General features: G+C 58.8%; 53 protein-coding genes (1 of these 53 running past the window's edge). 26 read left to right on the top strand and 27 right to left on the bottom strand.

Features of this window, described 5'->3' with window-relative positions:
• Window positions 1-590 carry the 5' portion of a uroporphyrinogen decarboxylase gene (gene hemE / locus PL597_RS21875; protein WP_269825269.1) on the bottom strand. The gene continues 442 nt to the left of window position 1, outside the view, so 590 of the gene's 1,032 nt are visible here — the first part of the coding sequence; its start codon is at window positions 588-590; its stop codon lies beyond the left edge, outside the window.
• 408 nt (window positions 591-998) lie between these two features.
• Between hemE and PL597_RS21870 the strand changes: the two genes are divergently transcribed.
• From PL597_RS21870 to dnaQ, 5 genes are read left to right on the top strand one after another with little or no spacing between them, the layout of a single operon-like run.
• Window positions 999-1,820, top strand: coding sequence for a pyruvate, water dikinase regulatory protein (locus PL597_RS21870; protein ID WP_077983674.1), 822 nt, complete (start codon window positions 999-1,001; stop codon window positions 1,818-1,820).
• Window positions 1,821-1,851: 31 nt separating this feature from the next.
• Window positions 1,852-2,451 (top strand): Maf-like protein, encoded by a 600-nt coding sequence (locus PL597_RS21865; protein WP_142912885.1) that lies wholly within the window; start codon window positions 1,852-1,854, stop codon window positions 2,449-2,451.
• Window positions 2,444-3,304: a shikimate dehydrogenase gene (locus PL597_RS21860; protein WP_271366228.1), complete on the top strand. Its 861-nt coding sequence runs from the start codon at window positions 2,444-2,446 to the stop codon at window positions 3,302-3,304. The genes PL597_RS21865 and PL597_RS21860 overlap by 8 nt, the downstream gene beginning before the upstream one ends.
• The gene (coaE, locus tag PL597_RS21855) at window positions 3,304-3,912 is read left to right on the top strand and encodes a dephospho-CoA kinase (protein WP_271366227.1); all 609 of its coding nucleotides are present in this window, start codon (window positions 3,304-3,306) and stop codon (window positions 3,910-3,912) included. Before PL597_RS21860 ends, coaE begins: the two co-directional genes overlap by 1 nt.
• Window positions 3,905-4,603 (top strand): DNA polymerase III subunit epsilon, encoded by a 699-nt coding sequence (dnaQ, locus tag PL597_RS21850; RefSeq protein ID WP_269827342.1) that lies wholly within the window; start codon window positions 3,905-3,907, stop codon window positions 4,601-4,603. The genes coaE and dnaQ overlap by 8 nt, the downstream gene beginning before the upstream one ends.
• 102 nt (window positions 4,604-4,705) lie before the next feature.
• Here the strand turns inward: dnaQ and secB are convergent, their stop codons facing one another.
• Both secB and PL597_RS21840 read right to left on the bottom strand, forming a co-directional pair.
• Window positions 4,706-5,188: a protein-export chaperone SecB gene (gene secB, locus PL597_RS21845; RefSeq protein WP_077983679.1), complete on the bottom strand. Its 483-nt coding sequence runs from the start codon at window positions 5,186-5,188 to the stop codon at window positions 4,706-4,708.
• Between the two features lie 102 nt (window positions 5,189-5,290).
• Window positions 5,291-5,842: an FxsA family protein gene (locus PL597_RS21840; protein ID WP_271366226.1), complete on the bottom strand. Its 552-nt coding sequence runs from the start codon at window positions 5,840-5,842 to the stop codon at window positions 5,291-5,293.
• A gap of 140 nt (window positions 5,843-5,982) precedes the next feature.
• Here PL597_RS21840 and PL597_RS21835 point away from each other — a divergent pair, with 140 nt between their 5' ends.
• From PL597_RS21835 to gyrB, 5 genes are all read left to right on the top strand, one after another.
• Window positions 5,983-6,681, top strand: a complete 699-nt coding sequence (locus PL597_RS21835; protein WP_142912881.1) for a Tim44/TimA family putative adaptor protein — start codon at window positions 5,983-5,985, stop codon at window positions 6,679-6,681.
• Complete coding sequence (gene mltA, locus PL597_RS21830) at window positions 6,678-7,787, top strand: murein transglycosylase A (RefSeq protein WP_269827344.1); 1,110 nt, start codon at window positions 6,678-6,680, stop codon at window positions 7,785-7,787. Before PL597_RS21835 ends, mltA begins: the two co-directional genes overlap by 4 nt.
• On the top strand, window positions 7,787-8,356 hold the full coding sequence (locus PL597_RS21825) for a Smr/MutS family protein (RefSeq protein WP_077983682.1): 570 nt from the start codon (window positions 7,787-7,789) through the stop codon (window positions 8,354-8,356). Before mltA ends, PL597_RS21825 begins: the two co-directional genes overlap by 1 nt.
• Window positions 8,353-8,718, top strand: a complete 366-nt coding sequence (locus PL597_RS21820; protein ID WP_003521160.1) for a helix-turn-helix domain-containing protein — start codon at window positions 8,353-8,355, stop codon at window positions 8,716-8,718. The genes PL597_RS21825 and PL597_RS21820 overlap by 4 nt, the downstream gene beginning before the upstream one ends.
• Window positions 8,719-8,875: 157 nt before the next feature.
• The gene (gyrB, locus tag PL597_RS21815) at window positions 8,876-11,311 is read left to right on the top strand and encodes a DNA topoisomerase (ATP-hydrolyzing) subunit B (protein ID WP_077983721.1); all 2,436 of its coding nucleotides are present in this window, start codon (window positions 8,876-8,878) and stop codon (window positions 11,309-11,311) included.
• A gap of 97 nt (window positions 11,312-11,408) precedes the next feature.
• Here the strand turns inward: gyrB and PL597_RS21810 are convergent, their stop codons facing one another.
• Window positions 11,409-12,011 (bottom strand): nitroreductase family protein, encoded by a 603-nt coding sequence (locus tag PL597_RS21810; protein WP_173990412.1) that lies wholly within the window; start codon window positions 12,009-12,011, stop codon window positions 11,409-11,411.
• Window positions 12,012-12,139: 128 nt separating this feature from the next.
• On the opposite strand from PL597_RS21810, the gene PL597_RS21805 reads away from it, so the two are divergent.
• The 8 genes from PL597_RS21805 to PL597_RS21770 all read left to right on the top strand — a co-directional run bounded on the left by PL597_RS21805 (window position 12,140) and on the right by PL597_RS21770 (window position 20,397).
• A complete protein-coding gene (locus PL597_RS21805) occupies window positions 12,140-12,982 on the top strand; it encodes a fumarylacetoacetate hydrolase family protein (RefSeq protein WP_137412375.1) in 843 nt (280 codons plus the stop codon).
• A gap of 124 nt (window positions 12,983-13,106) precedes the next feature.
• Window positions 13,107-14,339 carry a polyhydroxyalkanoate depolymerase gene (locus tag PL597_RS21800; protein WP_217004278.1) on the top strand — a complete coding sequence of 411 codons (1,233 nt, stop codon included), beginning with the start codon at window positions 13,107-13,109 and terminating at the stop codon, window positions 14,337-14,339.
• A 68-nt stretch (window positions 14,340-14,407) separates the two neighbouring features.
• A complete protein-coding gene (locus PL597_RS21795) occupies window positions 14,408-15,175 on the top strand; it encodes a M48 family metallopeptidase (RefSeq protein ID WP_142912877.1) in 768 nt (255 codons plus the stop codon).
• A 102-nt stretch (window positions 15,176-15,277) separates the two neighbouring features.
• Window positions 15,278-15,940, top strand: coding sequence for a phosphoribosylanthranilate isomerase (locus PL597_RS21790; RefSeq protein ID WP_077983687.1), 663 nt, complete (start codon window positions 15,278-15,280; stop codon window positions 15,938-15,940).
• A 1-nt stretch (window position 15,941) separates the two neighbouring features.
• Window positions 15,942-17,162 (top strand): tryptophan synthase subunit beta, encoded by a 1,221-nt coding sequence (trpB, locus tag PL597_RS21785; protein WP_077983723.1) that lies wholly within the window; start codon window positions 15,942-15,944, stop codon window positions 17,160-17,162.
• 4 nt (window positions 17,163-17,166) lie between these two features.
• Window positions 17,167-18,006, top strand: a complete 840-nt coding sequence (gene trpA, locus PL597_RS21780; RefSeq protein ID WP_080793324.1) for a tryptophan synthase subunit alpha — start codon at window positions 17,167-17,169, stop codon at window positions 18,004-18,006.
• Window positions 18,007-18,033: 27 nt separating this feature from the next.
• Window positions 18,034-18,930 (top strand): acetyl-CoA carboxylase, carboxyltransferase subunit beta, encoded by an 897-nt coding sequence (gene accD, locus PL597_RS21775; protein ID WP_077983688.1) that lies wholly within the window; start codon window positions 18,034-18,036, stop codon window positions 18,928-18,930.
• An 87-nt stretch (window positions 18,931-19,017) separates the two neighbouring features.
• Window positions 19,018-20,397 (top strand): bifunctional folylpolyglutamate synthase/dihydrofolate synthase, encoded by a 1,380-nt coding sequence (locus tag PL597_RS21770; RefSeq protein WP_271366223.1) that lies wholly within the window; start codon window positions 19,018-19,020, stop codon window positions 20,395-20,397.
• Between the two features lie 47 nt (window positions 20,398-20,444).
• On the opposite strand, the gene trxA is transcribed toward PL597_RS21770, so the two are convergent.
• The 12 genes from trxA to chvI form a co-directional block, all read right to left on the bottom strand.
• Window positions 20,445-20,765 carry a thioredoxin gene (trxA, locus tag PL597_RS21765; RefSeq protein WP_003505361.1) on the bottom strand — a complete coding sequence of 107 codons (321 nt, stop codon included), beginning with the start codon at window positions 20,763-20,765 and terminating at the stop codon, window positions 20,445-20,447.
• A 77-nt stretch (window positions 20,766-20,842) separates the two neighbouring features.
• Complete coding sequence (addA, locus tag PL597_RS21760; RefSeq protein WP_271366222.1) at window positions 20,843-24,400, bottom strand: double-strand break repair helicase AddA; 3,558 nt, start codon at window positions 24,398-24,400, stop codon at window positions 20,843-20,845.
• Window positions 24,390-27,575 (bottom strand): double-strand break repair protein AddB, encoded by a 3,186-nt coding sequence (gene addB / locus PL597_RS21755; RefSeq protein ID WP_271366221.1) that lies wholly within the window; start codon window positions 27,573-27,575, stop codon window positions 24,390-24,392. Before addB ends, addA begins: the two co-directional genes overlap by 11 nt.
• A complete protein-coding gene (locus PL597_RS21750; RefSeq protein ID WP_269825253.1) occupies window positions 27,572-28,309 on the bottom strand; it encodes a nucleotidyltransferase family protein in 738 nt (245 codons plus the stop codon). Before PL597_RS21750 ends, addB begins: the two co-directional genes overlap by 4 nt.
• A gap of 16 nt (window positions 28,310-28,325) precedes the next feature.
• Window positions 28,326-29,837, bottom strand: coding sequence for a tRNA (adenosine(37)-N6)-threonylcarbamoyltransferase complex ATPase subunit type 1 TsaE (gene tsaE, locus PL597_RS21745; RefSeq protein WP_271366220.1), 1,512 nt, complete (start codon window positions 29,835-29,837; stop codon window positions 28,326-28,328).
• On the bottom strand, window positions 29,834-32,416 hold the full coding sequence (locus tag PL597_RS21740; RefSeq protein ID WP_271366219.1) for a sensor histidine kinase: 2,583 nt from the start codon (window positions 32,414-32,416) through the stop codon (window positions 29,834-29,836). The genes tsaE and PL597_RS21740 overlap by 4 nt, the downstream gene beginning before the upstream one ends.
• Before the next feature lie 208 nt (window positions 32,417-32,624).
• Window positions 32,625-34,025, bottom strand: a complete 1,401-nt coding sequence (ahcY, locus tag PL597_RS21735) for an adenosylhomocysteinase (protein WP_077983695.1) — start codon at window positions 34,023-34,025, stop codon at window positions 32,625-32,627.
• A 127-nt stretch (window positions 34,026-34,152) separates the two neighbouring features.
• Window positions 34,153-34,428 carry an HPr family phosphocarrier protein gene (locus PL597_RS21730; protein ID WP_003521181.1) on the bottom strand — a complete coding sequence of 92 codons (276 nt, stop codon included), beginning with the start codon at window positions 34,426-34,428 and terminating at the stop codon, window positions 34,153-34,155.
• A gap of 11 nt (window positions 34,429-34,439) precedes the next feature.
• Entirely contained in the window at window positions 34,440-34,841 is a 402-nt protein-coding gene (locus PL597_RS21725; protein WP_003505374.1) for a PTS sugar transporter subunit IIA, read from the bottom strand.
• Window positions 34,842-34,966: 125 nt separating this feature from the next.
• On the bottom strand, window positions 34,967-35,431 hold the full coding sequence (locus PL597_RS21720; protein ID WP_269825250.1) for an HPr kinase/phosphorylase: 465 nt from the start codon (window positions 35,429-35,431) through the stop codon (window positions 34,967-34,969).
• On the bottom strand, window positions 35,421-37,211 hold the full coding sequence (gene chvG, locus PL597_RS21715; RefSeq protein ID WP_142912869.1) for a two-component system sensor histidine kinase ChvG: 1,791 nt from the start codon (window positions 37,209-37,211) through the stop codon (window positions 35,421-35,423). The genes PL597_RS21720 and chvG overlap by 11 nt, the downstream gene beginning before the upstream one ends.
• 57 nt (window positions 37,212-37,268) lie before the next feature.
• Complete coding sequence (gene chvI / locus PL597_RS21710; protein WP_003505377.1) at window positions 37,269-37,994, bottom strand: two-component system response regulator ChvI; 726 nt, start codon at window positions 37,992-37,994, stop codon at window positions 37,269-37,271.
• A gap of 339 nt (window positions 37,995-38,333) precedes the next feature.
• Between chvI and PL597_RS21705 the strand changes: the two genes are divergently transcribed.
• The 3 genes from PL597_RS21705 to lysM all read left to right on the top strand — a co-directional run bounded on the left by PL597_RS21705 (window position 38,334) and on the right by lysM (window position 41,015).
• Window positions 38,334-39,944: a phosphoenolpyruvate carboxykinase gene (locus PL597_RS21705; RefSeq protein ID WP_230060831.1), complete on the top strand. Its 1,611-nt coding sequence runs from the start codon at window positions 38,334-38,336 to the stop codon at window positions 39,942-39,944.
• Between the two features lie 111 nt (window positions 39,945-40,055).
• Complete coding sequence (arfB, locus tag PL597_RS21700) at window positions 40,056-40,490, top strand: alternative ribosome rescue aminoacyl-tRNA hydrolase ArfB (RefSeq protein ID WP_269825248.1); 435 nt, start codon at window positions 40,056-40,058, stop codon at window positions 40,488-40,490.
• A 75-nt stretch (window positions 40,491-40,565) separates the two neighbouring features.
• Entirely contained in the window at window positions 40,566-41,015 is a 450-nt protein-coding gene (lysM, locus tag PL597_RS21695; RefSeq protein ID WP_080792060.1) for a peptidoglycan-binding protein LysM, read from the top strand.
• Window positions 41,016-41,057: 42 nt separating this feature from the next.
• Here lysM and coaA read toward each other — a convergent pair whose 3' ends face one another.
• The 7 genes from coaA to hisB are packed head-to-tail and all read right to left on the bottom strand — an operon-like array spanning window position 41,058 to window position 45,676.
• A complete protein-coding gene (gene coaA / locus PL597_RS21690) occupies window positions 41,058-42,059 on the bottom strand; it encodes a type I pantothenate kinase (RefSeq protein WP_271366218.1) in 1,002 nt (333 codons plus the stop codon).
• Entirely contained in the window at window positions 42,056-42,379 is a 324-nt protein-coding gene (locus PL597_RS21685; RefSeq protein ID WP_142912866.1) for a phosphoribosyl-ATP diphosphatase, read from the bottom strand. Before PL597_RS21685 ends, coaA begins: the two co-directional genes overlap by 4 nt.
• Window positions 42,380-42,393: 14 nt before the next feature.
• The gene (hisF, locus tag PL597_RS21680) at window positions 42,394-43,170 is read right to left on the bottom strand and encodes an imidazole glycerol phosphate synthase subunit HisF (RefSeq protein ID WP_271366216.1); all 777 of its coding nucleotides are present in this window, start codon (window positions 43,168-43,170) and stop codon (window positions 42,394-42,396) included.
• A complete protein-coding gene (gene hisA / locus PL597_RS21675; protein WP_271366215.1) occupies window positions 43,167-43,910 on the bottom strand; it encodes a 1-(5-phosphoribosyl)-5-[(5-phosphoribosylamino)methylideneamino]imidazole-4-carboxamide isomerase in 744 nt (247 codons plus the stop codon). Before hisA ends, hisF begins: the two co-directional genes overlap by 4 nt.
• Window position 43,911: 1 nt before the next feature.
• Window positions 43,912-44,562: an imidazole glycerol phosphate synthase subunit HisH gene (hisH, locus tag PL597_RS21670; RefSeq protein WP_271366213.1), complete on the bottom strand. Its 651-nt coding sequence runs from the start codon at window positions 44,560-44,562 to the stop codon at window positions 43,912-43,914.
• A gap of 1 nt (window position 44,563) precedes the next feature.
• Entirely contained in the window at window positions 44,564-45,058 is a 495-nt protein-coding gene (locus PL597_RS21665) for a DUF2628 domain-containing protein (protein WP_137412390.1), read from the bottom strand.
• A gap of 21 nt (window positions 45,059-45,079) precedes the next feature.
• A complete protein-coding gene (hisB, locus tag PL597_RS21660; RefSeq protein WP_077983705.1) occupies window positions 45,080-45,676 on the bottom strand; it encodes an imidazoleglycerol-phosphate dehydratase HisB in 597 nt (198 codons plus the stop codon).
• A 201-nt stretch (window positions 45,677-45,877) separates the two neighbouring features.
• On the opposite strand from hisB, the gene hslV reads away from it, so the two are divergent.
• From hslV to PL597_RS21640, 4 genes are all read left to right on the top strand, one after another.
• Entirely contained in the window at window positions 45,878-46,402 is a 525-nt protein-coding gene (gene hslV / locus PL597_RS21655; protein ID WP_271366212.1) for an ATP-dependent protease subunit HslV, read from the top strand.
• A gap of 86 nt (window positions 46,403-46,488) precedes the next feature.
• Window positions 46,489-47,796 carry an ATP-dependent protease ATPase subunit HslU gene (gene hslU, locus PL597_RS21650; protein ID WP_077983707.1) on the top strand — a complete coding sequence of 436 codons (1,308 nt, stop codon included), beginning with the start codon at window positions 46,489-46,491 and terminating at the stop codon, window positions 47,794-47,796.
• Between the two features lie 198 nt (window positions 47,797-47,994).
• Entirely contained in the window at window positions 47,995-48,960 is a 966-nt protein-coding gene (locus tag PL597_RS21645) for a DUF1402 family protein (RefSeq protein ID WP_077983726.1), read from the top strand.
• 119 nt (window positions 48,961-49,079) lie between these two features.
• On the top strand, window positions 49,080-51,248 hold the full coding sequence (locus tag PL597_RS21640) for a malate synthase G (protein WP_269825242.1): 2,169 nt from the start codon (window positions 49,080-49,082) through the stop codon (window positions 51,246-51,248).
• Window positions 51,249-51,325: 77 nt separating this feature from the next.
• Here the strand turns inward: PL597_RS21640 and PL597_RS21635 are convergent, their stop codons facing one another.
• On the bottom strand, window positions 51,326-52,039 hold the full coding sequence (locus PL597_RS21635) for a L,D-transpeptidase (RefSeq protein ID WP_077984989.1): 714 nt from the start codon (window positions 52,037-52,039) through the stop codon (window positions 51,326-51,328).
• 183 nt (window positions 52,040-52,222) lie between these two features.
• On the opposite strand from PL597_RS21635, the gene PL597_RS21630 reads away from it, so the two are divergent.
• Window positions 52,223-52,708: an MmcB family DNA repair protein gene (locus PL597_RS21630; protein WP_077984991.1), complete on the top strand. Its 486-nt coding sequence runs from the start codon at window positions 52,223-52,225 to the stop codon at window positions 52,706-52,708.
• Window positions 52,709-52,713: 5 nt separating this feature from the next.
• Here the strand turns inward: PL597_RS21630 and PL597_RS21625 are convergent, their stop codons facing one another.
• From PL597_RS21625 to hrpB, 3 genes are all read right to left on the bottom strand, one after another.
• Window positions 52,714-53,301, bottom strand: coding sequence for an ActR/PrrA/RegA family redox response regulator transcription factor (locus PL597_RS21625; protein ID WP_077984988.1), 588 nt, complete (start codon window positions 53,299-53,301; stop codon window positions 52,714-52,716).
• Between the two features lie 73 nt (window positions 53,302-53,374).
• Window positions 53,375-54,682 carry a two-component system sensor histidine kinase ActS gene (actS, locus tag PL597_RS21620; RefSeq protein WP_077984990.1) on the bottom strand — a complete coding sequence of 436 codons (1,308 nt, stop codon included), beginning with the start codon at window positions 54,680-54,682 and terminating at the stop codon, window positions 53,375-53,377.
• Between the two features lie 29 nt (window positions 54,683-54,711).
• The gene (hrpB, locus tag PL597_RS21615; protein ID WP_271366210.1) at window positions 54,712-57,198 is read right to left on the bottom strand and encodes an ATP-dependent helicase HrpB; all 2,487 of its coding nucleotides are present in this window, start codon (window positions 57,196-57,198) and stop codon (window positions 54,712-54,714) included.
• Between the last annotated feature and the right edge of the window lie 473 nt (window positions 57,199-57,671).

The raw sequence follows: 57,671 nt of genomic DNA, 5'->3' as shown, positions 1-57,671 counted from the left end.
TCGGCACCGGCATCGACCTGCGCCACCAGATAATCGGCGGAAACCTCGGCCAGAAAAGCCAACAGCTTTTCCATGGCGGCCGGCTCCTGATAACCGAACAGCCGCGCCGGGGCCTGATCCGGCGTTCCGTGTCCCGCGATCATGTAGGTCGCAACCGTCCATGGGGCACCGCAAAAACCGAGAAGCGTCGTTTCATCCGGCAAAGAGGTGCGCAGACGGGAAACGGTTTCGAAAACGGGCGAAAGATGCGCCATGACATTTGCGCCGTCCAGCTTCTCGATACCGCTGACATTGATCGGGTCCATGGCCGGACCTTTTCCTTCGCTGAAAGACACGTTGCGATGAAGCGCATCCGGAATCACCAGAATATCGGAAAAAAGAATGGCGGCATCCAGCCCAAACCGGCGAATGGGTTGGAGAGTAACCTCCGTCGCCAGTTCGGGATTATAACAGAGATCGAGGAAACTACCGGCGCTCTTTCGCGTTTCCCTGTACTCGGGAAGATAACGCCCAGCCTGTCGCATCAGCCATATGGGTGGTGGTGTGACCGTCTGCCCGTTCAACACCGTCATAACCTTGCGTTCGCTCATGGCACCCAGCTTCTAAAAAATAAAATCAAAGAGATTTAAAAGATTTTCTATTTCTTAGAGTCTGTGGGTAGCAAGGATTAAAATCATTCCAGTCGAAATGCCGCAGCCACCAAGTTTCAAGCGTGCCTACGGATATTATCGGTCCGTTTGTTCTGTAATAATCCGTAGAATCTGAATTTTATAAATTATTTCAGTAGTTTATGTCAGAACAAAATAATAGAGCGATTGTGGATGATTTGTGGAAAATTTTGAACAGTTGCGCATTCTTCCAACAATCCACAAGCACGTCGGAGACGACTTAAGCCACTTGCGGATTGTGGAAAAACACCACTTTATTCACGTCGCGGTTCGACCCGCGGGACAATTCGGAGATTTGTCCCGGTTTATCAACAGCGGGAGAAAAACAGCGTGGAGAACAAAAAAAGCTTCTTCCATCTGCACCTGATTTCGGACTCAACGGGGGAGACTCTAATGTCGGCTGGTCGGGCCGTCTCGGCCCAGTTCCATGCTTCCATGCCTGTGGAACATGTCTATCCGATGATTCGAAACCAGAAGCAGCTCGCGCAGGTCGTCGATCTCATCGACAAGGAACCGGGCATTGTTCTCTATACGATCGTCGACCAGCAGCTGGCGGAGTTTCTGGATTTGCGATGCCACGCGATTGGCGTACCCTGCGTGAATGTTCTTGAACCAATCATCGGCATCTTCCAGACCTACCTCGGTGCGCCGTCCAGACGGCGGGTGGGTGCGCAACATGCCTTAAATGCGGATTATTTCGCGCGGATCGAGGCGCTTAATTTCGCTATGGATCATGATGACGGGCAAATGCCGGAAACCTATGACGAGGCCGATATCGTCATTATCGGCATCAGCCGCACATCGAAAACACCAACCAGCATCTATCTCGCCAACAGGGGAATAAAGACCGCCAATATTCCTGTTGTTCCCAATGTACCGCTACCCGAAAGCCTGTATGCCGCCACCCGGCCGCTGATTGTGGGCCTGGTCGCGACATCGGACCGCATATCGCAGGTGCGGGAAAACCGCGAACTCGGCGCGACGGGCGGATTTGACAGCGGTCGCTACACGGATCGCGCCACCATCATGGAAGAGCTGAAATATGCGCGAGCGCTCTGCGCCCACAACAATTGGCCGCTGATCGACGTTACGCGCCGCTCCATCGAGGAAACGGCGGCGGCCATCCTTGCCCTTCGTTCGAGGACACGATAATCCGAATCGCATCATTCGGAGCAGACAGTCGATGAAACAGGAACTGATCCTCGCCTCGTCCAGCGCATCCCGCCAGATGTTGATGCGCAATGCGGGGCTGACATTTTTAGCCATCCCGGCGGATATTGACGAGCGCGCGCTCGATGAACAGCTGGAACGAGACGGAGCCAGCCCGGAAGAGGTGGCACTGGAACTCGCCAGGGCCAAGGCTCTTGCCGTCAGCAGGCTCTATCCCGGAGCATTGGTTCTCGGCTGCGACCAGACCATGGCGCTCGGCGCCCGCGTCTATCACAAGCCAAAAACCATGGCGGAGGCCGAATCGCATCTCCTGTCATTGTCCGGCAAGGTTCACCGCCTGAACAGCGCCGCCGTTCTCGTACAACATGGTGAGGTGGTGTGGCAGATTGTTTCCAGCGCTGAGCTGACCGTTCGGACTTTGAGCGCCGAATTTGTCTCCCGCCACCTGCAACGGGTGGGAGAAAAGGCCTTGAGCAGTGTCGGTGCGTACCAGCTCGAAGGAGAAGGAATCCAGCTATTCACCTCGATCGAGGGTGACTATTTCACGATTCTCGGCTTGCCGCTTCTGCCGCTTTTATCCAAACTGCGCGACATGGACGTTATCGATGGCTGATTCACGTGAAACATTAACCATAAACGCATTCGTTGTCGGCTATCCGATCAAGCATTCCCGATCGCCCATCATCCATTCTTATTGGCTGAAGAAATTCGGCATTGCCGGTTCCTACAAGGCTGTGGAAGTCTCCCCGGATGATTTTGCGAATTTCATTGCAACGCTGAAGCAAGGAAAACCGGGCACGGCCGTCGGTGGCAATGTCACCATTCCCCATAAGGAAGCGGCTTATCGGCTGGCAGACAGGCCCGATGCGCTGGCGGAAGAACTCGGTGCCGCCAACACGGTCTGGATGGAGGAGGGCGAACTCCACTCTACGAATACGGATGGTTATGGTTTTGTCTCCAATCTCGATGAGCGACATCCGGGTTGGGACAGGGCCGAGCGGGCCGTGGTTCTAGGCGCTGGCGGTGCAAGCCGGGCGGTCATCCAATCGCTTCGTGATCGCGGCATTGCCGAAATCCACGTCCTCAACCGTACCGTCGAACGGGCCCGCGAACTGGCCGACCGTTTTGGACCGCGGGTTTTTTCCCATCCCCAGGCAGCGCTTTATGAGGTCATGCAGGGTGCCGGACTTTTCGTGAATACGACGTCGCTCGGCATGGACGGAACGGAAGCGCCGCATCTTGATTTTTCGCTGCTGGCCGCCCAGGCCGTCGTAACCGATATCGTCTATGTGCCGCTGAAAACCCCGATCCTCAAAATGGCGGAACAGCAGGGCATGGCTACCGTCGACGGGCTCGGCATGCTGCTTCACCAGGCAAAACCCGGCTTCGAGCGGTGGTTCGGCAAAACGCCGGAGGTCGATGAGGCCCTGCGTTCTCTCATCATCGAGGATATGGAGAAACATTGATGATCGTCATCGGTCTCACCGGCTCGATTGGAATGGGAAAAACGACGACGGCGAGGTTGTTCGCGGGAGAAGGCGTTCCGGTTCTCGATTCCGATGAGGTCGTGCACGGGCTTTACCGGGCGGAAGCCGCCCCGCTGATCGAAGCGGCCTTTCCGGGCACGACCGTTTCCGGTGCGGTGGACAGGCAGAAACTCGGTGAGATCTTGCGGCAGAATCCGGCTAATTTTAGCAGACTGGAAGAGATCGTACATCCGCTGGTGCGTGGAAGGCAGGAGGCTTTTCTGGCTCAAGCAAGGAAAGAGGATCGGCAATTCGCCCTCCTCGATATTCCGCTGCTGTTCGAAACCGGGGCGGAAAGCCGCGTCGATAAAGTCGTTGTGGTCAGTTGCGCGCCGGAGATTCAGCGAGAGCGAGTTTTGTCCCGACCGGGAATGACGGAGGAGAAATTCGAAATGATCCTCACCCGCCAGATGCCCGATGTGGAAAAGCGCCGGCGTGCCGACTTTATCGTCGATTCCGGAAATGGTGTCGAAGCGGCAAGGGATCAGGTAAAAGAGATTCTGCAGAAACTGGCCGCTCAGTCGCGCCGCGGAGATATGAATGCGTGAGATCATTTTCGATACGGAAACTACGGGGCTCGAATCGAAGCTGGACCGCGTGATTGAAATCGGCGGCATCGAGTTGATCAACCACTTTCCCACCGGCCGAACTCTGCATCTGTACATCAGCCCGGAAGATCGCAAGGTTCACCCCGACGCACTTGCCGTTCACGGGATTACCGATGAGTTTCTGAAGGATAAACCCAAATTCGCTGAGGTCGTCGACCAGATTCGTGACTTCTTCGAGGGTGCGCGCTGGGTGGCGCACAACGCCACGTTCGACATGGGCTTCATCAACGCCGAATTTGCCCGTCTCGGTATTGAACCGGTCTCTGGCGAGCTGGTGACGGATACGCTTTCGCTCGCCCGTCGCAAGCACCCGATGGGACCGAACTCGCTGGACGCGCTTTGCCGTCGTTACGGCATCGACAATTCCCATCGCACCAAGCACGGCGCGCTTCTCGACTCCGAACTGCTCGCCGAGGTTTATATTGAAATGATTGGCGGGCGCCAGACGGCGCTCGGTTTCGGTTCCGCCGCCAAGCAGGAAACCATCATTGTCGAGGATGATGTACCGCTTGAGCCGCTGCAAAGGCCGCGGGCTTTGCCCTCCAGGCTGGATGCGGAAACGGTCGCGGCCCACGGTAAACTTGTTCTCGGCATGGGCGACAAGGCGATCTGGAACCGTTACCAGAATTGATACCTGTCCAGGCACTGTAAACGGTGAATGCCGTCAAAGAAAAACCCGGGCATGAACCCGGGTTTTGTTTTGTCTGAATTCTGCAGCGCAGAGCCGCGTCACTTAGTTCGGTACCGCCTGAACCTTGGCCTTGGCCTGTTCCTCGGCAACGCGCTGGGCGAACATCTGCGCGAAATCGATTGGATCGATCATCAGCGGCGGGAAACCGCCATTGCGGGTAACGTCCGCAATGATCTGGCGCGCGAAAGGGAACAACAGGCGCGGGCATTCGATGAACAGCACCGGCAGCATATGTTCCTGCGGGAAGCCGGCAATGCGGAACACGCCGCCGTAAACCAGTTCGGCCGCGAACAACACCTTGTCGCCATCCTTGGCTTCCGCGTTCAGCGTCAGAACAACATCGAAATCCGAACCGGAGATCGGGTTTGCGTTGACGTTGACATTGATATTAATCGACGGCGCATTGTCACGTGCCTGAAGCGAGCGAGGAGCACCCGGATTTTCGAAGGAAAGATCCTTGATGTACTGGGCAAGAATGTTGAGGGAAGGACTTACTGCGTCCTGTGCACCATTTTCAGCGGTCATTACATTTCCTCACGGCATGAATTCGTGGAAGGCGGTCTACCATTTCGACCGGGGGCTTACAACCCTTCGTGATCGGGTCAAAGCGATCCGTTCCGCCCGGGATCAGGGTTTTGGCAGGTCGCGATTGTCCGGTTTGCGCGACCATGGGGAATCATCCTTTGGCTCGTCGCGATGAAACTCTTCCTCGTCGAGATCCACTACCTTCGAATTGCCCGTATGTCCCGGGTCATTCCGAAAGCCGGAAAAATCTCCGGGCTGAGAACCAGATTGCTGGCCGGAGTGCCGAAAGGAACCAGCAACGACGACGCGCGGCCCGAAGGCCTTCCAGAAAAAGCGCCGTACGGTGGGCGACAGAAGCAGAAGGCCGAGAATGTCGGTAATGAAACCGGGAATGAAAAGCAGGATCCCGGCAACGACGCGCATGGCGCCATTCACCAACTCATCCGCCGGCTGCGCGCCGGTACGCCCCGCGTCCTGGAGGTTTCTCACCATGCCGATGCCTCCGAGCCGCAGGATGAGCAGCCCCAGAAACGAGGTGAACAGGACAAGCGCCAATGTCAGCCACAAACCGATTGCCTTGCCAATAATGATGAAACCGGCAATTTCGAGGATGGGCATCATCAGGATGACGATGGGGAGAAAGGAAAAACGCATCTTCTAGCCTTGCGTGTGCATCTCTGGCAGATTGCCGGTTCCCGGGACACCGATGATTGAATCTGCGCATTTGAATGATGATAAGATGCAGACTATATGATGGTGTAGTTTTCGAATTTAAATGGCGGTTTTGGTAAAAGATGGGCTTTAGCGACTTTATCACATTGTTTTTTCTCGTTGCAGCGGTGCTGATCTTTTTTCAGCTGCGCAGTGTCCTCGGCCGCCGCACGGGCAATGAGAAGCCGCCATTCGACCCCTATAGCCCGCGAGATGCGGTGAAGGGCCCGGTTGCAGATGATAATAAGGTCGTGACCTTGCCAAAGCGCAGCGAGGGGGACGACGAAAACCGTTTTGCCGAGGCGGACGCGCTTGCGCCCGTCGATACGCCGCTCAATGCGGCTCTGCGTGAGGTGATGACCAGGGACCCGTCCTTCGGGCCGAAGGAATTCCTGAACGGCGCCCGCATGGCCTATGAAATGATCGTCATGGGCTTTGCCGATGGCGACCGCAAGACGCTCAAGAACCTTCTGTCGAAGGAGGTTTTTGACGGTTTCGAGGCGGCCATTTCCGAGAGGGAAGGTCGTGGCGAGGTGGTGAAGTCCACCTTCGTGGGCATCGAGAAGGCAGATATCACCCAGGCCAGTGTGCGTGATTCCGAAGTGCAGATCACCCTGAGGATCGTCAGCCAGCTGATTTCGGCGACCTATGACAAGGATGGCAAGCTGGTGGATGGCGATCCGGATGCGGTTGCGGAGGTGGACGACATCTGGACCTTCTCGCGCGATATCCGCTCGCGCGATCCGAACTGGAAGCTGATCGCCACCGAATCCGAGCAATGACCGCGCCCTTTTCGATCGAAGAAGTTTCTTTCAGCGACCTGCCCGGATGGCGGCAAGACGATCCGGGCAAGCTTTTTCCGGCGATGGCGACAATCCTGTCGCACCTTCGGAACGCAAAACCCTACAGGACAGGCGCGCTCGGGGTCACGGCAGCGGAACTGGTTTCGCTTCTGGAAAGCGCAGAGAAAAACCCAATAGACAGCCCGGAGCAGGCGCGCCGGTTTTTCGAAACCAATTGCGTGCCTTTCAGGATTTCTTCGGCTCCGGGAAAAAGCGGTTTCGTGACCGCTTTTTACGAACCCGAACTGGAAGTGTCATCTGAACCCGACGACATCTGGCGTTATCCGATTTACCGCCGTCCGCCCGAACTGGTGGATATAGATGACGCCAATCGGCCAGCCGGTTTCGATACGTCCTATGCTTTCGGCAGAGCGGATGAAAACGGTATTTGCTATTTTCCCGACCGGCGGGAGATCGATGAAGGGTATCTGGAGGGCAGGGGCCTTGAGATTGCCTGGGCAAGATCGAAGGTCGACGTGTTTTTCGTCCATGTACAGGGTGCGGCGCGTCTGGTGTTTCGCGATGGCGCGGTAAAGCGCATCACCTATGCGGCAAAGGCCGGGCATGCTTTTTCACCGATTGGCCGTCTGCTTATCGATCGCGGGGAACTCGATCCGAAAACCGTGTCGATGCAGACGATCCGCAAATGGCTCGCTGACCATCCCGACGAGGTGGATGGGGTACTATGGCATAACCGCTCCTATATTTTTTTCCGGGAGGCGGATGTCGCCGGTCAGGATATGGGGCCGATTGCGGCTGCGAAGGTTCCGTTGGTCGCGGGGCGCGCGCTTGCGGTGGACAGGCTCATCCACACGTTCGGGCTTCCCTTCTTCATCCATTCACCGTCGCTTACGCATCTCGATGACGGAAAACCTTTTGCGCGGCTGATGCTGGCGCTCGATACGGGTTCAGCCATTGTCGGCCCGGCCCGTGGCGATATCTTCACTGGTTCCGGTTTCGAAGCAGGAGAGCTTGCCGGTACGGTGCGCAATGAGGCCGACTTTTATATACTGATACCGCAGATGGCTGCGCAGAGGTATCGGTGATGAAGACCAGTCGCAAGCTCGGCAAGGAAGAGCGCATTCTGTGGGGAAAGGTTGCAAAAACCACGCGGCCGATCTCCGGCAGACTGGAAGATTTGCTGGCTTTCGAGGACATGGAGGAACCTCTGGTTGAACCCGAGGTTTCCCAGACCGGAAAAAGCAGCTTTCCGCGCATGCTTGCGGAGCCTGCCGAGCCGCCATCAGCGGCTCCGGACAAAAAGCCGAAAATTCATCAGCCGATGGAAAAACCGGTCAAGCGCAAGCTCACCCGTGGCCGGCTACCGCTGGAAGGGCGGATCGATCTGCACGGTATGTTCCAGAGCGAAGCTCATGCGGTGCTGCTTGATTTTCTGTTGCGCGCGCATGAACGCGGTCTGAGGCATGTGCTCGTCATAACGGGCAAGGGCCGTTCCATCGGCAGCGACGGTGCGCTAAAAAGGGCGGTGCCCATGTGGTTTTCCAAACCGGAATATCGCCACCTGATTTCATCCTATGAGGATGCATCCGCCAATCACGGCGGCGACGGCGCGCTTTATGTGCGGCTGGCGCGTCGGCGCGGTGAAAAATCATGACACCTTTTGCGGAGGCCGTGCGGCAGCTTCGCGAGCGCAAGGGCGTGACGCAGAAGGAAATGGCCGCCGCCATCGGCGTGTCGCCCGCCTATCTTTCGGCGCTGGAGCACGGCAAGCGCGGCAAGCCGAGCTTTGATCTGCTGCAGCGCATTGCCGGTTATTTCAACATCATCTGGGACGAGGCGGAGGAATTGTTCTTTCTGGCCGGCTCGTCCGACCCGAAAGTGGTTATCGACACCATCGGCCTGCCGCCGCAATATACGGCTTTCGCCAACCGGCTGGCACGGGATATTCGCAAGCTGCCGCCGAGTGTGGTAGAGGAACTGTCAGCCGTGCTGCAAAAAAGCCGTTCTTGCGATTGAAACCCCTCTATCCCCTGCTTTATGCAGCATCCTGAAGCATGCGGCCTTTGGGATTGGGTGTAGAATTTCTATAGTCGCATGTCGGATTTGAGTGATTCGCTGGCTTCAGGCCCTCTCACTGGAAACCTGGCCCGAGAAAACTTTGGAAAGAGTATTTATGACCGAAACATCGTCAAGCGAAGTCGGCGCGAACGCGGAATATGGAGCCGATTCGATCAAGGTCCTCAAGGGCCTTGATGCCGTGCGCAAACGGCCCGGCATGTATATCGGCGATACCGATGACGGTTCCGGCTTGCACCACATGGTCTATGAGGTCGTCGACAACGCCATCGATGAAGCGCTTGCCGGCCATGCCGATCTGGTGACGGTGACGCTGAACGCTGACGGATCGGTGACGGTGACGGATAACGGGCGCGGCATTCCAACCGACATCCATTCTTCCGAAGGCGTTTCCGCCGCTGAAGTCATCATGACCCAGCTGCATGCGGGCGGTAAATTCGACCAGAACTCCTATAAGGTTTCCGGTGGTCTGCACGGCGTCGGCGTCTCGGTGGTGAACGCGCTTTCCGTCTGGCTGAAGCTCAGAATCCGCCGCAATGGCAAGGTGCATGAAATCGGCTTCACCCATGGTGTCGCCGATGCGCCGCTTTCCGTCATTGGCGAATATGAAGGCCGCTCGGGCACGGAAGTGACCTTCCTGGCAAGCCCGCAGACCTTCACCATGACGGACTATGATTATGGAACGCTGGAGCATCGCCTGCGCGAACTCGCATTCCTGAATTCCGGCGTGCGCATTCTGCTGACAGACAAGCGCCATTCCGACGTCAAGCAGGAAGAGCTGCTGTATGATGGCGGTCTCGAAGCCTTCGTCCGTTATCTCGACCGCGCCAAGAAGCCGCTGGTTGACAAGCCAGTCGCCATCAAGGGTGAAAAGGACGGCATTACGGTTGAGGTCGCGCTTTGGTGGAACGACAGCTACCACGAGAATGTGCTCTGCTTCACCAACAACATTCCCCAGCGCGACGGCGGCACCCATATGGCCGGTTTCCGCGCGGCGCTGACCCGTCAGGTAACCTCCTATGCGGAAACCTCGGGCATCCTGAAAAAGGAAAAGGTGAGCCTGCAGGGCGAGGACTGCCGTGAAGGTCTGACGGCCATTCTTTCCGTCAAGGTTCCCGACCCCAAATTTTCCTCGCAGACGAAAGACAAGCTCGTTTCGTCCGAAGTGCGTCCGGTCGTGGAAAGCCTTGTCAACGAAGCGCTCTCCACCTGGCTGGAAGAACATCCTTCCGACGCACGAATTCTGGTCGGCAAGGTGGTGGAAGCGGCGGTTGCCCGCGAAGCTGCCCGCAAGGCACGCGAACTGACGCGCCGCAAGGGCGCTCTCGATATCGCCTCTTTGCCCGGCAAGCTTGCCGATTGCTCAGAGCGCGATCCGGCGAAATCCGAACTTTTCCTCGTCGAGGGTGACTCCGCTGGCGGTTCGGCCAAGCAGGGCCGCTCGCGCGAGACTCAGGCCATCCTGCCGCTGCGCGGCAAGATCCTCAATGTAGAACGCGCCCGTTTCGACAAGATGTTGTCCAGCCAGGAAATCGGCACGCTGATTACAGCGCTCGGCACCTCCATCGGCAAGGATGAGTTCAACGCCGACAAGCTGCGTTACCACAAGATCATCATCATGACGGATGCTGACGTCGACGGCGCTCACATCCGTACCCTGCTCTTGACCTTCTTCTTCCGCCAGATGCCGGAACTGATCGAGCGCGGCCATCTCTATATCGCCCAGCCGCCGCTTTATAAGGTCACGCGTGGCAAATCCGTGCAGTACCTCAAGGATGAGAAGGCGCTGGAAGAATACCTCATTTCGATGGGTCTTGAGGAAGCATCGCTGACCCTCGGCACCGGTGAGGTTCGCGTCGGCGCCGATCTTCGCGAAGTCATTCTCGATGCGCTGCGCATGCGTTCGCTGATCGACGGGCTTCATTCCCGTTACAGCCGCTCGATCGTGGAACAGGCGGCGATAGCCGGCGCGCTGAACCCCGAGCTTTCGGCCGATGCCGCCCGCGCCGAGGAGACCGTTGCTGAAGTGGCACGGCGTCTCGACATGATCGCGGAAGAAACCGAACGTGGCTGGTCCGGCACGGTGCTGCAGGATGGCGGCTTGCGCTTCGAGCGCATGGTGCGCGGCGTCAAGGAAGTCTCGACGCTGGATATGGGCCTGCTCGGTTCGGCCGATGCCCGCCATATCGATCAGCTCGCAGCTCGTATGCGCGATATCTACGCCACGCCGCCGGTCCTGCAACGCAAGGACGGCACGATGGAACTGGCCGGTCCGCGCGCGCTTCTGGATGCAATTTTTGCCGCTGGCCGCAAGGGTCTTTCCATGCAGCGTTATAAGGGTCTCGGCGAAATGAATGCCGAGCAGCTGTGGGAAACGACGCTTGACGCCAATGTTCGCTCGCTTCTCCAGGTCAAGGTCAACGACGCCACCGATGCCGACGGCCTGTTTGCCCGCCTGATGGGCGACGAAGTGGAGCCGCGTCGCGACTTCATCCAGGAAAACGCGCTTAGCGTCGCGAACCTCGATATCTAATCCTGTGGAGCGTTTCGCGGAACGATTCACGTGAAACGAAACTTTAACAAAAGGCCCGGCGGTCAATTCCGCCGGGCCTTTTGTCGTTCTGAGAACATCAATCAACCTTGCCGGTGAAGCGACCTTCGAAGGCCACCTCCGAAAGGGGCAGACGCTTGCTCGGCACTTCCCGCTCCGCTAGATCATCAGGGAGAACGGACTTGTCGGTCAGCGTGCCGATGGCGACCGCGGCCTCAACCTTGTAGCCTTCCGGAATGTTCAGTTTTTCAACGATTTTATCCTTCAATATGCCACCCATGCCGTGCGCGTGGTAACCGAGCAGATGTGCCTGCATGGCAAGCGAAAACCAGGCGGCACCCGCATCAAAGGAATGGGTAGCGGATGGCTTTTTCTCGCCTTCACGCGAGATGTTGTGGTCGCGGGAAGTGACGAAGAGCAGCACGGAGGCATTTTTTGCCCAGCGCTGGTTTCCCTCCATCAGCAGTTCCACGAAGAGCGGCCAGTCTTCGCTATCCTTGTGCGCATAGACAAACCGCCATGGCTGATAGTTGGAGGCAGACGGCGCCCAGTGCGCGGCATCCAGAATGGTCATCAGATGCTCTTGCGGCATGGCGTGGCCATCGAAGGCGCGTGGAGACCAGCGATCGAGGAAGAGGGGATCGACGGGATATTCTGATTGCCGGGAATTACTGTTCGTCACGAGCCATGTCCTTATGATTGAAGGGAAGGAAAAGGTATTTTTCGAAACTTGGCTCAGTCAAGGGGTGACAAGTATGAATGCATCGTTCATATATGCATCACCTTGTCTGACAACCGGGAGAGAGTTCCATGAAATTGATGCGTGTTGGCCAGCCCGGCCAGGAAAAACCAGCCATTCTCGACGCGGAAGGAAAAGTCCGCGATCTGTCCGCCCATGTCAAAGACATTGGCGGCGATGCCATTTCTCCAGAGGGTCTCAAGAAGATCGCCGCGATCGACCTCGGCACACTTCCGGTGCTGAACGAAAAGCGCATCGGCGCCTGCGTTGCCGGAACGGGAAAATTCATCTGCATCGGCCTCAATTTCTCCGACCACGCCGCCGAAACAGGTGCGACCGTACCGCCGGAACCGGTCATTTTCATGAAGGCGACCTCGGCCATTGTCGGTCCGAACGATAACGTCACCATTCCGCGCGGTTCGGAAAAGACCGACTGGGAAGTCGAGCTTGGCGTCGTCATCGGCAAGACCGCGAAATATGTCTCGGAAGCCGATGCTCTCGACTATGTCGCCGGTTATTGCGTTTCGCACGATGTTTCCGAGCGCGCCTTCCAGACGGAGCGTGCCGGTCAGTGGACCAAGGGTAAGTCCTGCGACACTTTCGGCCCCATCGGCCCATGGCTGGTGACGAAGGACGAAATCACCGATCCGCAGAACCTCGGCATGTGGCTGAAGGTGAACGGCCAGACAATGCAGGATGGCTCCAGCAAAACCATGGTTTACGGCGTTGCCCACGTTGTCTCCTATCTCAGCCAGTTCATGTCGCTGCATCCCGGCGATGTCATTTCCACCGGCACCCCCCCCGGCGTCGGCATGGGCCTGAAGCCGCCGCGTTACCTGAAGGCTGGTGACGTCGTGGAACTCGGTATCGAGGGCCTCGGTTCCCAGAAGCAGACTTTCGTCGCCGATATCTGATCGCTACGGCGTTCAACGGAAAGTGAGGCGCTGGCGGGAAACCGCCGGCGCCTTAAATTTTGTGCACCTGCGAAAAGCTGCTATGGTTGAAAAAAAGAGCGTGATCGCGAGGGAGGCGTCATCAGTGTTCTACCACCTCTATGAAATGAACCATGCAGCCATGGCGCCGCTGCGCGCCGGTGCCGATATGATGCGCCAGGCCTGCAACAATCCTATGAACCCGCTTTCCAGCACGGCTTTCGGAAGAAGCCTCGATGCTGGCTTCGAGGTTTTCGAACGCCTGACGCGCCGTTATGTCAAACCGGAATTCGGACTTGCCACGACTATTGTCGACGGTGAGACCGTCGCCGTTGCCGAAGAGACCGTCTGGTCGCGTCCGTTCTGCAATCTCGTTCATTTCAAAAAAGAGGTCGATCCTGCCCGCCGGCCCGAGCCGAAGGTGCTGCTGGTTGCGCCGATGTCCGGCCATTATGCCACATTGCTGCGGGGCACCGTGGAGGCCTTGCTGCCTTCGGCAGATATTTACATTACCGATTGGATCGATGCCCGCATGGTGCCGGTGAGTGATGGGACCTTCGATCTTGACGATTACATCAGTTATGTCATCGACATGCTGCGCGAGATTGGTCCAGGCGCGCATGTGGTCGCCGTCTGTCAACCGTCCGTGCCTGTTCTGGCCGCCGTTTCGCTTATGGAGGCCGATGGCGATAAATTTGCACCGGCATCCATGACGCTGATGGGCGGTCCTATCGATACGCGCATCAATCCCACAGCCGTCAATGGCCTGGCCACGGCGAAGCCAATCGAATGGTTCCGCGATAATGTCGTCATGCAGGTGCCGTGGCCCCAGCCCGCCTTCGGCCGCAATGTCTATCCCGGCTTTCTGCAACTCTCCGGTTTCATGTCGATGAACCTCGACAAGCACATGACGGCGCATAAGGATTTTTACCTCAACCTGATCAAGAATGACGGCGATTCCGCAGAAAAACACCGCGAATTTTACGATGAATATCTGGCCGTCATGGACCTGACGGCGGAATTCTATCTGCAGACGGTGGAAACCGTCTTCATCGACCATGCGCTTCCGAAGGGGAACATGCGGCATCGGGGTAGGGCGGTCGATCCCGCTGCTATTCGCAAGGTCGCATTGTTCACTGTCGAAGGGGAGAATGACGATATTTCCGGCGTTGGCCAGACGAAGGCGGCCCATGATCTCTGCCGTAACATCCCTGAAGATAAACGCGCACACTACATGCAACCGGATGTAGGGCATTACGGCGTCTTCAACGGTTCGCGCTTCCGCAAGGAAATAGTGCCGCGCATGCTGGATTTCATTGGCAAACACCAGACAGCCTAAGGCAAAACGGCAGGTGACGCCGCGCATTTGCGTGGCCAAGGGATGGACGAATCGGTTATGAAGGCTTCATGTTTTCGCTCCTCAGAAAGTCCCTGAAGTCGCCGGCGCCAAAGAAGATCGTGCCGAGCCAGCGCACCGTCGCGGTTGCGGGCCGGCAGGTGCCGATCACGGTCAGGGAAAACCCGCGGGCCACGCGCATCACCTTGCGCATCGAGCCGGGCGGCCGGGCGCTGAAGCTGACGATCCCGATGGGCCTGCATCACCGTCAGGTCGACGATTTTCTCGAAAGGCATCAGGGCTGGCTGGAGGGCAAGCTTCAGAAGTTCAGCCCTGATGACGGTCTGCGTCCCGGTGCGACCATCGATATCAGAGGCACCTCCCATCGCATCGAACACACCGGCAGCCTGAGGGGCCTGACCCACGTCGCGAAAGACGCTGATGGTGCGGCTGTTCTGAAAGTCAGCGGCGCGCCCGAGCATCTGAGACGGCGGATCGCGACTTTCCTGAAAAAGGAAGCAAAGGCTGATTTGGAACGGTTGGTTGCCATTCACGCCCGCGCCGCCGGCAGGCCGGTGCGATCCATCAGCATGAAGGATACACGCAGCCGCTGGGGCTCCTGTTCCCATGATGGAAACTTGAGTTTCTCCTGGCGCATCGTCATGGCCCCGGAAAGCGTCATCGATTATCTCGCAGCCCATGAGGTCGCGCATCTGAGCGAAATGAACCATGGCCCGAAATTCTGGGCACTGTGCGAAAAGCTCTGCCCCCACACCAATGAAGCCAAGGACTGGCTGAAACGCCATGGCTCCCGACTTCACGCCATCGATTTCGATTGAAACTGGCGGCGGGCATCGCCATCTGGATTCACGTGAAACATTCCATCAAAAAGGGATGCGATTTGGCTCGACTCTTGTCGCATTTCATGTCAGGTCGCGGGTATGAAACCGGATATCAAGATTTGCGGATTGAAGACACCGGAAACGCTGGAGCGCGCCATCAGGCGCGGTGCGTCCCATGTCGGTTTTATTTTCTTTGAAAAAAGCCCGCGCTACATCGAGCCGGATCTTGCCGGCAGGCTGGCCGAAGCCGCCCGTGGCGCCGCCAAGGTGGTTGCCGTCACCGTCGATGCCGACAATGATTATCTCGATGAAATTATTGATCTCGTAAGGCCGGACATTCTGCAACTGCATGGCAGCGAAAGCCCGGAGCGGCTGCTGAACATCAAGGCGCTTTACGGTCTGCCTGTCATGAAGGCGATTTCCATTCGCGATGCCGGTGATCTCGCCAAAATCGAGCCTTATATTGGCATTGCCGACCGTTTCCTGCTGGATGCCAAGGCGCCTGCCGGTTCCGACCTGCCGGGTGGAAACGGCATCTCGTTTGACTGGACGATTCTGCGCTCACTTGACGAAAGTGTAGATTACATGCTTTCCGGTGGGCTGAATAAGGACAATGTCGCCGAGGCTCTGGCGGAAACCAAGGCAGGCGGACTAGATTTGTCGTCCGGCGTCGAAAGCGCGCCGGGCGTCAAGGATTTGTCCATGATAGATGCGTTTTTTGATGTGGTGAATGATTGGTCGAAAGGCCCAAAGGGAGCTTGAAGTGAACGACGCGCCAACACCCAATTCTTTTCGCGCTGGTCCTGATGAGGACGGACGTTTTGGCATTTACGGAGGTCGCTTCGTTGCCGAAACGCTGATGCCGCTCATTCTGGATTTGCAGGCGGAATGGGATAAGGCCAAGACCGATCCCGCGTTTCAGGCGGAACTCAAGCATCTTGGCGCGCACTATACCGGCCGCCCGAGCCCGCTTTATTTTGCGGAGCGCCTGACGGCGGAACTTGGCGGCGCGAAGATTTATTTCAAGCGCGAAGAGCTGAACCACACGGGTTCGCACAAGATCAATAATTGCCTCGGCCAGATTCTGCTTGCCAAGCGCATGGGCAAGACCCGCATCATTGCCGAAACCGGTGCCGGCCAGCACGGCGTTGCCTCGGCAACCGTTGCGGCGCGCTTCGGCCTGCCTTGCGTCGTTTACATGGGCGCGACCGATGTCGCCCGTCAGGCCCCGAATGTGTTCCGCATGAAGCTTCTGGGTGCCGAGGTGAAGCCGGTCACGGCCGGTCATGGCACGCTCAAGGACGCCATGAACGAGGCCCTGCGCGACTGGGTCACCAATGTCGAGGATACCTATTACCTGATCGGCACCGCGGCCGGCCCGCATCCCTATCCGGAAATGGTCCGTGATTTCCAGGCGGTTATCGGCGAGGAAGCCAAGGCACAGATGCTGGAGGCGGAAGGTCGCCTGCCGGATATGGTTATCGCGGCTGTCGGCGGCGGCTCGAACGCCATCGGCATCTTCCATCCTTTCCTCGATGACAAAAGCGTGCGCATCGTCGGCGTCGAAGCTGGCGGCAAAGGCCTGTCGGGCGAAGAACACTGTGCCTCGATCACGGCCGGCTCCCCCGGCGTGCTGCATGGCAACCGCACCTATCTGCTGCAGGATGAGGATGGCCAGATCAAGGAAGGCCATTCCATTTCCGCCGGCCTCGATTATCCCGGCATCGGCCCCGAGCACTCCTGGTTGAGTGATATCGGCCGCGTGGAATATGTGCCGATCATGGACCATGAGGCGCTGGACGCCTTCCAGATGCTGACCCGCCTTGAAGGTATCATCCCGGCTCTCGAGCCGAGCCATGCCTTGGCCGAGGTCATCAAGCGCGCGCCGAAGATGGGGAAGGATGAGATCATCCTGATGAACCTCTCCGGCCGTGGCGACAAGGATGTCCACACCGTCAGCAAGTTCCTTGGAATGGATGTATAAGATCATGACTGCACGTATGGACAAGCGCTTTGCCGATCTGCGCGCTGAAAACCGCCCGGCTCTGATTACCTATTTCATGGGCGGCGACCCGGATTTCGAAACCTCGCTCGGCATCATGAAGGCGCTGCCGGAAGCGGGCGCTGACGTCATCGAACTCGGCATGCCCTTTTCCGACCCGATGGCGGATGGCCCGGCCATTCAGCTGGCCGGCCAGCGCGCGCTGAAGGGCGGACAGACGCTGAAAACCACGCTCGATCTCGCCCGCGAATTCCGCAGGCAAGACGATGCAACGCCGATCGTGATGATGGGATACTATAATCCGATCTATATCTACGGTGTGGAGAAATTTCTGGACGATGCGCTCGCGGCTGGCGTCGATGGCTTGATCGTGGTCGATCTGCCGCCGGAAATGGACGATGAACTCTGCATCCCGGCACTCGCGCGCGGCATCAATTTCATCCGTCTGGCGACACCCACGACCGATGGCAAGCGCCTGCCTGCCGTCCTTAAAAATACCTCAGGTTTCGTCTATTATGTCTCGATGAACGGTATCACCGGTTCAGCACTTCCCGATCCCTCGTTGATCTCGGGCGCTGTCGGTCGTATCAAGGCGCATACGGAACTGCCGGTCTGTGTCGGTTTCGGTGTCAAGACGGCCGATCATGCAAAAGCGATCGGCGCCGTGGCGGATGGCGTTGTGGTCGGTTCGGCCATCGTCAACCAGATTGCGGGCAGCCTGACCAAGGACGGGCAGGCGACCGCCGATACCGTGCCGGCCGTTACGACGCTGGTAAAAGGACTTTCAACGGGCGTGCGTGCATCGCGCCTTGCCGCTGCGGAATAAGCGCGCGGCCCAGTCAGGAGTAGACAGTTGAACTGGATCACCAATTACGTTCGGCCGCGGATCAATTCCATGCTTGGCCGCCGCCCGGAGGTTCCGGAGAACCTATGGATCAAGTGCCCGGAAACGGGCGAGATGGTCTTCCACAAGGATCTGGAAGACAATAAGTGGGTCATCCCGGCTTCCGGTTACCATATGAAGATGCCGGCCAAGGCACGCCTTGCCGATCTTTTCGATGATGGCGTCTATGAGGCCTTGGTCCAGCCGAAGGTCGCGCAGGACCCCTTGAAGTTCCGCGATTCCAAAAAATACACCGACCGTCTGCGCGACAGCCGCACGAAGACCGAACAGGAAGATACGATCCTTGCCGGTGTGGGCCTCTTGAAAGGCCTGAAGATCGTCGCCGTCGTGCACGAATTCCAGTTCATGGGCGGATCGCTCGGCATTGCCGCCGGCGAAGCCATCGTCAAAGCCTTCGAGCGCGCCATTTCCGAGCGCTGCCCGCTCGTCATGTTCCCGGCATCGGGTGGCGCGCGCATGCAGGAAGGCATTCTGTCGCTGATGCAGCTGCCGCGCACGACGGTTGCAGTCAACATGCTCAAAGAAGCCGGCATGCCCTATATCGTGGTTCTGACGAACCCGACGACCGGCGGCGTCACGGCCTCCTACGCCATGCTGGGCGATGTGCATATCGCCGAGCCGGGCGCCGAGATTTGCTTCGCAGGCAAGCGTGTGATTGAGCAGACCATTCGCGAAAAACTTCCCGAAGGCTTCCAGACCTCGGAATATCTGCTTGAACACGGCATGGTGGACATGGTGATTGACCGCCGCGAAATCCCCGACACGCTGGCCAATATGCTCAAAATCATGACCAAGGCGCCTGCCGACAACGCAAACGCCGTCGTCCCGCTGGCCGCTTCGGCCTGAGGAAAAAAAATATGTCGCCCGGAGGCATAAATTGCCTTCGGGATGATGCTATACGTTGCCTGATTTCATTTTTGGGGCGGCGGACAAATGGCAAGCAAAACGCCTGAAAGGCGAACGGAAGACATGACGAAGCCCGCGATCGGTGAGGCCGAAAAGATCATTGAAGAGCTGATGCAGCTCCACCCCAAGGGGTTTGATCTTTCACTCGACAGAATTTCCCGTCTTCTCGAAAAACTCGGCAATCCGCAAAACAGAATGCCGCCAGTGATCCACGTGGCGGGCACCAATGGCAAGGGCTCCGTCAGCGCCTTTTGCCGGGCCCTGCTCGAGGCTGCAGGGCTCTCTGTCCACGTTCATATCTCGCCGCATCTGGTAAATTGGCACGAACGATACCGTATTGGCGTGGCGGGCGATAAAGGCCGTTACGTCGAAGACGAGATATTTGCGGATGCGCTGCGCCGCATTGAAGCTGCCAATGCTGGTCAGACAATCACGGTTTTCGAAATCCTGACTGCGGCTATGTTCGTGCTTTTTGCGGAACAGCCCGCCGATGCTGCGGTCGTTGAGGTTGGCTTGGGCGGCCGTTTCGATGCGACCAATGTCATCAATAACCCGGCGGTTTCCGTCATTATGCCAATCTCGCTTGATCACCAGGCTTATCTCGGCGACCGCGTGGAACTGATCGCTGCCGAAAAGGCCGGTATCATGAAAAAGGGCTCGCCTGTCGTCATTGGCCACCAGGAATATGACGCCGCACTAGACACGCTTGTCGCGACGGCCGAACGTATTGGTTGCCCGGTCTCCGTTTATGGGCAGGATTTTTCCGCCCATGAAGAATTCGGCCGCATGGTCTATCAGGATGAGTTCGGCCTGACGGATGCGCCGTTGCCAAGGCTTCCCGGCCGCCATCAGCTCGCCAATGCCGCCGCAGCGATCCGCGCTGTGAAAGCAGCCGGTTTTGAGGTGACGGAACGGATGATTGAAAAGGCCATGACCTCCGTGGAATGGCCCGGCCGTCTTCAGCGCATCCTGACCGGCAAAATCGCTGAAATGACCCCGAAGGATTCGGAAATCTGGATCGATGGCGGTCATAACCCCGGTGCGGGTGAAGTGATTGCCGAGGCCATGGCCGGCTTTGAGGAAAAGACGCCGCGCCCGCTCTTCATCATCGCGGGCATGATCAATACCAAGGATCCGGTGGGGTATTTCAAGGCTTTCGCCGATATAGCAGAATATGTCTTCACGGTGCCGATCGGTGGCACGGATGCGGCGATCGATCCCGTCGTGCTTGCCCATGCCGCTTTTGATGCCGGTCTGGTGGCAGCGCCCACATCGTCGCTGACGCATGCTCTGGAAGAGCTGTCGCGCCGTTTTAATGCCGAAGGACCAGCGCCGCGCATCCTGATCGGGGGCTCGCTTTATCTTGCCGGCAACGCGCTTGCCCTTAACGGCACGGTTCCCCAATAAAAAAAGCCCGGCAGCGATGCCGGGCTTTCTCATTCCATTGATATTGCTTATGCGGCGCCGGAAATCCAGGCTGAGAGCGCTGTCTTGGGGGCAGCGCCAACCTTGATGTCGGCCACTTCGCCGCCCTTGAACATGGCGAGCGTCGGGATGGAACGCACACCGAACTGGGCCGCGAGTTCCGGGTTTTCGTCGATGTTGAGCTTCGCGACCTTGACCTTGCCGGCCAACTCGGACGAAATTTCTTCAAGGCTCGGCGCAATCATCTTGCACGGGCCGCACCATTCAGCCCAGAAATCCACCACGACGGGTTCGGCGGATTCGAGGACTTCGGACTGGAAGTTGGCGGCATCGACTTTTACGGTAGCCATATCTGGCTCTCCTTTCAGTAAATCTTTTCCGCTATCGATGTGATGCGGGCGCGTCGAAATTTCAATGCCCCGGTATCTCACTTTGTCTTTATTGCGGCAAGTGCCTCCGCCATGGCATCGTCACCAACCCGCACGAAAGCGGCATTTTCCGTATAGATCAGCGCGCAGACAAATTCCTTGCCGGGATAAAGCGGTGCAAGAATTTCGCGATAGATCGCAAGCTGCGCGGTGTGGGAGAAAGGTATCTCGCGTGACGTGCGCGGCGGAACCCGGTTTGTCTTGTAGTCGACCAGAATGACCCGATCACCGTCTACCGCCAGCCTGTCGATGCGGCCGGAGACGGCATAGTGCTGCCGGCCGAGGGTCATCGTGCCCATGATCGACACTTCCGCACGGCTGTTGGCGGAAAAGGCCGGCTGCACCGCCGGTTCGGAGAGAACCCGCAAAACCGCCTGGATCAAATGTTCGCGCTCACTGGCAGGCCAGAAACGCGCTGCACGTTCGGCATAACGTCGGGCTGCCTCTTCCCGCTCGCTTTCCGCAAAATCCGGCAGGGCTTGCAGCATGCGATGCACCAGCTTGCCCCTTTGCAGGGCAAGGCTGGAAGCTTCCGTTTTTTCCCCGAACAGTGGTGAACGCACGGCCAGATCGTCCGCGCCGTCATCAATGATGGTGCCCGCACCCGATGGGCTGAGCGGCCTTGGCAGGGAGGGCAGGGCAGGCAGGGGTGCAAGAAGGCCTAGCGGAAGCTTGTGGTCTTCTTCCTGCTGGGTTTCCGCCGGCTTCTGCGGCGCAGGTGCCTGGCGTGCTTCAGACTTGCGCCAGACAAGCCCCTGCCATTCCTCGCCATCGGCACTGAACAGTTGCGGCTGGCAATGATCCTGATTCTCCGCAAGCGCCGCCTTGACGATGGCGTGCCAACATTCAGGGTTTTCTTTCTGGCCGCGATAACCACAGACGACAAGATGATCGGCGGCGCGCGTCATCGCCACATAAAGCAGCCGTCGATATTCGTCTTCCGCTGCCGTTTTCAGGCGTTCTTCGTCCGAGCGAATGAGGTGGTTGGAAAAGCCGCTGCCGGGCAGCCAGACCGGGAAGGCGTCTTCAATCGCTTCCACGAAGCGCAGTTTCGGCACATGGCTGTGGTTGAAGGCTTTCGAGCCGCCATCCACCACAAAAACCACCGGTGCTTCCAGCCCCTTGGAGGCGTGCACGGTCATGATGCGCACTTCGCCGCGATCCTTGTCCTGCTCGCGCTTCACTTCCGGTGAATCGGTTTCCAGGACGGAAAGAAAGGCCTGAAGGCCGGGCAGGCCAGTTCTTTCGTAATCCAGCGCAAAGGACAGGAACTCGTCGAGAACGTCGCTCGCTTCGTTGCCAAGCCGTCCAAGGAATTTTTTGCGTCCGTCATGCAGGGTCAGAACAGCCGCGAAAAAATCATGCACTGTGGCGGTTTTCGACAGTGAAACAAAATGCCGAAGTTTGTCGGTGACGATGGATAAACGGCTGGTTTCTTGGCCCGAAAGGACTTGCAGCCTCTGCCACACGCTCTCCGTCTCGGATCGCGTGGCGGCGATCTCGAAGACATCGTCTTCCGTCAGGTTGAAGAGCGGGCTTTTCAGCAGCGCCGCCAGCGAAAGATCATCTTCCGGCAGCACCACGAACCGGCCAAGCGCCAGAAGGTCCTGTACGGCGATATGGTCGGTCAGACGGAGGCGGTCGGCACCGGCGACGGGAATGTTCTTGCGCCGCTTCAACTCGCGGGTCAGCGCGTTGACGAAGGCGGCGCGTTTTCTGACAAGCACGAGAATGTCGCCGGCCTCGATAGCGCGCTCCACGCCTTTTTCGATGATAGTTTCGTTTCCGATCATGTCGGCAATGCGCGCGGCGATACGGCGGGCGACGATCGTGGCCGGCGCGCTTTCCCGCAGCGCATCGAAGGGGGCCGTCCAGTCTTCTTCATCCTCTGTGGTTTCCGGCGCCACCATATCCCACACTTCAACGGTGCCGGGATGGCCGGCGCGGTTGGAACGATGTTCGACTGGCTCATTATCGGCACTGAGGCCGCTCGCATTTTGCGGGATCGAGAAGACCTGATCGACGGCGGCCAGCACATCTTCAGTGGAACGGAACGAGAGCGGCAGGCGGATGCGATGAAAGGCCTGCTCCACCTGATCGACACGCCTTTGGGTCTCGTCGCGCTCCTGCGAGAACCGTTCCGGCCGGGCGCCCTGAAAGGAATAGATCGACTGTTTTTCGTCACCCACAGCAAACAGCGTCCGGCGTCCCATGCGGGCGCTTTCTCCGGTGAAGAAATCCGCCGCCAGCGACTGGATGATCGACCATTGCACCGGGCTGGTATCCTGCGCCTCGTCGACCAGAATATGGTCGATGCCCTGATCCAGCTTGTAATGCACCCACGCACCCGCCGTATCGCGGTTGAGCAGATTGGCGGCGCGCTCGATCAAGTCTTCGAAATCCAGCTGGCTGCGCTGCTTTTTCAGGTCTTCGAAATCGCCGATCAACCGTTCGGCCAGCACAAGGGCGCTTTTTGTCGCCGCTAGCATGCGCACCAGACGATAGCGATTGCGGCAGGCCACGACATGGTCGCGCGCCAGCGTCAGCGCATCGACGAGATCAGGCGCGGATTTCTGCATGCCCTTGTTGATGACGTAGGCATCCGATTTCCTTTCGCCTTTGGCTGTCAGAAGCGCCGCTTCGATGAATTCCATCCGCCGCACCGGGTCCGACTGCCGTTTTGCCTCCCGGAGCGCATAAGCGACCTCTATGACGCGTGATCCTCCCACCTCGTCAGCAAGGGTTAGATACGTATCGAGCGCAAGGCCCGAGAGGCCGGGCAGAGGCCAGAAGGCGGCCGCAGCGGTTTCTTCGGTTTCCCCATCTGCGATCTGCATCGCCTGCCGCAACCGCGCATCAATGCCGCCCGACTGTTTGGCATCGAGCAGAAAGCCACGAAGGGCACTGCGATTGGCGATGATGGCGGAAAGCAGCGATTCCAGCCCGCTTTCGTCAGCCAGATCGAGCACGTAAGCGAGCGATTGCGCCAGCTCCTCGTCCCGCTCCGTCGAAACCGCCGTCAGAAGCGAACGGCGTGCTTCGGCGAGCAGCGTTGTTGCGGCGCGGTCGTCAAGAACGGAGAAATGGCCGGCGACATTGGCCTCCAGCGGGAACTGGTGCAGCAGGGCTTCGCAGAATGCGTGGATGGTCTGGATTTTCAGCCCGCCCGGTGTTTCCAGCGCCTTGGCGAACAGCCTGCGCGCTTCGGCAAGCTTGATGCGATCCGGTACCTTGCCTTCGATGGCGGCGATGCGGTCCTTGAGATCGGAATCCGGCAAAGTTGCCCATTCCGCCAGCCGGTCGAACACGCGGCTCGACATTTCCGATGCTGCGGCCTTGGTATAGGTGAGGCACAAAATCGCCGAGGGGCGGCACCCGGCCAGAAGCAGGCGAATGACGCGCTGGGTCAAAACATGGGTCTTGCCGGAGCCGGCATTGGCCGACACCCAGGCTGAGCTTGCGGGATCGGAGGCAAGCCGCTGCCGGGCGCTGGTCCAGTCGATCCAGCTTTCAGGCGTATCGGCGAAAGGGCCAGCGTCGAAGGGATCAATCGTCATCGCCGTCTCCCGGTTCTGCCGTCGACCATTCAGAAACACGGGCGAGGTGGTCATATTCCCCGCCATAGGATTGCTGCTCTTCCGGCACCAGCCGTGAGGCGAAACCGTTTTCACCTTCGCGCAGCGAGCGCACGAATTTCGCGAGCTGGTCGATCGATTCCGTTGCCAGTTCGATAGCGGATTTCGGTGGTCTTTTGCCGCTTCGGCTGGAATGTTCGTTATTCACCTGATCGGCAAAAAATCGGTCTCCCGGTCGCAGGCGTACATAAATGAGGTTTTCGGGCGTGGGCGAACCCGTTTCGCGGAAGGCACCGCGCATCAGTGCCGCCGCTTCCAGCGCCAGCTGCGGGTCGAGCAGCGCGCGCGCCTGATTGACGGAAGGCGCAAGTCCTGTCTTGTAGTCGATAATATCCGCCTGACCGTTTGTCTTGATGTCGATGCGGTCGGCGATCCCAGTCAGCCTTATGCCCGCTTCGGCAATTTCCTGCCCGGCGCGAGCCTCGTAGAAGCTGTGGCGAATGGATGGATGACGTTCTTTTTCCCAATCGATGAAGGCGCGGGCCACCGCCGCAAAACGCGGACGCCAGATGACATCCACATGCACAGGCAGGTTTTCCGCGTCGAAACAGTCGTCGAGAATGCGTTGCATCGCCTCAAGCGAGGCCGGTGTGCCGGGAATATGCCCCTCACGGGAATAGCGCTCGATAATCCCGTGATAGAGCGTGCCGCGATCGGCGGCGTTCGGATCGCGATTGAAGGGGGCGAGCGGGTCCAGCTTCAGGATGCGCCGCGCATAGATTGAATAGGGATCGCGGCGCAGACGTCCCACTTCACTGAAGGAGTAGCTCTTCGGCTGCAGATCGGCCGGCGGTTTGGGGGCAGGGCGCTTTGCCGTTTCCTGATTGATGTTTTCATCCATCAGACCCGCCCAATGGCGATAGGTCTCGCCGCGCTTCCTCAGTTGTTCGGCGAAATTTTCGCCGCCCAGCGCCAGCAGCCGTTGCAGCCAGCGGGAGGCGACGGCCGGGGTGGAGCCCTGCCTCAGCGCCCGGGTGTAAAAGATTTGCCGGGTACCGTTCGCCATCTCGAAGTCATGCGCGAGCTGTCCGATGCGCCGTTCCGGCGGCTCCAGCCCGATGGCGGTCTTCATGCTGCGGGACAGGAACGGATTGTTCGCCGTCTGGCCGGGCCAGAGCCCTTCGTTGAGACCGCCGATGACGACGGTGTCGACGCTTTGCAGCCGTGCCTCCAGCGCGCCGAAGATGAAAATGCGCGGATGGCGCATGGATCGTGGCTTGATCGATTCGCCTGCCACCAGCGCTGCAAAAATATCGATCCATTGCGGCCCGTCGGCGTCGAGGATCTCGCCACTCTCCATCAGTTCGGCAAAGAGGCTTGAGAGTTTGTCTCCCGCCTCGCCGGACCACAATGCAGCCAGATCATTGCCGTCGTCGGCACAGATGGCCTCGATTACCCGCCCCGTTCGCTCCGCCCAGTCGGAAAGCGGCAATTTGTCGGTGAAGGCGCGGCCGGAGCGGTCACGACGAATGAAGGCGGAGCCGAGTGGCTCCGTGGCAATGGCGATCCGCCGCGCGAGATCACGGGCCGCATCGACACTTCCCTCCGGCAGCGCCACCCGCCATGCGGGCGGGTGCCGGTCATCACGCTGTGCAAGGAGTTGCGTATCGAGAACCACCTCGAGATTGCCTATTTCCGTTTCGACACGGCCGCCGCGCAGCGCGATCAGCTCCAGCGCTTTGGAGGCTCTGATAAAAGCATCGCCGGAAAGCCCGAAGCGGGCGAGGGGATGCTTTAGAAGCGAAATGATCGGCACCGGGTCTCCGGGCCTGAGAATGGCTTCCAGCGCGAGTTGCGTCAGTCCTGCCTGCGGCGTGGCCGAAAGCGGCGTACCGGCCGAATCGTCTGCCTCGATGCCAAAACGTTGCAACTCTGTCGCGACCCGCCGCGCCAGTCCGCGGTCGGGCGTTATCAGCGCCGCCTGAGAGGGTCGTTCAGGCCCCGGAGCCTCCAGCGCCAGCCGGAGCGCCACCGCGATGGCGGTTGCCTCTTCACGCTCATTGGCGGCCTCGATCAATGTGGCCGCCGCGAAGGCTTCGTCGAAAAAGCCGGGTTCCCTGTCTTCGCGCCAACGGTTCCAGTCGCTTGTGGATTTGGCGGGCGCGAGTGCGGTCGAAAACACCGCCGCCCGTTTTTCCAGATCACGATCAAGAGCGCCGATCTGAACCACGTCGTCCCTGAGCATGCCGAGCTTCTGCAGCAGCATATAAAGCCCATATTGCGAGTGCGTGCGGCTCGAAGGATCGGTGGGGTCCTCGGCAATCGCCTGCCATTGCTCTTCGGGCATGGCAAGATCGAGTCCCGGCAGCACGACCGTACCTTGCGGCAGGGCGGCAACGGCGGCGATGAGATCGGCGGCGGCCGGAATGGAGCCCGTGGAGCCGGCCACGATGATCGGCCCCGTGTCCGGCAAATTGGCAAGCCGGTCCGCTTCCGCTCGCAGGATGGCGTTGCGATGCCGGCCTGCGGAGGAACGGTTGAGTTCGGCAAGCCGCGCCGGCCAGAAGACGCTGGCGATCTTCAGGAAGTCCGCCGTCAGCTGCCACCATTGCGCATGTTCGCCGGTATCGAGATGCTGAAGCGTCTCCCAGTCCTTTTCTTCGGTATCCATGGCATCGATCACCTCGCCGAGCGCCCGCGCGAGCCAGATGGCATCCGCGGGGCTGGCAGGGGCGACGAGCGGTGAATCCGAATGGATCGCCCGGATGGCGTCAGGCAGGCTGTTGCGCCAGGCGAGTATGAGGCGTGCCAGTTCGATCAGCCGGCCGGTGCCGGAAATCGGCGGCGCCAGATCCATGATCTCAGGATTTTCGATATCGAAGAAACCGCTATCGTCATCCGTTTCACCAAGAGGCCGGATCAGCGGCAGAATGGCGGATCGGCCGCCCAGAAGATCGACGAATTCGGAGCGCAGCACGCGCGCAGAGCGCCGCGTCGGCACATAGATCGTCACGCTCGCAAGCGAAAGAGGATCGGTCGGATCATATCTATAGCCTGATGTCAGCCGCCCGTCACACAGCGTTTCCGCGAGCGTTTTGAGGAACGGTGTTCCCGCAGCGATCGTCAGGACGCGCTTTGCGTGATGGGTGAGCGTCATGCGAAACGTTTTTCCCTGAATTGCCGGATGATGCTTTCCGCATCGTCAATTGCATCAGGCGTTCCCACGGTAATCCAGTGGCCATCCAGCGACAGCCCGAAAAGCCGGTCTTTTTCAATGGCGCGGTCGAAATAGATATTGAGGTTGAAAGCGTCCGCCGGCGCATCGTCAAGCAGCCGCGAATCCATGGCGATGGCGCCGGCATAAACCACCGGGTTAGCGTCACCGTCGCGATAGCGAGCCAGCTTTCCGTCGTCGGCTAGGTCGAAATCCCTCTTGCCGTTGTGGCCGGTGGTGCGATCCATGTCGACACAGAGCAGGGCCATGTCCATGCGGGCCGTGTCAAAGAATTGCGCAAGCTTTCGCAGATTGCTGACGGCGTTCAATTGCTCGCCGATCCAGAAAAGATCGGCGTTCATGACAAAAACCGGGCCGGGCTTCAGAAGCTTCAGGCCCTTGGCCAGCCCGCCGCCGGAATTCATCAGCTCCGACCGTTCGTCGGAAATCAGGATTTCGGCGTCTGCGCGGTTTTCGAGATGGGCGATCATCTGTTCGGCATGGTGATGCACATTGACGACGATGGTTTCAGTCCCGGCTTCGACAAGGGCGTCGAGCGCGTAATCGATCATCGGCTTGCCGGCGATTTTCACAAGCGGCTTTGGGATCGTATCGGTGATCGGGCGCATCCGTGTGCCAAGCCCGGCGGCCAGCACCATCGCGTTTTTGATCGTCATCGTGGTCAACCGTCTTTCAGTTGTCGAATTCCATGCCCATGCGCAAGCACCAGTCCTTGAGCGGCGCGAGTTCCGGATGCGAAAGCGCTGCACTGAGATAACGGAACGTCCTCGGCATATGTTTCATATAACCGGGTTTCTTGTCCCGTTCCAACAGCCTCACCCAGATGCCTGCAAGCTTGCAGTTGCGCTGCGCCGACATGATGGCGAAAGCCTTGAGGAATGTGGTCTCATCGAAAGCGGGCGTCGCTTTTCTGCTATCGAGATAATGCGAAAGCAGGCGTGTCTGCAATTCGGGAGAGATGGTAACCCGCGCATCCTGCACGATGGAAGCGAGATCATAGGCGGTGGGGCCAATCATCGCATCCTGAAAATCGATCAGGCCGACCTGACGGATGCCGCTGTTCTGCGCCTGCCAGAGAATGTTCGGCGAATGGAAGTCACGCAGCAGAAGCCCCGTCTCGCAGCCGGCCAGCGCATCGATCAGGCCGTCCCAGATGGCGTAATAGTCCTGTTTCTCGCCATCGGTAAGCGCTCCGCCGCGTTTATGGGGCAGATACCATTCCACCAGCAGCGAGACTTCGATCTTCATCGCCTGCCGGTCGAAGGGAGGAATGTCGTAGGTGCTGCCATCGCGCATCGGCAGCAATGCCGGGGGTGGTGTCTGGTGAAGAGTGGCGAGACAGGCGACACTTTGAAGATAACGCTCTTCTATCGGTGTGCCGTCGGCAGCCAGCACACCCTCCCGTCCGAGGTCCTCCAGAAGGAGAATGCCCTGATCGATATCCGCAGCCAGAATCTCCGGCGCGCAGAAACCAGTGTTTCGCAGATAGTCGCCGATCGCCACAAAGGAGCGGGCATCCTGGGCAAGATGGGCGATTTCCGCATAGGTCTTGCCATCCGCAACGATCGCGCCTCTCATGGGGCGGCGCCAGTCCATCAGAATAAGCTTGGGACCATCGGTGGAAATCGTCTCGTAGGCGCGTGTGGAGGCATCGCCATTCAGAAAACGGCGGGTCGCACCCCCTCTGTCATTTTTCGCCAGGAATTCACGAATGGCGAAAACACGGTCGAGCCGTGCTTTTTGTTGTGCGGGAGCCTCTATTACGGCCACGCGGCCTTCGCCCGAATGCGTCAGCCGCAGGGTGATCGTCTGCTCCGGCGGCAGAACCTCTGCGGCGATATCCGGCCACTCGATCAGGCAGATACCCTCCTCCAGCATTTCATCGATGCCGAGTTCATCCAGCTCCGAAACATCCGAAAGCCGGTAGAGATCGAGATGGGCGACGGGGATGCGGGCGTCATAAGTCTGGATGATGGTGAAGGTGGGGCTCGGAACCTCAAGATCGGGTTCATCCGCCATCGCCCGGATGAAGGCGCGGGCGAGCGTGGATTTGCCGGCGCCGAGATCGCCGATCAGCGCCAGGCAATCGCCGGGTTTCAGGGCCAAGGCTAGGTCTTCACCGAGCCTTATGGTGTCTCTTTCTCCCGCCAGCGAAATGGTGATCGGCAAGATGTCTTGGCTCATTCTGCGGCGATGGAGTGCGGCCGTGTGGCGGAGGGAATGCGGCAGGTGACGATGGTGCCGTTGCCGGGGCGGCTGTCGATGCTGACGGTGCCATGATGCAGGCTGACGAAGCTTTCGACGATGGAAAGGCCAAGCCCCGCACCGGTTCGCCGTCCGCCATTGCCACGCGTCGCAAAGCGGTCGAACACGCTCTTCAGCATGTCTTCGGGAATGCCCGGTCCCTTATCCGCAACGGAGAATACGAAGTCACCCTCGCTGCGCTGGCAGGAGAGCTGCACGGGGGAACCTTCGGGTGCGAAGTTGATCGCATTGGTCAGGAGCTTGATGAGAATCTGCTTCAACCGCTGGTGGTCGGCCACGAGACTGCCGAGATGGGCAGGCGCGACGATCTCGAGCGAAATACCGCTTTCCTGCAGCCGGTCGGCGATCTGCACCGAAACATCGTCGAGCAGCTCGTTCAGATCATTATCCGAATAGTTGAGCTGCATGATGCCGGCATCGACGGTCGCGAGATCGAGAATATCGTTGACGATGGTCAGGAGAACCGAGGACGAGGTGGAAATATGGTCGAGATACTCCGCCTGCCGTTCCGTCAATTGGCCGATGCCGGGTGTCTTCAGGAGATCGGTGAAGCCGATGATATTGGTCAGTGGCGAGCGCAACTCGTAGGAAACATGCTGCACGAAATCGTTCTTCAGCTCGTCCGCCTTCAGAAGCGCGTCGTTCTTTTCCTTGAGCGCCCGCTCGGCGCGCACGCTGTCCGTCATGTTGACGAAGGTCAGCATTGTCTGCGCATCCGGCAGCGGAATGATCGCATAATCGAGCACGAGGCCGGAAAGCAGTTCCAGCGTGCCCTGCCGCGACGGCCGTTCGTCATCGAAGCTGGTGATGAACTGGCTGAAGGCGCGCCAGCCGTCCGGTCCGTCATAGGATTGGGCGCAGGCGGTTTCGATGGCGCGAATATGCGTGCCCGTTTCCGCCTCATCGGCCGTCACGCCCCAGAGCGCCCGGAATGCCGGGTTGGACAGGCGAATGCGCCCGTCTGCACCGAATACGGCGACACCTTCTGCCAGATGGTCGATGGTTTCGCCCTGCACCTTGACCAAGGTGTTGTAGCGCATCTGAAGATCGACCTGCTCGGTCAGATTCTCGAAAACCCAGGTCGCGCCACCCTGCGGATGCGCGGTGGCGATGACCCGCAAGGTCTGGCCATTGGGCAGGTGCCACAGATCCGTCTTGGTATCGAGCGAACGGTAGACGGAAAGCGCCGTCTCCTTCCAATTCTTCCAGTTCAGCTGCTCCGGCAATTTGCCGGCGGTACGCAGCCTGTCCAGAAGTTCGGAATTATCAGGGCTGGATTCGAGGAAAACGAGATCGAGACCCCACAGAGCCGCGAAAGCCTGATTGTAGAATTGCAGCCGCTGCCGGCCGTCGAAAATGGCGACGGGCGTCGCCAGATGATCGAGCGTTTCGGCGTGGCTTTTCAAAACTCGCTTGAGTTCCTCGCTGATGGTTTCCGCTTCGGTGGCATCGATGGCGATCCCGGCAGACCCGCCCGCCGTTTTTATGTCGACGACGTCGAAGAAGCTGCGGTTACCGGAAACGACGGTCGAAATGCGATCATGATAGGGCGATTCCGGTGTCGCAGCCGCGCGTATCTTCTGTCGTGTAACCGTGTTCAGAAGTTCGCGCTTTTCCTGAACGGCCTGCCCGGCATCACGCGCATCCACCGCATGGGCGTAAGCGTGGTTGACCCAGGTGAGTTCACCTTCGCCATTGCGACGCCAGACGGGCTGTTCGATGGAATCGAGAAGTTCCTGAAATGTCGATACGGAGGCAAGTAGACGCTCGCGCTCGACCTGCAATTCCGCGAGTTCAGCGCGCAGATTGTTGAGCGCGATGAAGCGCGCAAAGGCATTACCGCCGGATACACGTCCCTGAACTTCAATCACTTCGCCGCGCTGCGTCTCGATGGTCAGATCGAAGCTCTGGGCGTGGCTGCGCAGTTTCTCGATGGATTTTTCAAGCTGGCTTGCGGATGCCGGCTTCAGCCAGCGGCCGAATGCCAGAAAATCCTGGTCCGCTTGCGGCACACCGGTCTCGGCTGGTAGCTGGCCCAGAAATTCCGGACGTTTGTCCGCACCGTCCCAGATGACAATGCGGCGGCTCTTGTCGGAAATCAGCGCCTCGTATTTCGCGATCTTGTGGTGGGACTGCGCAAGCGCCTGTCGGTATTCGCTGCTTTCCGCCTCGATATTACCGCGCTGGCGCACCAGCCAGACAACAGAAAACAGCGTTGCCGAAAGCATGCCGACGAAAAGCGAATAGGTGATGGTTTCTCCGGATGAGAACAGCCGCGCGCCGGTCTTTGCCACAATGCCGTCCTGCGCCATCGCAACGGTTGTCGAGCCGGCGAGAACCGTGCCCGAAAGCAGGATAGGCAGCCTCGCAAAGCCTGTCTGAACCGCACTGGCGACCTGCCGGCAACGCGCAAGAGCCGCACTCAATGCCACGCCCGCATGCGTGTTTTCAAGGCGTTGAACTGTCTGCTTGCGCAGATCCGAATTTTGAACCGTCATCCCCGGTCTGTCTCCGTCCTATGTGCCGCATCTTCGACAAGACATCCCATTTCGTCCCCGCCGCCCTTTGGCGTGTCCGAATCAAGTCTGATGACAATACCGTCTTCATAAATCTGCGGGAAGTGAGCGCGCAAAAAAGATGCCGTGCGCTTTGTCAAGCGCACGGCATCTAGATATTGTGTAATTTCAGTGGATATTAACTATGAAATTAATATCTGTAGTGTTCCGCCTTGAACGGACCTTCCTTCGAGATGCCGATATAATCTGCCTGAAGGTCGGAAAGTTCGGTCAGGCGCACGCCAAGCTTCTCGAGATGAAGGCGCGCGACCTTCTCGTCGAGGTGCTTGGGAAGCACGTAAACTTCATTCTTGTATTCGCCCTGCTTGGTGAAGAGCTCAATCTGGCCCAGCACCTGGTTGGTGAAGGAGGCCGACATGACGAAGGACGGGTGACCGGTGGCGTTGCCGAGGTTCAGCAGGCGGCCTTCGGACAGAAGAATGATGCGGTTGCCCTTCGGGAACTCGATCATGTCGACCTGCGGCTTGATGTTCGTCCACTTCAGGTTACGCAGCGAGGCGACCTGAATTTCATTGTCGAAGTGGCCGATATTGCCGACGATCGCCATGTCCTTCATCTCGCGCATATGCTCGATGCGGATCACGTCCTTATTGCCTGTCGTGGTGATGAAGATGTCAGCGGAAGAGACGACGTCTTCCAGGCGAACGACCTCAAAACCGTCCATGGCGGCCTGAAGCGCGCAGATCGGGTCGATTTCGGTCACCTTCACGCGGGCGCCAGCGCCCTGCAACGAGGCTGCGGAACCCTTGCCAACGTCGCCATAACCGCAGACCACGGCAACCTTGCCGGCCATCATCACATCGGTTGCGCGGCGAATGCCGTCGACGAGAGATTCCTTGCAGCCATACTTGTTGTCGAACTTCGACTTGGTGACGCTGTCATTGACGTTGATCGCGGGGAAGGGCAGCAGGCCCTTCTTGCTGAGATCGTAGAGACGGTGAACGCCGGTCGTCGTTTCTTCGGTGACACCCTTCAGCGCGTCGCGCTGCTTGGTGAACCAGCCGGGCGAAGCCTTGAGGCGCTTGTTGATCTGCGCGAAGAGGATTTCCTCTTCTTCCGAACCGGGATTGGACAGAACGTCCTCACCGGCTTCGGCGCGTGCGCCGAGCAGGATGTACATGGTGGCGTCGCCGCCGTCATCGAGGATCATGTTAGAGAGACCGCCGTCGGTCCACTGGAAGATCTTGTCGGTATATTCCCAATATTCCGTCAGGCTTTCACCCTTGACGGCGAATACCGGAATGCCGGCTGCTGCAATGGCTGCCGCCGCATGGTCTTGCGTCGAGAAGATGTTGCAAGAGGCCCAGCGAATCTCCGCGCCCAGTTCCTTCAGCGTCTCGATGAGAACGCCGGTCTGGATCGTCATGTGAAGAGAACCGGTAATACGTGCGCCCTTCAGGGGTTTGCTTTCACCGAATTCCTTGCGGCAGGACATCAGGCCCGGCATTTCGGTTTCGGCGATGTCCAGCTCCTTGCGGCCGAATGCGGCAAGGTTGATATCGGCGACGATGTAGTCCTTCTCAAGGCTCATAAGGTTCTCCAGATCAGAAACGCCGCGCCTCACAGCCCGGCTTTTAAACGTAGCTGCGGTTTAGCAGGCCACGAACGATCTGGCAATGATGATATAAAGAAGTCTTTATGTCTTTATATGTGCCGGCTCAGGCTTCTTCGCCGAAGCGGTCGGCGACCAGCGCCTCCAGTGCTTCCAGCGCTTCTTTCGCCTGATTGCCGCTTGCCTCGACATAAACGCTGCAGCCGGGGCTGGCCGCCAGCATCATCAGGCCCATGATGGAGGTGCCGCCAACGGTCATGCCATCCTTGGAAACCGTGATCGTCGCGTCGAAACCTTCAACCATCTGTACGAATTTGGCAGAAGCCCGGGCGTGGAGACCGCGTTTATTGATGATCGGTAGTTCCCGGGAGAATGGCGACATGGGCTGACTTCTCACTTGCCGCTTAAAACGCGGCTGGCGACGTTGATATATTTGCGGCCGGCATCGGATGCATCCTGAAGTGCCTTGTCCATATTATCTTCGCTGCGAACGCCGGCAAGCTTGATCAGCATGGGAAGATTGACCCCTGCGATGACTTCGACATTGCCGTTATTCATGACGGAAATCGCAAGATTGGAGGGCGTGCCGCCGAACATGTCCGTCAGAATGATGACGCCGTTGCCGTCATTGGCGCGCGCAACAGCGTCGATGATATCCTGCCGGCGCTGATCCATGTCGTCTTCGGGACCGATACAAACCGTCTCGATCAATTTCTGGGGACCGACGACATGCTCCAACGCATGGCGAAACTCCTCAGCCAGCTTGCCATGGGTGACAAGCACTAGTCCGATCATGAAATGCTCCCTTGCACACGCACTCTCATTGCCGACTATCGCAACGCGGCAATCCTGTCCATCGGTGGGATTTCATCTTGATGAGGAAAATGCGAATCGCAAGCCTAAAATCGCCCGAATCATCGTCACTTCACATTCGTTTTAAAAAGATTCTGAGCAAGTGCAGCAAATTTTCCATAGGGCGTCAGGCTGGAAAGCGGAATGCGCAGAAGCCGGATATGCCCGCCGCAGGGCAGGGAAAACCTCTCGTCATCTTCGGGAAGTCTTGGATTTGTCCCTGAAAGAACTGTCGTGACGGCAAAATGTAGTGGAGCGCGCGCAACGCTTCTGATGGAAACGATGCCGCTGCCGCGCAATTCCAGCAGGCCGGCGATGGCGTCCGGCCGCTCGCCAATGATGTTGTCGCCATCGCGATACACGAAAATCTGATCGTCCGCGATCAGCGCCGCCGGCAATCCGCAGCGTTCGGCCTCCGTTAGAAAGCTGAAGGCAAGTTCGCTTTTGCCGCTGCCCGACGGTCCGACGAAAAGAATGCCGGTGTTTTGAACGGTGATGGCGGTGGCGTGCAGGTTGAAGCGTTCAGCGGTCATGGGTTTCGGCCGCCGGCAGCGACAGGGTGAAGCGCGCGCCGGAAATCACGCCATATTTGTCGACTACGTTCTCCGCCCGCAGACTGCCACCATGGGCTTCCGCGATCTGGCGGCTGATGGAAAGGCCAAGGCCGGAATTCTGTCCGAACCCTTCGCTCGCCGGCCGGTCTGTGTAGAAGCGCTCGAAAATCCGGTCGATGTCTTCTGCCTGAATGCCGGGCCCGTTGTCCTCCACCTGCACGATGCAACGATCCTTTTGACGGGAGAGGCGCACGGTAATGCGGCCGCTTTCCTCGGCAACGAAGGATCGCGCATTCTCGATGAGGTTGGTGACGATCTGACCGATACGCAGATCGTGACCATTCACCACGAAGGAGGTCTTTGCGCCCGCTTTCCGGTCGATGACATAGTCGATCGTCACACTTTTCTTCTTGGTGCTTATCTGGCGGGATATATCCACCAGACCCTTCATCAGCACATCGAGATCGAGCGGAGAGGCGTCGGCGCGCGCCAGTTCGGCATCGAGCCGCGACGCATCCGAAATGTCGCTGATCAGGCGGTCGAGACGGCGCACATCGTGGAAGATGATTTCGGTCAGGCGCTGTTTGGACTCTTCGGTCTTGGCGCGCGGCAGGGTTTCCACGGCGCTGCGCAGCGAGGTCAGCGGGTTCTTGAGCTCATGGCTGACATCGGCGGCGAAGCTTTCGATGGCGTCGATACGGTCGTAAAGCGCCGTCGTCATTTCACGCAACGCAATCGAAAGATTGCCGATCTCATCCTGACGCGCCGAGAAATCCGGTATTTCCTCGCGGGTTCTCGCCCCGCGGCGCACGCGGATTGCAGCCGCCGAAAGCCGCCGAAGCGGCGTGGCGATGGTGGAGGAGAGGAGCAGCGACAGGACGATATTGACCAGCGTCGCGATGCCGAAGACGCGCATGATGGCAAGGCGCTCCGCATGCACGATCTTGTCGATGTCGCCCGCTTGCGTAGAAAGCAGCAGAACGCCGAGCACGGCCCGGAAGCGCTGCACCGGTACGGCCACGGAAACAATCAGCTCGCCCTTTTCCGTGACACGCACGACCGCGCCGCGCACGCCGGTCAACGCATTCATCACTTCGGGATAGATCGAACCGTCGCCGCCGGGCGCTTCCTTATATTGCGGCAGGCTGCTCGGCTGCAGCATGCGGTTGAACATGCTGGTGAACCAGTCGCCCCAGCTTTGCGTCTCCGGTGTTACCGGCGGCAGGTCGAAACGCAGCACCTGACCGCGCGAATAAAGATGACGGGAATCGAGCAGGAGGTTGGCGTCGGCATCGAACAGCCGCGCACGGGTGCGCGTCGGCGAAATCAGCCGCCGCAGCACAGGTGCGACCCGCTCCGGATTGATCGGGAAACTCAAGTCCTCGTCATTGGGGGCAGGGGTGATGCTCTGCCCCGCCTGCAATTCGAGCAGCTTTTCCGGATTGATGGTGATCGAGTTGGTATCGACCGAGGCGGAAGCGGAGACAGCGCCGGCGATGATCTCGCCCTGCGTCAACAGGCTTTCCACGCGCGCGTCGATCAGCCCCTCGCGGAACTGGTTGAGATAGAGAATGCCGCCGACCAGAACCACCGTCGCCGCGACGTTGAAAAAAAGGATGCGGCGCGTGAGGCTGGAAAACACCGCATTGCCGAAGATGCGCCGGATGATCGTCAACGGATGGATACGATGGCGGCGTTCGCTGCCGCGTTCTTCGGCATCGTCACTGTCCGAGACGGTTTCCGGCGTTTTCTTCAACACGTATTCAAGTCCTCACCGCCCCTTATCGGGCGGTCCCTTCTGCGTGAGTCGGCTTCTTCAAGCCGCTTCGCGGAAGCGATATCCTACGCCATAAAGCGTTTCAATCATATCGAAGTCGCCATCGACCAGTTTGAACTTCTTGCGAAGGCGCTTGATATGGCTGTCGATGGTGCGGTCGTCCACATAGACCTGTTCGTCATAGGCGGCATCCATCAGCGCGTCGCGGCTTTTCACCACGCCCGGTCGCTGCGCCAGCGAATGCAGGATGAGGAATTCGGTGACCGTCAGCGTCACCGGCTCACCCTTCCAGGTGCAGGTGTGGCGTTCCTGGTCCATGGCGAGCTGCCCGCGCTCCAGCGTGCGCGCCTGCTGATCGGCGGTCGGCTTCAGCACGCTGCCGGTTGCAGCAGACGCTTCGCGGCTGCTGGCGCGGCGCAGGATGGCTTTGACGCGTTCCACCAGAAGACGCTGCGAGAAGGGTTTCGTGATGAAGTCGTCCGCGCCCATCTTCAGGCCGAACAATTCGTCGATCTCTTCATCCTTGGAGGTGAGGAAGATAACCGGCAGATCCGACTTCTGACGAAGACGCCGCAGAAGCTCCATGCCGTCCATGCGTGGCATCTTAATATCGAAAATGGCGAGCTGCGGCGGGCGGGCGATCAGCCCGTCAAGCGCGGAGGCGCCGTCCGTATACGTTTCGACCCGGTAGCCTTCGGCTTCGAGCGCGATCGATACCGAAGTCAGAATATTCCGGTCGTCGTCGACAAGCGCGATCGTCTGCATGTAGTTGGTCTCCATCGTCATTTTCTCGTAACTCCCGACATTCACCCAGCCAAGGTTGTGCGCCGCGAGCCACTCTCTTGAGTATAAAGGTGGAACAAATTGTGGCAAAGGAAAACTCGCCCCGAAATCGCCAGTGAGGCGGGAGCGGATTTTGCAAAAAGGCCGCAGCTGGATTTTAATGCGTCTTCAACCGATTTAAAAAGAAATAAAATCTTTTAAATCGATTAATATATTGAAATCACTAAGTTTTTTAAAGTCAGGCTCTTGCGTTTCCAAAAGCTGCCACGTATTTTCCGTGAAAATTTCAACGGCCTTATCGTCATTTACAAGGAACGCGTCATGAACGAGCTTGGGGTTCATAATCCTGCCAATGGAGTTGCGGAACTCGGACTGGGCGAGGCCTCCCGCGTCTTTTATAACCTCAACGAGAGCGAATTATACGAACACGCTATCCGCAACGGTGAAGCCGAACTGACCATCGATGGTGCGCTGCGTGCCGTCACCGGCCAGCATACGGGCCGCTCGCCCAAGGACAAATTCGTCGTTCGTGATGCTTCCACGGAAAACACAATCTGGTGGGACAACAACAAGCCGCTGTCGCCGGAAAATTTCGAGCTGCTGCGTCAGGACATGCTGGCCCATGCCGCCGGCAAGACGCTTTACGTGCAGGACCTGATCGGCGGCGCCGATGAGGAAAATGCGCTGCCGACCCGCGTCGTCACCGAGCTTGCCTGGCATTCGCTGTTCATCCGCAATCTGCTGATCCGGCCGAAGCGGGAGACGCTTTCGGGCTTCAGCCAGAAGCTCACCATCATCAACCTGCCAAGCTTCAAGGCTGATCCGGCCCGTCACGGCGTTCGCACGGAAACGGTCATCGCCTGCGATCTGACCAAGGGCCTCGTCCTCATCGGCGGCACCTCCTATGCCGGTGAAAACAAGAAGTCGGTTTTCACGGTGCTGAACTACCTGCTGCCGGCCAAAGGCGTGATGCCGATGCATTGCTCGGCCAATGTCGGTCCTGAGGGTGACTCCGCCGTGTTCTTCGGCCTCTCCGGCACCGGTAAGACCACGCTCTCCGCCGACCCGGCGCGCACGCTGATCGGCGATGACGAACATGGCTGGGGCGAACACGGCATCTTCAATTTCGAAGGCGGCTGCTACGCCAAGGCGATCAAGCTTTCGTCCGAGGCCGAGCCGGAAATCTACGCCGCGACCAATCGTTTCGGCACGGTTCTCGAAAACGTCGTGCTGGATGAAAGCCGGGTTCCCGATTTCAACGACAATTCGCTGACGGAAAACACCCGCAGCGCCTATCCGCTGCACTTCATTCCAAATGCATCGGAAACGGGCATTGCCGGCCATCCGAAGACGATCATCATGCTGACGGCAGATGCCTTCGGCGTGCTGCCGCCGATCGCGCGTCTGACGCCGGAACAGGCCATGTACCACTTCCTCTCCGGTTACACCGCCAAGGTTGCCGGTACGGAAAAGGGCGTGACCGAGCCGGAAGCCACCTTCTCCACCTGCTTCGGTGCACCCTTCATGCCGCGCCACCCGGCGGAATACGGCAATCTGCTGCGTGAGCTGATCGGCAAGCATGGCGTCGATTGCTGGCTGGTCAATACCGGCTGGACCGGCGGTGCCTATGGCATCGGCAAGCGTATGCCCATCAAGGCAACGCGCGCGCTGCTGACCGCCGCACTTACCGGCGACCTGAAGAACGCGCAATTCCGTACCGATGCGAATTTCGGTTTCGCCGTGCCGCTGTCGCTCGACGGCGTCGATGGTGCGATCCTTGATCCGCGTTCCACCTGGGCCGATGGCGCAGCTTACGACGCGCAGGCGAAGAAGCTGGTGTCGATGTTCGTTTCGAACTTCACCAAGTTCGAAGATCATGTCGACAGCAAGGTGCGCGACGCAGCGCCGGGCCTTTTGCTCGCGGCTGAATAATAAAGCCTCATTTGTGAGGAGGAGCGGACCCGGCCTTGTGCCGGGTTCTTTCGTTTGCTCCGCTGTTTTCATTTTTCGCGATCTATGGCATCACCGGCGCGGAGAGAAAACATGGCCAGCGACCCGCTTTACATCAATAACCGCATCACCATTGCCGGCTGGGAACTGACGGAGCAATTCGTGCTGGCCGGCGGGCCGGGCGGCCAGAACGTCAACAAGGTCTCGACGGCGGTTCAGCTGTTTTTCGACATTGCAAATTCGCCCTCCCTTCCGGATCGGGTAAAGACCAATGCACTGCGCCTCGGTGGCAGGCGTGTGTCGAAAGATGGTGTGCTGATGATGGAGGCAAGCCGGTTTCGCAGTCAGGAACGCAATCGCGAAGACGCCCGCGAGCGGCTGAAGGAAATGATTCTCGAAGCTGCCGCCCCTCCGCCGCCGGTGCGCAAGGCCACCAAGCCCACCAAGGGGTCGGTTGAGCGCCGCCTCAAGGCGAAGTCTGGCCGCTCCGATATCAAGAAAATGCGCGGCAAGCCCTCGGGCGAATAAGGGCCAAATGTTTCGCCCTTGTCATAGAGCTTCAAATATCGTCTGGTAAGCCTCCCTACAACCAAGGAGGGTGCTATGGGTCTGTTCAATTTCATCAAGGAAGCGGGAAAGAAGCTCGGTATCGGCGGTGACGATGCCCCTGATGTCGAAGCTGTCAAGAAGGAACTCGCTTCCCACGATCTCGGCACGGACAAGGTTCAGGTCGAAGTGGTGGACGACAAGGTCGTTCTGAAGGGCGAAGTAGCCGATCAGTCGGTTTTCGAAAAGGCGGTCATCGCGGTCGGCAATACGCTCGGCATTTCCAAGGTCGAGGCTGGCGAGCTGAAAGTGACTGACGCGCCCGCGAAAGAACCCGTCTTCTACACGGTCAAGAAGGGCGACAATCTCTGGAAGATTGCGGAAGCCCAGTATGGCAAGGCAAATGGCGCGAAGAACAACATCATCTTCGAAGCCAACAAGCCGATGCTGACGCATCCCGACAAGATTTATCCCGGACAGGTCCTGCGTATTCCTGAGCTTGCATAATAGCGGATTTAACCGCCGAAGGTGCCGCTATGCGCGGCATCTTCACAGCTTGCGAAGCGCTACCGTGTCGATCAGGTGGTTCTTGCCCTTGCGAAGGATGAGATCGGCGCGCGGGCGCGTCGGCACGATGTTCTGGCGCAGGTTCTTCAGGTTGATGTTCTGCCAGAGCCCTTCGGCAATGCTGAGCGCTGCCTCTTCGCTGATCGACGCATAACGGTTGAAGAATGAATTCGGGTCGCGGAAGGCAGTCTGTCTCAGATTCATGAACCGGTTCACATACCAGTTGTGAATGAAGTCCTCGTCGGCATCGATATAAATCGAAAAATCGAAAAAGTCGGAAACGATCGGCACGATCCGCCCACCCGCCGGCAGGTCGCGCGATTGCAGTACGTTGATGCCTTCGAAGATCAGGATATCCGGCTGGTCGATGACGGTGAATTCGTTCGGCAACACGTCATAGGTCAGGTGCGAATAACGTGGGGCTTTCACATTCGGCTGGCCTGCCTTGATCGCCGAAAGAAAACGCAGCAGCGCGCCGATATCGTAGCTTTCCGGAAAGCCCTTGCGCTCCATCAGGTTTTCCCGCCGCAGCACCTCGTTCGGATAGAGAAATCCGTCTGTGGTAATGAGATCGACCTTGGGGCTGGAAGGCCAGCGGGCCAGAAGCTCTTTTAGAATACGCGCCGTCGTGGATTTGCCGACCGCGACGGAACCGGCGATGCCGATGACAAAGGGCGTCTTGTTGACATCAGCCATGTTGAGAAAGCGGTTGCGCTGTTCAAACAGTAGCTGCGACGCCTCGACATGCGAAGAGAGCAGGCGCGACAGCGACAGGTAGATGCGCCGCACTTCATCCAGATCGATCGGGTCATCCAGCGAGCGCAGTCGCTTCACCTCGTCGGCGGAAAGTGTCAGTGGCGTGTCGGCGCGAAACTTTGCCCATTCTTCGGAACTGAAGAAGTGATAGGGCGAATATTCGTCCGCACGAAAATGATCGAGTGTGCCTGGCATGCCTCTCTCCCCGCTGCCTGCCGTGACATTCATGATGTCGGCCTCGCCGCCTTTTCCGCAAGGCCGGTCTGGCCTGTGCGGCGTTCCAGCTCTGCAAAAACGTCCGTGAGCGGAATATCGGCAATCTTCAGCACGACAAGCAGATGGTAAAGCAGATCGGCGGCCTCGTTTTTCAGCCCATCACGATCTTTCGCGATGGCCGCGATAACGGTCTCCACCGCCTCTTCGCCGAGTTTTTTCGCCGCGCGCTCCTGGCCGGCAGCAACCAGCTTGGCTGTCCAGGATTCATCAGGAGATGCGGCGGCGCGGGTTGCGACAATGCGCTCCAGGTCGGAAAGGGAAAATGCGCTCATAGGAAATCCTGCAATCAGTCGAGACGCATGGCGATGCCATGCTCGGCCATATAGCGCTTCGCTTCGCCGATCGAATAGGTGCCGAAGTGGAAGATGGAGGCGGCAAGCACAGCGGTTGCATGGCCGTCACGAACGCCCGCCACCAGATCATCAAGCGTACCGACGCCGCCAGAGGCGATGACCGGCACGCGAACCTGATCGGCAATGCTGCGTGTCAGGCCGATATCGTAACCGCTTTTGGTGCCGTCGCGATCCATCGAGGTGACAAGCAATTCGCCGGCACCCCGTTCAACCATCTTGATGGCAAATTCCACGGCATCGATGCCCGTAGGCTGGCGTCCGCCATGGGTAAAAATTTCCCAGCGGCCAGCTTCCCCATCTTTGGAAACCCGCTTGGCGTCGATGGAAACGACGATGCACTGGTTGCCGAACTTGTCGGCCGCCTGCGCAACGAAGTCGGGATCCTTGACGGCTGCGGAGTTGATCGAGACCTTGTCTGCGCCGCAGAGGAGCAGCTTGCGAATATCCGCGACGCTGCGGACCCCGCCGCCAACGGTCACCGGCATGAAACAATGGTCCGCAGTGCGAGAAACCACGTCGAAGATCGTGTCGCGATTGTCCGAGGATGCGGTGATGTCGAGAAAGCAGAGTTCATCCGCTCCCGCCGCATCGTAGGCTTTCGCCGCCTCGACCGGATCGCCGGCATCGATCAGATCAACGAAGTTCACGCCCTTGACCACACGGCCATCTTTCACGTCGAGGCAAGGAATAATGCGGGCTTTGAGGGTCATGCACGTGCCTCCTTCGCAGCCTTGATGAGGGCGAGCGCCTCGCTCGGGTCGATGCGACCGTCATAAAGCGCGCGGCCGGAAATCGCACCCTCGAGCTTTGCGGCATCCGGCTGCAGCATGCGCTTGATGTCGTCGATGGAGGCAAGGCCGCCGGAGGCGATGACCGGGATGGAGACGGCACTCGCCAGTTCCAGCGTCGAAGCCCAGTTGATGCCGGCCAGAATGCCATCGCGATCGATGTCGGTATAGATGATGGCTGCGACACCGGCACCTTCGAAACGTTTGGCAAGCTCGATCACACCGAGTTCGGAGGCCTCCGCCCAGCCTTCAACGGCAACCTTGCCGCCCTTGGCGTCGATGCCGACGGCGACCTGGCCGGGGAAACGTTTGCAAGCCTCAATGACCAGAACCGGATCGCGAACTGCCACCGTGCCGAGAATGACACGGGCAAGACCGCGGCTCAGCCAGGCCTCGATATGATCGAGCGTGCGGATGCCGCCGCCCAGCTGCACCGGGTTTTTCGTGGCTTTGAGAATGGCATCGACAGCCTCGCCATTCACGGTCTGGCCGGCAAAGGCGCCGTTGAGATCGACGACATGCAGCCATTCGAAGCCCTGATCCTCGAAGGCTTTCGCCTGCGCGCCGGGATCGGTATTGTAGACGGTTGCCTGGTCCATATCGCCGAGTTTCAGGCGCACGCACTCACCGTCTTTGAGATCGATTGCGGGGAAAAGAATCATGTCAGGGCTTCCAGCGCAGGAAATTTGAAATCAGGGCAAGGCCGAGCGTCTGGCTTTTTTCCGGGTGGAACTGCGCGCCCGCCATATTGTCGCGGCCGACAAAAGCCGTCATCGCGCCACCGTAATTGGTAGTGGCGATGACGTCTGCCGAATGCTTGGCCGCCAGATGATAGGAATGCACGAAATAGGCGTGCAACCCGTCAGCGCCTGTCTTGATGTCGTCGAACAGCGGGTGGGCGTGGCGGATTTCCAGCGTGTTCCAGCCGATCTGCGGAATCTTAAGGCCCGGATCGGACGGCGTCATTTCCACGACATCGCCTTCAATCCAGCCAAGGCCCTTGCTGACAGTCTTTTCCAGCCCGCGCGAGGACATGAGCTGCATGCCGACGCAGATGCCGAGGAAGGGATGGGCCTTTTTCTCCACGGCTTCGATGAGTGCGTCATGCATTCCGGGAACGGCGTCAAGACCGGCGCTGCAATCCGCATAGGCGCCGACACCCGGCAGCACGATGCGGTCCGCCGAGGCGACATGATCCGGCCTGTCGGTCAGGTCGATAGTTGCATCGATGCCGGCTTCGCGGGCGGCACGCTCGAAAGCTTTGGTGGCCGAACGCAGGTTGCCCGAACCGTAGTCGATAATCGCGACACGCATGTCAGCGCCTTCCATTCAAGTCGAAAAGAAACGATCCGGCGGGATCGTTGACGAAGTTTTTGCCGCCGCTCTTTTGCGGCGAAGGGGTCCAGACTGGCTGGGACAGCTGTTCTGTCACGCCAGGATTCTCGGATAGACCGGAGAAATATATGTCTTCGGCACTCGAAAGATCAGGGGCGGAAACGACTGACGTCAGCGTCCAGCCTTTGCGCATCAGGTGCCGGACGAGAAAATCGCGACCCTCCAGCGCCGTGATAATCCCGATGGCAAAATTGCACAGAATGCCGATTGGTTCGAATCCGGCTAACATCGAGGCCTGCCCGGCCGCGACGAGGGCGATGACGACGATAGCCGCCGCCAGCCACAGCCGGTTAATCGCAAGCCATAACCATGGCGCAATGAGAGCCAGCCAGACGAAACGATCGGCAATGAAGCGGGTCGTCTTGTGGTTCCTGTCCGGCCCGTTGGGGGCTTCCAGAACGAGATAGCTTGTCATGGGCTTCCTGACGCTTTGGCGTCAGGCCAGCATACCCTTCGTCGAGGGAACGCGGCCTGCCTGCCGGGGGTCGATCTCGGTTGCCGTACGAAGAACGCGGGCAACGGCCTTGAAGCACGTTTCGGCGATATGATGGTTGTTGGCGCCGTAATGGTTCAGGATATGCAGCGTAATGCCGGCATTCTGCGCGAGCGCCTGGAAGAACTCGCGCACCAGTTCGGTATCGAACGTGCCGATCTTCGGCGCGGAAAAATTGACGTTCCAGACCAGGAAGGGCCGGCCGGAAATATCGACGGCGGCCTTGGTCATCGTCTCGTCCATCGCAAGATCGAGCGAGGCGTAACGGGTAATGCCGCGCCGGTCGCCCAAGGCCTTGGCAATAGCCTGACCGATGGCGATGCCGGTATCTTCCACGGTGTGGTGGTCATCGATATGCAGGTCGCCCTGAACCTCGATGTCCATGTCTATAAGCGAATGGCGGCTCAACTGCTCCAGCATATGGTCGAAAAATCCCACGCCGGTGGAAATTTTCGATTTGCCGGTGCCGTCGATATCCACACGCACCGAAACCGAGGTTTCGTTGGTCTTGCGGATAATCTCGCCTTTACGTTCTGCCATTTTGGCCGCTCCGTGAAAATGTTGCCGTTCCTTATCAGCACGGGACACAAATATCCAGTTGTTCCATCGTCTTGGCCGACTTGCGGAAAACCCGGTGTGATCCCGATGATTGCAATCGGAAAAACCAGACTTACATAGAACCCGAAAAGGGCCGCAACCCGGCCCGTTAACCCCAGGCCCGGCAGGGCAGACAGGTGTTTGATGACAACAATCATTACAGTCAGAAAGGGCGGCAAGGTCGTCATGGCTGGCGACGGGCAGGTAAGCCTTGGCCAGACCGTCATGAAGGGCAATGCCCGCAAGGTTCGCCGTATCGGCAAGGGTGAGGTGATTGCCGGTTTTGCCGGCGCGACGGCGGATGCTTTTACATTGCTCGACCGTCTCGAAAAGAAACTCGAGCAATATCCCGGCCAGTTGATGCGCGCAGCCGTGGAGCTCGCGAAGGACTGGCGCACGGATAAATATCTGCGCAATCTCGAAGCGATGATGCTGGTGGCTGACAAATCGACCACGCTCGCCATCACCGGCAATGGTGATGTGCTGGAACCGGAACATGGCACAATCGCCATCGGCTCCGGCGGCAACTATGCCTTCGCAGCCGCCCGCGCCATGATGGATACGGACAAATCGGCTGAAGAGGTGGCGCGCCAGTCGCTCGATATCGCCGCCGATATCTGCGTTTATACCAACCACAGTCTCGTCGTCGAAACCCTCGACGCCGAATAAGCCTGTTTCTCACACCATTTCTCACCAAAGGGTCCTGTGGGCCGGGCCGGAATGGCCGGCCGGAACAGGAAAGCCGAGAGGATAGAATGACCACTTTTTCTCCCCGGGAAATCGTCTCGGAACTCGACCGCCACATCATCGGCCAGCATGATGCCAAACGTGCGGTCGCAATTGCGCTGCGCAACCGCTGGCGTCGCCAGCAGCTCGATGAGAGCCTGCGCGACGAAGTCATGCCGAAAAATATTCTGATGATCGGGCCGACCGGTGTCGGCAAGACGGAGATTTCGCGCCGTCTCGCGAAGCTCGCCGGCGCGCCCTTTATCAAGGTCGAAGCCACGAAGTTCACCGAAGTAGGCTATGTCGGCCGCGACGTCGAACAGATCATCCGCGATCTGGTCGAGATCGGCATCGGCCTCGTGCGCGAAAAGAAGCGCGCCGAAGTGCAGGCCAAGGCGCATCAGAGCGCCGAAGAGCGCGTGCTTGACGCACTGGTGGGCGCAACGGCATCGCCGGGCACCCGTGAGAACTTCCGCAAGAAGCTGCGCGACGGCGAATTGGACGACAAGGAAATCGATATCGAAGTGACCGATAGCGGCTCGGGCATGCCCGGTTTCGAAATTCCCGGCATGCCGGGCGCCAATATCGGCGTGCTCAACCTGTCGGAAATGTTCGGCAAGGCCATGGGCGGACGCACCAAGAAGGTGCGCACGACAGTGTCCAAATCCTATGCCGATCTTATCCGCGACGAATCCGACAAGCTGCTCGACAATGAAATGATCCAGCGCGAGGCGGTGAAATCGGTCGAAAATGACGGCATTGTCTTCCTTGACGAGATTGACAAGATCGCCGCCCGCGATGGCGGCATGGGCGCCGGCGTGTCCCGCGAAGGTGTGCAGCGCGATTTGCTGCCGCTTGTCGAAGGCACGACGGTTTCGACGAAATACGGGCCTGTCAAAACCGACCACGTTCTCTTCATCGCCTCGGGCGCCTTCCATGTGGCAAAGCCTTCGGACCTCCTTCCCGAACTTCAGGGCCGCCTGCCGATCCGCGTCGAGCTGAAGCCGCTGACGAAGGAGGATTTCCGCCGTATCCTGACCGAGACGGAAGCAAGCCTCATCCGCCAGTATAAGGCGCTGATGGCAACGGAAGAACTCGATCTCGATTTCACCGATGACGCCATCGATGCGCTGGCCGATGTCGCCGTTCATCTCAACTCGTCGGTCGAGAACATCGGTGCGCGCCGTCTGCAAACGGTGATGGAGCGTGTTCTGGACGAGATTTCCTTCAACGCACCGGACCGTGGTGGCTCCGCCGTCAAGATCGATCAGGAATACGTGAAAAAACATGTCGGCGATCTCGCCGCCGATACGGATTTGTCGCGTTACATTCTCTAAAGATTTAAGCGAGACCGAAAGAAGAGTGCGGCCATATTTGCCGCACTCTTTTATTTTATCCGCCTTGTCTCGCATTCAGCCCGCATTTTGTTTATGGGAAGGGCTGCATTCCGGTTGGAACCGCTTTCGTGGAATGGTCCGGTTTTCCCAGCACCTTTCGCTGGCGGAAGCCGCAGGCTTGAGAAAAGGCATTCGCTCGTGCGCAAAACTCTTCTGGCATTTGCCGCTGCTTTGACGTTCACCGTCACCGCGTCTTCTTACGTCGAAGCCGCGACGGTCGTTCCGCCAGGCAATCGCAATGCCGAACAGCCCGGCGTTCCCGGCGCTTCTGCAAAAAGAACAAAAGCGTCCAACACCTCTTTCGAGCGCAAATACCAGAAGGTCATCGACCTCTTGTCCTCCGACAAAGCTCTAATCGCCAAGATCAAGTCGACGGCCGGGCGCTACGGCATCGATCCGATCCATATGATCGGCGCGATCGTTGGCGAACATACCTATAATGTCGACGCTTATGACCGACTGCAGTCCTATTACGTCAAGGCTGCTTCTTATGCGGGCAACAGCTTTCGTTTCGGCTACAAGGACGAAACCATCGCGCAGTTCCTCACGCATTCGCAATTTGCAAAATGCCAGTCGAAAAGGGATTCCTACAGCCTCTGGAACTGTCGGGAAGATGTCTGGGAAGACAACTTCCGCGGCAGGACGGTTGATGGCGTCGCCTACCCGAACAATCGCTTCAGCGCCGTGTTTTTCCAGCCCTTCTATGCCGGCCAGACCTTCGGCCTCGGTCAGATCAACCCGCTGACGGCGCTGATGTTGTCCGATATGGTGTCGAGAACGTCCGGCTATGAGAAGCTGGATGAGAACGACGCCGCTGCCGTCTATACCGCCATCATGGACCCTGACCGGTCGCTCGCTTTCATGGCGGCGTCCATCCGCAAGTCTATCGACGACTATAGATCGATTGCCGACATGGATATTTCGAAGAATCCGGGTGTGACCTCGACGCTTTATAATGTCGGCGGATCTCAGCAGCGCGCTACCATCCTTGCCCAGAAAAATCGCCAGCGCGCTTCAGGCGGGGAGCAGCCTCTGTTGCCGGAAGAAAATTATTATGGCTGGCTGGTGAATGATCGCATCAAGGATCTGCAGGCGCTTTTGTAGAAAAAGGCGACGATCGCCCACATTGTTTCCAAAATGGAAATAATATTTGGCTGTCCGCCGCAATTGACGAGCGACCGCCTCCGCGTCCAATCTGTGCCTTCAGAATAAAGGAGGCGCATGTGAGCCGCACGAATAAATTCGGTCTTTCCATCGATGACAGGCTTTATGCCTTTTTGACAGACGATGTTCTGCCAGGCACGGGTCTGGACAACGAAGCGTTCTTTGAAGGTTTTTCGACCATTGTTCACGAGCTTTCTCCGAAGAACCGCGAATTGCTTGCAAAGCGCGACGCCCTGCAGGAAAAGCTGGATGGCTGGTATCGGCAGAATGGCGCGCCGGCAGACTTTGACGCCTATGAGGGCTTTCTGAAGGACATCGGCTATCTGCTGCCGGAAGGCCCGGGCTTCCAGGTGGAAACCAGCAATGTCGACCCAGAAATAGCTGCCGTTGCCGGCCCGCAGCTCGTCGTTCCGGTCATGAATGCGCGCTATGCGCTGAATGCGGCCAATGCCCGCTGGGGTTCGCTTTATGATGCGCTTTATGGCACGGATGCCATTTCTGACGCCGACGGTGCGGAGAAGGGCAGGGGGTACAATCCGAAGCGCGGTGAAAAGGTCATTGCCTGGGCGCGAAATTTCCTCGATGAATCCGCTCCGCTGGAGACGGGAAGCTGGTCCGAGGTGACCGGTTTCAAGACCGAGGATGGCCTGTTGCAGCTTGCCATCGGCGACGCCAGGACTGGCCTCAAGGATGCAGCCCAGTTCAAGGGTTTCAGCGGCGAAGCGGCAAAGCCTGCAACGATCCTGCTCGGCAAGAATGGTTTGCACACCGAAATCGTCATCGATCCCACGACCGAAATCGGCAAGGGTGACAAGGCGGGAATCTCAGATGTCATTCTCGAATCCGCCCTCACGACCATCATGGATTGTGAGGATTCGGTTGCCGCCGTCGACGCCGAAGACAAGGTGCTGGTTTATGGCAACTGGCTTGGCCTGATGCGCGGTGACCTGACTGAAGAAGTATCAAAGGGCGGCAAGACCTTCACCCGCAGCCTAAACCCGGATCGCTATTACGCCGCTCCCAATGGCTCTGCGCTTACACTGCCGGGTCGGTCCCTGATGCTGGTGCGCAATGTCGGTCATCTCATGACCAATCCGGCGATCCTCGACAGGGAGGGCCGCGAGGTGCCGGAAGGCATCATGGATGCTGTCGTCACGGCGCTGATCGCCCTTTATGATGTCGGTCCATCCGGGCGGCGTCAGAATTCCCGCGCCGGCTCGATGTATGTCGTCAAGCCGAAGATGCACGGGCCGGAGGAAGTGGCCTTCGCCAACGAAATCTTCAGCCGGGTCGAACAGCTTGTCGGCATGGCGCCGAACACCATGAAAATGGGCATCATGGATGAGGAGCGCCGCACCACGGTCAACCTCAAGGAAAGCATCCGCGCCGCAAAGGATCGCGTCGTCTTCATCAATACGGGCTTTCTCGACCGCACGGGCGACGAAATCCACACCTCGATGGAAGCAGGTCCGATGATCCGCAAGGGCGATATGAAGCAGGCGGCGTGGATCGCCGCTTACGAGAACTGGAACGTTGATATCGGCCTCGAATGTGGCCTTTCCGGCCATGCGCAGATCGGCAAGGGCATGTGGGCCATGCCGGATCTGATGGCGGCCATGCTGGAGCAGAAGATCGCGCACCCCAAGGCTGGCGCCAATACCGCCTGGGTGCCTTCGCCGACGGCGGCGACTCTGCACGCCACGCACTATCACAAGGTCGATGTCGCTTCGGTGCAGGAGGGGTTGAAAAGCCGCGGCCGTGCAAAGCTCTCCGATATTCTGTCGGTGCCGGTCGCGCCGCGTCCCAATTGGACACCGGAAGAAATCCAGCGCGAACTCGACAACAATGCGCAGGGTATTCTCGGCTATGTCGTGCGCTGGGTCGATCAGGGCGTCGGCTGCTCCAAGGTGCCCGATATCAACGATATCGGGCTGATGGAGGACCGCGCCACGCTTCGAATTTCCGCGCAGCACATGGCGAACTGGCTGCGCCATGGTGTGGTGACAGAGGGGCAGATCGTCGAGACCATGAAGCGCATGGCTGCCGTGGTCGATACGCAGAATGCGGGTGATCCGGCCTATCTGCCGATGGCATCCGACTTCGATGGATCGGTGGCATTTCAGGCGGCTGTCGAACTGGTGCTGAAGGGTCGCGAACAGCCTAATGGTTACACCGAACCTGTTCTGCACCGCCGTCGTCTGGAACTGAAGGCCAAACAGGCAGCCTGAAACCGTCAGCAGTCCTGAGAAACAAAAAAGCCGCCGGGGATATCCACGGCGGCTTTTTCTTATCCGGTATCTGATCTTTACTGGATAACGACCACTTTCGTGCTGCGTCCGGGACGGACGCGGCTATAGAGATCGATCACATCCTGGTTGATCATGCGGATGCAGCCGGAAGAGGCCGCGGTGCCGATAGAAGCCCACTCGGGCGAACCGTGGATGCGGAACAGCGTGTCCTGTCCCTTTTCGTTGAAGAGATACATGGCGCGCGCGCCGAGCGGGTTGGAAAGGCCCGGGCCCATGCCGGCCTCGACATATTTCGCCACTTCCGGCTTGCGGTCGGCCATTTCCTTCGGCGGATGCCACATCGGCCATTCCTGCTTCCAAGCGACATAGGCTTCACCGGCCCAGGCAAAACCCGCCTTGCCGACGCCGATGCCGTAACGAACCGCACGGTTGCCGGACAGGATGTAATAGAGGTAGCGATCGCGCGTATTGACGATGATGGTGCCAGGGCGCTCCGAAGTCTGGAACTCGACGATCTGGCGACGGTACTTCTCATTCACGCGATTGATCGGAATGGCCGGCAGCGCATAGCCCGCATCGGTCACGGGACCGTACACATCGTTGAAGATCTGGACCGTTTCGACCTTCGCCGGAACGGGATCGGCAACCGGTACTGACGCTGCGATCTTGCCGGAGGTCGGAGTGGAGGATTGGGAGGTCGTTTCGGCGCAGCCGGCCAGAGCCAGTGCTGCCGTCAGACCGAGTGCGGTCAATGGGGTACGGATGCGCATGTTGTTCTCGCGGAAAATTCGCCAAATTGTGCGAAGGAGTAGGCTTAATTGGATAAATCGGTTATTTTCCATTCAGCCGCTCTTGGCAAGCCGTTGCGCCGCCGCGAGGTGGTTGCGCCTTTAATATTGCCGGTTGATTGCCTTTTTGCAACAATGGGCCAAACGCTTCAGCAGCCTTTATCCATGACTATTCTTTCCGTTACCAACAATAATCCGTTAATCGACGGCCGCCAGTCGGACAAGGCGATGCTGGTGCGCCGCGGCGTTCAGGTGCTTCTGCACGAAATGCGCCATTCGGTGCTGCCGGAGTTGCCGCTTGCAAGCGGGCGACGGGCCGATCTCATCAGTCTGTCGGTCAAGGGTGAAATCTGGATCATCGAAATCAAATCCTCCATCGAGGATTTCCGTGTGGATCGCAAATGGCCGGACTATCGCCTGCATTGCGACCGACTGTTCTTCGCCACCCATCCAGAGGTTCCGACCGATATATTCCCGGAGGAATGCGGGCTGATCCTGTCGGATGGATATGGTGCCCACGTGCTGCGCGATGCGCCGGAACATAAATTGCCGCCGGCGACCCGCAAATCGGTGATGTTGGATTTTTCGAGAACCGCTGCGACCCGGCTGATGCTGGCGGAATGGACAACCGGGCGCAGCTTCGGCGAATAATACCGTTACTTTGGGGCACGTTTCGCGAGAATGCGCTGCAAGGTGCGCCGATGCATGTTGAGCCGGCGCGCTGTTTCCGAAACGTTTCGCTCGCACATTTCATAAACGCGCTGAATATGCTCCCACCGAACCCGGTCTGCCGACATGGGATTTTCGGGAACTTCGGTCTTTTCACCCTTGCGCTGCGTCAGCGCATTGAACACATCGTCCGCATCGGCGGGCTTTGCCAGATAGTCCAGCGCTCCGAGTTTCACGGCGGTAACGGCGGTTGCAATATTGCCATAGCCGGTCAGAACCACGATCTGCGTATCGTCCCGGTTCTGCCTGATTGCCTCGATGACTTCCAGACCGTTGCCATCCGCAAGCCTCAGATCGACCACCGCATACTTCGGCGGCGCAGCCCTGGAGCGGGCAATGCCGTCGCTCACCGTCTCGGCCGTATCGACGGCAAAGCCGCGTGTTTCCATTGCCCGGGCAAGCCGGCGCAAAAACGGGCCGTCATCATCGACAATCAGCAGCGATCTGTCGGGTCCGATCGGATCGCCGTCGTCCGTTGGCGCGCTGGTAGAGTTGTTCTCGTCGTCTGTCTTCATGTTTGCGGCCTTCCGGCAACTTCGTCGGCTTTGTTTTCTTCTTCTTATCGCCGCTTCAACGTGGATGGTAAAGTCAACGGCTTCTTTTATCGTCCATAAGCGCTCGAGGCCAGACGATTGTCACCCTTGCTCCCTTTTCGCTTGTGCCACGATTTTCAAAAGTGACACTGGCGCCGGAGCGCTCCAGCAGGGTCTTGGCGATGAAAAGCCCAAGCCCGAGCCCGCCCGCCCGTGTGTCGTTGTGACGTTCGGTCACATAGGGTTCGCCGATGCGCGCAAGCACGTCATGGGCGTAACCCGGCCCGTCGTCTTCAATGATGACGGCGACGTTCTGCTGATCGTAATCCACGGTTACGGTCACCTTTTCCCGCGCATAATCCACGCCGTTTTCAATGAGGTTGCCAAGACCGTAGATGATACCGGCATTGCGGATACCGACAGGTTCGTCGGCGCGATTGTTCTTTTCAACGAGTTCGAGGCGGATGCCGAATTCCCGGTGCGGCGCCATCACCTCCTCGATCAGCGAGGAGAGCGGCAGGCGGCGCATATGTTCTTCGTTGTCGGTGGAAAGAGAGGTGAGCCGGCGCAGAATATCGCGGCATCTTTCGCTCTGGCTGCGCAGCAGCGCTATATCTTCGCCAAATTTTTCGTCGTGTCCAAGTTCCCGCTCCATCTCCTTCGCGACAACGCTGATTGTTGCGAGCGGCGTGCCGAGCTCGTGCGCCGCCGCCGCCGCCAGCCCGTCCAGCTGCGAGAGATGTTTTTCCCGCTCCAGCACCAGCTCCGTTGCAGCCAGCGCATCCGCCAGCTGGTTTGCCTCATGCGAAACGCGATAGGCATAAAAGGCCGCAAAAGAGGTTGTGGCGATGATCGCGACCCAGGTGCCGACATGCAGCAGAAGCTGGATCGGCAAAACCTCGCCGGGATACCACGGAACCGGAAAGGGTGAAAAGGCGATTGCGGTCGAGCAGATGATGGCAAAGCCAAGAAGAATAAGCGAATGCCGTAACGGCTGGGAGGCAAACGCAATGATGACCTGCACGCAGATCAGCGGCGCGAAGGGATTGGAAAGTCCGCCGGTGATGTAAATGAGCGCCGTCAATTGCAGCAGGTCGAAGGCCAGAAGCAATGTCGCTTCCCAGGGCTCCAGACGATAGGTGGAGGGAAAACGAGCGGTGAGAAACAGATTTGCAAGAGCCAGCGCCGCAATCAATAGGCTGCAGGCCAAAAGCGGCAGGGGAAAATTGAATCCGAAGGCGACAAGCAGGATCGTCGCCGTCTGTCCCGCAACCGCCAGCCAGCGCAGCCAGACGATTGTCTGCAACCTTATCCTGCGGCTGGCGCGGCCGAGCCTCGTGGTTTCGATAGAATGGCCAGCCACCGTCATCTCCTTTACCCTGTCCCTCATCATCACGTCCCGCGCGGTTTCGCGCGGCTAGTCGGCAGGGCCGATGCCGGGTCCTCCGGCCATGGATGGCGTGGATAACGCCCGCGCATATCCGCCCGCACATCCTTCCAGGACCCCGACCAGAAGCCCGGAAGATCGCGTGTCGTCTGTATCGGCCTGTGCGCCGGCGAGGTCAATTCCAAGAGCAGCGGCAACCGCCCCTGCGCAATGGTCGGGTGAGCTCTCAAGCCGAAAAGTTCCTGCACGCGAATGGAAAGCGTCGGTTCGCTGGCGTCGTAACGGATGGGATGCCGCTGGCCCGTCGGTGCTTCGAAATGCGTCGGCGCCAACTTGGCGAGATCGCGCGCTACCTCATGCGGCACCAGAGACAGGATCCCTTCGGAGAGGCTGCCGGGTCGAATGTCCTGCAGGCTACGCGCGCCGTTCTGAAAAGGGACGAACCACTCTTCCAGCCGCGAAAGCAACGCCTCTTCGCTGACATCTGGCCAGGGCTCCCCGATACTGGCGTTCAGAAAACCGATCCTGTCGCGCAACTGCAGCGTCTCTTTCGAAAAAGGAAGGATGCCGATGCCGAATTCCCGAACGCCATTGGCGAGCGCCTGTGCCGCCTGTTCACCCTCGGGACGGGGGAGGGGTGTCTCATCGAGGATGATGGCGCCAAGCCGTGTCACCTTTCGCGCGCGGGCCTGGCCGCTCGCCTTGTCGAAAAGCAGCTGGTCCTGCTGAACGATGAGGTGCGGCATTCGCTCCTCCATATCGGTCCTGTCTATGCCTGCCGCGGCAAGGATGCGCGGCTGCGCCGCTCGTCCGGTAATATCGGCAACCACCAGCATTTTGCTCGCCGCCAGCCGTTCTGTCTCTGCAAGCTCTGCGCCACGCCCGTTGGCCATCACATACCGTCCCCGCGCGCCGCGCTGAAGCGCGATCCTGTCCGGATAGGCGTGCAGCAGCAGCGGACCGGCCCCGCTCGGCAATTCGGCTGCCGCCGTTTTGTCGCCGATCGCGTCAAACAGCCTCGATGCCAGCTTGCGCGCCGCCTGCGCCCTTTCGCTCCTGTCGGAAAGAAAGCGCCGCAGCCTTTCATCTAGATCGATGTCGTTTCCGCCGAGCCCCTGTTCCGTCAGCATGACGGCGAGCATCGCCGCCTTCTTCCCCGCGCCTTCGCTTGCCGCCGCAATCACCATGGCCGCCAGCCGTGGCGGCAACGAAAGGCCGCGCATCAAATGGCCGCGCTGCGTCAGCGCTCCGACTTTGTCGAGCGCGCCCAGATTTTTGAGAAGCGCCATCGATTCTTTAAGTGCGGCTTCGGGGGGCATATCCAGAAAGGCAAGAGAAGAGGGATCCTGAACACCCCAATGGGCGAGATCGAGCACAAGGCCGGCAAGATCGCTTGCCAGAATTTGCGGTGGCGTGAAGGCGTGGAGCGCCGCCGTCTGCCCCGGATGCCACAGGCGGATCGCAACACCGGGTTCCGTTCGCCCGGCGCGTCCCGCCCGCTGGTCGGCGGAAGCGCGCGACACCCGCAACGTCTCCAGCCTCGTGATTCCCGTTGCGGGCTCGAAGACAGGTAGTCGCTGCAATCCGCTGTCGATCACCACACGCACGCCATCGATGGTAATCGAGGTCTCCGCAATCGAGGTGGCAAGCACGATCTTGCGTCGTCCGGCCGGCGCCGGCTTTATCGCCGCATCCTGCTCCTTCTGCGAAAGGTTGCCGTAAAGCGGGATGATATCCGTATCTGCGGGAAAACGTCCCTCCAGCCGTACGGCCGTTCGGGTAATTTCCGACTGTCCCGGCAGAAAGGCGAGGATGGAGCCGTTTTCCGACCCATGGACCTCAGTGATCGCCTTGGTAACTTTCTCTTCAATCGGCACGCCCTGCCAACGATCCTCATAACGGACGTCGATTGGAAACGTCCGCCCAAGGCTCTGAATGATCGGGGCGTCTGCCATGAGCGTGCTGATGCGTTCGACATCGAGCGTGGCGGACATGACGAGGATACGCAGATCGTCGCGCAACCCACCCTGCACATCAAGCGCTAGCGCCAGTCCGAAATCGCCGTCGAGCGAACGCTCGTGAAACTCGTCGAAAATCACCGTCGAAACGCCGGCAAGTTCAGGATCGTCCAGGACCATGCGGGCAAACACGCCTTCGGTCACCACTTCGACGCGTGTTTTCGAGGAGATGCGATTGTCGAGCCGCATGCGGTAGCCGACGGTTTGCCCGACATCCTCGTGAAGCAGTTCGGCCATGCGCCCGGCTGCGGCACGCGCGGCGAGCCGGCGCGGTTCGAGAAGAATGATCTTGCCGTCACCCCGCCAGTCCTGCTGCAAAAGATGAAGCGGCACCAGCGTCGTTTTACCCGCGCCCGGTGGAGCCGAAAGAACTGCGCGCTTCGCCCCGGCCAGAGCCTCGGCGATATCGCCGAGAACGGCACTCACGGGAAGTTCGGGCAACTCGGTCTTTATAGGAACGGGCATTCTAGTCATGCAAACAGGCCTGCGGCTCTGGGGTGGTGTTTAAGCGTCTCATATGCCGTTTCTAATGCACCGTCCCGCACTTTGACAGCCGTATGTAAGGAGCAGGCAAATGCTCCGTCGTTAAAGTCACGGTTCCTTGCGCGCTATTTGCAGTCAAGACCGGAGAAGCAGGCATTGGGCGCGTGGCGAAATGTCGGAAGATTCCGTCTCTTTCGCTTGTTTTCGCTTCGCTTCACGAAACTACCTAATAAAATCAATAGTTTGATAAAAATGTCAGTTTTTTGACGATAGGTGTGTTGACTTGTTTGGTGTGGTTCTCTTATAAGTCCGCTCACTGAACGAGGGCGGCGGCGCTGCTGGCGACGAAGTCTTTCGTTCTAAATAAATCAAGAAGATGAGCTGAATGCTTGTTTGTTTCCGGGGTTTTGAGCCTTGGGGGATTGATTGATTGACTGCTTAGTGTGGTCTGTTTTTTGACAATT

This window comes from Agrobacterium sp. ST15.13.013 (assembly GCF_027956525.1).
Lineage (GTDB): Bacteria > Pseudomonadota > Alphaproteobacteria > Rhizobiales > Rhizobiaceae > Agrobacterium > Agrobacterium salinitolerans.
Note: the sequence above shows the minus strand (reverse complement) of the source record. Positions and strands in the feature narration are given on the sequence as shown.

Excerpts from the sequence above, each read along its gene's own strand:
- PL597_RS21835 (WP_142912881.1), top strand. The coding sequence starts at position 5,983 with ATGGGCTTTAGCGACTTTATCACATTGTTTTTTCTCGTTGCAGCGGTG.
- hisF (WP_271366216.1), bottom strand. The coding sequence starts at position 43,170 with ATGACCCTCAAAGCCCGCATTATTCCTTGCCTCGACGTGAAAGATGGC.
- PL597_RS21625 (WP_077984988.1), bottom strand. The coding sequence starts at position 53,301 with ATGAAGACAGACGACGAGAACAACTCTACCAGCGCGCCAACGGACGAC.
- coaA (WP_271366218.1), bottom strand. The coding sequence starts at position 42,059 with ATGAATGTCACGGCAGGCAGCGGGGAGAGAGGCATGCCAGGCACACTC.
- PL597_RS21865 (WP_142912885.1), top strand. The coding sequence starts at position 1,852 with ATGAAACAGGAACTGATCCTCGCCTCGTCCAGCGCATCCCGCCAGATG.
- chvI (WP_003505377.1), bottom strand. The coding sequence starts at position 37,994 with ATGCAGACGATCGCGCTTGTCGACGACGACCGGAATATTCTGACTTCG.
- addB (WP_271366221.1), bottom strand. The coding sequence starts at position 27,575 with ATGACGCTCACCCATCACGCAAAGCGCGTCCTGACGATCGCTGCGGGA.
- hslV (WP_271366212.1), top strand. The coding sequence starts at position 45,878 with ATGACAACAATCATTACAGTCAGAAAGGGCGGCAAGGTCGTCATGGCT.
- PL597_RS21790 (WP_077983687.1), top strand. The coding sequence starts at position 15,278 with ATGAAACCGGATATCAAGATTTGCGGATTGAAGACACCGGAAACGCTG.
- PL597_RS21840 (WP_271366226.1), bottom strand. The coding sequence starts at position 5,842 with ATGCGTTTTTCCTTTCTCCCCATCGTCATCCTGATGATGCCCATCCTC.
- PL597_RS21685 (WP_142912866.1), bottom strand. The coding sequence starts at position 42,379 with ATGAGCGCATTTTCCCTTTCCGACCTGGAGCGCATTGTCGCAACCCGC.
- PL597_RS21725 (WP_003505374.1), bottom strand. The coding sequence starts at position 34,841 with ATGATCGGACTAGTGCTTGTCACCCATGGCAAGCTGGCTGAGGAGTTT.
- mltA (WP_269827344.1), top strand. The coding sequence starts at position 6,678 with ATGACCGCGCCCTTTTCGATCGAAGAAGTTTCTTTCAGCGACCTGCCC.
- ahcY (WP_077983695.1), bottom strand. The coding sequence starts at position 34,025 with ATGAGCCTTGAGAAGGACTACATCGTCGCCGATATCAACCTTGCCGCA.
- PL597_RS21770 (WP_271366223.1), top strand. The coding sequence starts at position 19,018 with ATGGCAAGCAAAACGCCTGAAAGGCGAACGGAAGACATGACGAAGCCC.
- PL597_RS21740 (WP_271366219.1), bottom strand. The coding sequence starts at position 32,416 with ATGACGGTTCAAAATTCGGATCTGCGCAAGCAGACAGTTCAACGCCTT.
- PL597_RS21720 (WP_269825250.1), bottom strand. The coding sequence starts at position 35,431 with ATGACCGCTGAACGCTTCAACCTGCACGCCACCGCCATCACCGTTCAA.
- hisH (WP_271366213.1), bottom strand. The coding sequence starts at position 44,562 with ATGCGTGTCGCGATTATCGACTACGGTTCGGGCAACCTGCGTTCGGCC.
- PL597_RS21705 (WP_230060831.1), top strand. The coding sequence starts at position 38,334 with ATGAACGAGCTTGGGGTTCATAATCCTGCCAATGGAGTTGCGGAACTC.
- secB (WP_077983679.1), bottom strand. The coding sequence starts at position 5,188 with ATGACCGCTGAAAATGGTGCACAGGACGCAGTAAGTCCTTCCCTCAAC.
- hslU (WP_077983707.1), top strand. The coding sequence starts at position 46,489 with ATGACCACTTTTTCTCCCCGGGAAATCGTCTCGGAACTCGACCGCCAC.
- hrpB (WP_271366210.1), bottom strand. The coding sequence starts at position 57,198 with ATGACTAGAATGCCCGTTCCTATAAAGACCGAGTTGCCCGAACTTCCC.
- gyrB (WP_077983721.1), top strand. The coding sequence starts at position 8,876 with ATGACCGAAACATCGTCAAGCGAAGTCGGCGCGAACGCGGAATATGGA.
- PL597_RS21795 (WP_142912877.1), top strand. The coding sequence starts at position 14,408 with ATGTTTTCGCTCCTCAGAAAGTCCCTGAAGTCGCCGGCGCCAAAGAAG.
- hisA (WP_271366215.1), bottom strand. The coding sequence starts at position 43,910 with ATGATTCTTTTCCCCGCAATCGATCTCAAAGACGGTGAGTGCGTGCGC.
- PL597_RS21750 (WP_269825253.1), bottom strand. The coding sequence starts at position 28,309 with ATGACGATCAAAAACGCGATGGTGCTGGCCGCCGGGCTTGGCACACGG.
- PL597_RS21825 (WP_077983682.1), top strand. The coding sequence starts at position 7,787 with ATGAAGACCAGTCGCAAGCTCGGCAAGGAAGAGCGCATTCTGTGGGGA.
- lysM (WP_080792060.1), top strand. The coding sequence starts at position 40,566 with ATGGGTCTGTTCAATTTCATCAAGGAAGCGGGAAAGAAGCTCGGTATC.
- trpA (WP_080793324.1), top strand. The coding sequence starts at position 17,167 with ATGACTGCACGTATGGACAAGCGCTTTGCCGATCTGCGCGCTGAAAAC.
- PL597_RS21665 (WP_137412390.1), bottom strand. The coding sequence starts at position 45,058 with ATGACAAGCTATCTCGTTCTGGAAGCCCCCAACGGGCCGGACAGGAAC.
- trxA (WP_003505361.1), bottom strand. The coding sequence starts at position 20,765 with ATGGCTACCGTAAAAGTCGATGCCGCCAACTTCCAGTCCGAAGTCCTC.
- hisB (WP_077983705.1), bottom strand. The coding sequence starts at position 45,676 with ATGGCAGAACGTAAAGGCGAGATTATCCGCAAGACCAACGAAACCTCG.
- arfB (WP_269825248.1), top strand. The coding sequence starts at position 40,056 with ATGGCCAGCGACCCGCTTTACATCAATAACCGCATCACCATTGCCGGC.
- PL597_RS21635 (WP_077984989.1), bottom strand. The coding sequence starts at position 52,039 with ATGCGCATCCGTACCCCATTGACCGCACTCGGTCTGACGGCAGCACTG.
- PL597_RS21630 (WP_077984991.1), top strand. The coding sequence starts at position 52,223 with ATGACTATTCTTTCCGTTACCAACAATAATCCGTTAATCGACGGCCGC.
- PL597_RS21820 (WP_003521160.1), top strand. The coding sequence starts at position 8,353 with ATGACACCTTTTGCGGAGGCCGTGCGGCAGCTTCGCGAGCGCAAGGGC.
- PL597_RS21730 (WP_003521181.1), bottom strand. The coding sequence starts at position 34,428 with ATGTCGCCATTCTCCCGGGAACTACCGATCATCAATAAACGCGGTCTC.
- PL597_RS21805 (WP_137412375.1), top strand. The coding sequence starts at position 12,140 with ATGAAATTGATGCGTGTTGGCCAGCCCGGCCAGGAAAAACCAGCCATT.
- coaE (WP_271366227.1), top strand. The coding sequence starts at position 3,304 with ATGATCGTCATCGGTCTCACCGGCTCGATTGGAATGGGAAAAACGACG.
- addA (WP_271366222.1), bottom strand. The coding sequence starts at position 24,400 with ATGACGATTGATCCCTTCGACGCTGGCCCTTTCGCCGATACGCCTGAA.
- PL597_RS21860 (WP_271366228.1), top strand. The coding sequence starts at position 2,444 with ATGGCTGATTCACGTGAAACATTAACCATAAACGCATTCGTTGTCGGC.
- dnaQ (WP_269827342.1), top strand. The coding sequence starts at position 3,905 with ATGCGTGAGATCATTTTCGATACGGAAACTACGGGGCTCGAATCGAAG.
- tsaE (WP_271366220.1), bottom strand. The coding sequence starts at position 29,837 with ATGAGCCAAGACATCTTGCCGATCACCATTTCGCTGGCGGGAGAAAGA.